Raw genomic sequence first — 57671 nt, 5'->3', positions numbered from 1 at the left:
CAACCGACTGGGATTGCACACGGTGCTGGTGCTGCCAATATCCATCCATGATGAAGGAATCATGACCCGCTTTAATCGGCGGCTGGAGCGAATCGCGCTCACAAGGTTACGTAAGAAAGGCTTATGGCTTGAGGAGGAAAAGAAGAATGACTGAAAGACCTGACGGCGGAACTGCCGTCAAATGTAGTGGCTGCGGTATAACGATGCAGACCACCAGCCCGGAGCTGCCGGGATATATTCTGGAAAAACTGCTTACACGAGAGCCTGTCATTTGCCAGCGCTGTTTTCGGATTAAAAACTATAATGAAACGTCTTCGGTAGCCGTGGATCAGGATGAGTTCCTGAAACTGCTTAGCCAGATTGGGGATAAGGACGCGCTCGTCATCCACATTGTGGATATTTTTGACTTTGAAGGTAGTCTGATTTCCAGCTTACAACGTTTTGTAGGCTCTAATCCGGTTGTACTGGCTGTGAACAAGACGGATTTGTTGCCTAAGGTAACGAACTGGAACAAGGTCCTGAATTGGGTACAAAAACAGGCTAAGGAGCAAGGACTTCGCACGGCTGATATCGTTCTGTGCTCGGCCAAAAAAAATCAAGGCTTTGATCGTCTGCTGGATGTGGTGTCCGAGTTGCGCGGCAATCGGGATGTGTATGTAGTCGGTGCAACAAATGTTGGTAAATCCACGCTCATTAACCGCTTGATCCGTGATCATAGCGATATGGAGCAGGAGTTAACAACATCCCGTTACCCGGGAACGACGCTGGATATGGTGAATATTCCGCTCGACGACGGTAAGCATATTATTGATACACCGGGTATTGTGTACCCTTGGCGGTTCAGTGAAATCGTGTCCCGGCAGGATTTGAGCGCCATTATGCCGGACAAGCCGCTGAAACCAGCTGCTTATCAGTTGGACCCCGGACAAACCTTGTTTTTCGGTGGGATGGCTCGGTTTGATTTTGTAGAAGGTCAACATCAATCGTTCACCTGCTACATCAACGGTGGTCTTAAAATTCATCGCACCAAGCTGGAGCGGGCGGATCAACTGTTCGAAGATCATGCCGGAGAACTGTTGTCACCGCCGACACGTGATCAGTTGGCAGATATGCCGGAATGGACAAGACATGAGTTCCGCGTTCCTCGTAAATCTCAATCGGATATTTATATCTCCGGTCTGGGATGGATCAGGGTCAATAGTGAAAACGGGGCTTTGGTAGCGGTTCATGCTCCTCGGGGAATCCGTGTCCTTCTACGGCCTTCGTTGATTTAACGAATGTTGAACCATGTGATCGGGCGGCAAGGAACAGATTCAGGTTCCTGCCGCCGTTCATGTATTTGTGCAGCCTAATATTTTGCAACATGGGGGAGAACGACGATGAGCAGCGGGGAGTCTGGAGTGACCGAACAAGGTCTTGTATTATTGGGCGTATTGGGTGATCCGATCAAGCACTCCAAATCGCCTCTCATGCATAAAGTAGCTTTAAAGGCAGCGGGGATAGCGGGAGATTTTGTTCCTCTTCACGTCAAGCCTGATCAGCTGGAGGACGCCATGAAGGGGATTCGGGCTTTGCATTTCCGCGGAGTCAATGTGACGATTCCCCATAAGGTTGAAGTTATGAAATATTTGGATGAGATTGATGAAGGAGCCAGACTCATCGGTGCTGTCAACACGATTGTGAACGACAACGGACGTCTTAAGGGTTACAATACGGACGGGATCGGTTACGTGCGTTCCCTCAAAGAAGAGACTTCGGTCAAGCTGAAAGGCACAAGAATTGCGGTCCTCGGAGCCGGAGGTGCAGCCAGAGGTGTGATTCATGCGTTACTGGAGGAACAACCGGAATCGGTCATTATTCTGAATCGGACACGCGATAAGGCCGAGCAGCTGGCATTGGAGTGGACGACGGAAGCAATCCCTGTGACGGGCTATTCTAACGATGAAGCGGAGAGCGTGCTTGCATCGGTGGATGTGCTGATCAATACGACCTCGGTAGGAATGTCTCCTCTATCCGATGAGCTTCCGCTGAAAACGAGTCTGATTCCAGCAGGAATCATTGTGAGTGACTTGATCTACAACCCGCTGGAAACGAGATTTTTGCGCGAAAGCCGTGAACAGCGCGGCTGCACTGTACACGGAGGCTTGGGTATGTTCGTGTATCAGGGAGCAGTGGCTTTTGAGTATTTTATGGGCGTAGCCCCTGCTGTAGATGAAATGAGAGCGGCTGTGCTGAGAAGCCTGTCGTAAGTCGGATTTCACACTAAAATTATGGAATTTCCGCATGGCATATGTGGTTATGAAGGAGTTAAGTATACATGTTAACAGGTAAACAAAAAAGGTATCTGCGCTCGATGGCGCATCATCTGGACCCGGTTTTTCAAGTAGGGAAAAACGGTACGAATGAGCATCTTATGCGTCACATTAACGATGCGATTGAAAAGCGCGAGCTGATGAAGGTGCAGATTTTGAACAACTGTCTGGATGACAAGCATGAAATTGCGGAAGAACTGGCTACGGAAACAGGTTCCGAGCTTGTACAGCTCATCGGGAGCACGATTATTTTGTACAAGGAATCCCGTGATAACAAGCAAATCGAGCTGCCTAGAAGATAAACACGCGGGGAGAAGACTATGAAAATCGGTATTATGGGCGGTACATTTGACCCGATTCATATTGGACATCTGCTGGCTGGAGAAGCGGCAAGGGATGCCTATGCGCTGGACCATGTATGGTTCATGCCTTCCCATATCCCTCCGCACAAGCACCAGGCGGGGGCGAGCGGCATAGAGCGGCTGGAGATGACGAGTGAAGCGGTGGCAGGCCATCCTGCTTTTGGAGTGTTGGATATTGAGGTGCTTCGAGGTGGGGTATCTTATACTATTGACACGATCACAGAGCTTCAGGAGCTGCATCCTGCTGTAGATTTTTATTTTATTATCGGCGCAGATATGGTGAATTACTTACCCCATTGGCAGGGGATTGAGGAGCTGGCACAGCGGATTTGTTTTATCGGTGTCCGGCGTCCCGGTTTCCAGCTTGCGCTGAATGAACTACCGCATTATTTGCAGAACAAGGTGCTGCTGGCGGATATGCCGGTGGTGGATATTTCTTCGACGGATATTCGGGAACGTGTTGCGGAAGGGCGCACCATTCGCTATCTTGTGCCTGATCGTGTGCATGACTACATTACAAGGGGCGGTTTGTATGAAGTACAGCCGTGAGCAATTGATGGAGGCTGTATCCGGTCAAATGCCTGAAAAACGCTGGAAGCACACACTGGGTGTCATGCATACCTCCGTGGAGCTTGCCAAGCGGTATGGCGCGGACCCGGATAAGGCCGAATTAGCGGCTATTTTGCATGATGTAGCGAAATATTGGTCCGTTCAGCAGATGGAGGAAGTGATTCGCAGTCATCCCGAATGTGACCAAGGGCTTTTGCAGCATGACAAGCAACTGTGGCATTCTGAGGTAGGATATTGCGTTGCAGCGAGAGACTATGGGGTGGAAGACTCTGAAATACGGAATGCCATTCGCTGGCATACCTCAGGCCGTGTGGGCATGAGTTTGCTGGACAAAGTCGTGTGTCTCGCGGATTATATCGAGCCGGGACGAGATTTCCCTGAGGTAGATCATATCCGCAAACAGGCGAAAAAAAGTTTGGAGCAGGGTCTTGTCGCTGGATTTGATTCCACGATTTCACTGCTGCTGGAGAAGCAAAAGGTTATTTTTCCGCTGACGGTACTGTCGCGAAATGATCTGATCCAACAACTAAAACAGAGAAAATCGGAGGTTCATGAATGACCATAACTAATGAGAAATTAATGCAAATTACGGTTGAGGCCGCTGAAGATAAGAAGGCCATGAATATTGTAGCCCTTGACTTGCGGGGCGTATCTCTTGTAGCAGATTATTTTGTAATCTGCCACGGTAATTCGGATACTCAGGTACAGGCGATTGTGACGGAAATTCGCAAACGCGCTCATGATGAAGGTACAACAATCAAAGGGATCGAAGGAATGGATTCCGGTCGCTGGGTTCTGATGGACTTGGGAGATGTCGTAGTGCATGTATTCCATCGCGACGAGCGTGAATATTATAACATTGAAAGACTTTGGTCGGACGCTAAGGTTGTGGAGAAGGTATGAATCTGATTGCTGGTACTTATGTCACGATTATGGTAGATCGTGAGGTATCCCCATTCGGCTACTTTCTCACAGTCGGCGATCAGGATGTACTGTTGCATTATACGGAGCTGACACGTGAGGTTGAGGTTGGAGAACGGCTGGAAGTATTTATTTTTCACGATACAGAGGACCGTTTGGCCGCTACCATGAAAAAGCCATTCCTCTCGCTGGGCGAACTGGCAAAGCTTCAGGTGGCGGATGTGCATCCGCGTTTGGGTTGTTTTTTGGAAATGGGATTGGGTCGTCAATTGCTGCTGCCGATTCGCGAGTTGCCTGAGAACCGGGATTTGCACCCTCAGGTGGGCGACTACGTCTATGCTATCATGGAACATGATAAGCAGGGCAGGCTACGTGCTAAGCTGGCGGGTGAGCAGGAGTTGGCTCCATTGTCCTTCCATGCACCTGATTCATGGCTCAATACGTGGGTGCAGGCAACGGTGTACAAGCCGCTTCAGATGGGGACATTTGTTCTGGTTGACGGGGGCGTGCTTGGTTTTGGCGCGATTGGCATGATCCATTCCTCCGAACGTAACCGGATGCTTCGCTTGGGTGAAGAGGTTAAGGTACGGGTCACGCTGGTTCGTGAAGATGGTCGGGTGAATTTGGCGATGTCGCCGCGCAAGGAAGTGGGCCGTGATGAGGATGCGGATCGGCTCATTGCCTTTCTGAAGGAGCGCCCGGGTGGCGGTATGCCTTATTCCGACGCAACGCCGCCGGATATTATTAAGCAACGGTTTGGTATCAGTAAATCCGCCTTCAAGCGTGCCATGGGCAAGCTGATGAAGGAAGGAATGGTTACACAAAAAGAAAACTGGACCTACCTGGTGGAGAAAATGCCTGAACCGAAGGATGGGAATGGGGAATAAAGAATGGCTTCTTACCGGAAGTTTGCCTATGTGTATGATGAGCTGATGCAGGACATGCCGTACCCGGACTGGCTTCGTTTTGTCCGGCAGGCTTGGGATCAGCATGGTATGCCGCATACGGTGGCAGAGCTGGGTTGTGGAACGGGCTCCATTACGATTCCACTGGTTAACTCGGGCTTCGAGGTGGCTGGTATCGACTTGTCTTCAGATATGCTGGCGGTAGCCCGTCGCAAAATGGAAACGACTACGCAAGGACAGCGTTTGTTCCGTGAGGGGAGCATCCGCTGGATAGAGCAGGATATGCGGGAATGGAATTTACCGGAGCCCGTGGATTCTGTCATTTCCTTTTGCGATTGTCTGAATTATTTGCTGGAGGAAGAGGACATTGCTGCTACTTTTCGCAGAACGTATGCCGGCCTTAAGCCTGGCGGTACCTTTCTGTTCGATGTGCATCATCCACAGACGTTCGTGCGTTATGATGAGGAGCAGCCCTTTGTACTGGACGAGCGCTCCATTTCATATATCTGGACTTGTGCGTTGGACACTCCACGCTGTGAAATTGAGCATCATCTCAGCATTTTTGCGAGAGCAGAAAATGAAGGGCGTGATGTATACCAGCGGTTCGAGGAAATTCATGTGCAACGTGCCTATGATCCGGACTGGATGAAGGCGGAACTGTCCAAAGCCGGTTTTCGCGATGTGAAGGTATATGCGGACTTTGAATGGATAGAAGCAGGAGATGACGCGGCGAGATTATTTTATGTTGCTGTAAAATAATGAACCTTCATCAAGTGAATATGGAAAAAGAAAGACGCTTTTCATGCTGACATGAAGGGCGTCTTTTTCATAAGAGCTTCAAATTATATGTTTACTTTATAGTTCAGTTGAAGTTCATTACCGGGTACACCGCGAATGCCCCAATTCTGTTTCGGTGTCTCAAATATAGTAATTTCAAGATCCTGCGGGGCAATGCCTAAATCGTTAATTCTTTGGAATAGCAGCTGGATGAGGTGCTTTTTAGCCTCTGTCGTTCTGCCTTCAAACACACTAATTTCAATAATGGTGTATGCCTCTGAGCGATCGTGGGCAAATATGAAGTCTTCCTGATTCATAGGAAAAAAACGATGAAATCTTTTGTCGGCGGGATATTGGAACGCATCCACCACCGCGGAATGAATCACCTCTGAAAGCTGCTCCTTGATCGGATTCAGGGCTTCTTTTATTCCGTAAATTTTAATTTGTGCCATGTCTCATCTCACCTTTCTCATCTCAACTCATCTCAATCTGGTTCGGAGCTAATTATAAAGCATTTGCCTCCGTGTGTCATGGAGCAAACGAATGAAGTTGGTGTTTAGCACCAGATGTAGTCCTTATTTGACTTTTTTCGCGGTTTTCAATATAATAGTGGCATTATTAACGGTTAAACAATCGCTGATGAGGAATAGTAGTTTTGTCTGGACATGTAGAGAGCCGGCGGATGGTGCAAGCCGGTTGACAGTACAAAGCGAACTCGCCTCGGAGATATGTGGCCAACGCAGGAATGCCCTATACAGGTGCTTGAACCCTGTTATTAACCCGCATCGGATCACCTCCGTTATCAGGTGCAAAGGGAGTAGAAGGTGAAGAACGCTTTCTGCTAACTAGGGTGGTACCACGGGAATATAACCTCTCGTCCCTAGCGCTGACACGCTACGGGATGCAGAGGTTTTTTTGTTGCATACCGTTTGAGGAGGAAATGACAATGACAGACACACAGCCGAAGCACGGCTATCAACCGCAAAGTATTGAACCAAAATGGCAGAAATATTGGGATGAGAACAAAACGTTTCGTACCGGGGAAGAGCCGGGCAAACCGAAGTTTTATGCTTTGGATATGTTCCCGTACCCGTCTGGGGCTGGTCTGCATGTAGGCCATCCGGAAGGTTACACGGCAACGGATATTGTTTCACGCTATAAAAGAATGCGCGGCTACAACGTACTGCATCCGATGGGTTGGGACGCCTTTGGTCTGCCTGCCGAGCAGCATGCGCTGGATACGGGAGAGCATCCGCGTGAAATTACGGTGAAAAATGTAAATAACTTCCGCCGTCAAATCAAATCGCTTGGTTTTTCATACGACTGGGATCGTGAAATCAGTACGACTGACCCTGATTATTATAAATGGACACAATGGATTTTCATCCAGCTGTACAAGCGCGGCCTTGCTTATGTGGCTGAAGTACCTGTGAACTGGTGTCCTGCGTTGGGTACGGTGCTGGCTAATGAAGAAGTTATTGACGGGAAGAGTGAGCGTGGTGGTCATCCGGTCATTCGCAAACCCATGCGTCAATGGATGCTGAAAATTACGGAATATGCGGATCGTCTGCTGGAAGATTTGGAGGAGCTGGATTGGTCCGAAAGCATTAAGGATATGCAGCGGAACTGGATCGGCAAGTCTACTGGGGCAGAGGTTCATTTTCCAATTGAAGGCCATGACAAGCAACTGACGGTATTTACAACCCGCCCGGATACGCTGTTCGGCGCAAGCTACTGTGTGCTGGCTCCTGAGCAGGAGTTGGTGGATGTTATCACTACACTTGAGCAAAAGGATGCCGTCAATCAATACCGTGAGCAAGCTGTCCGTAAAAGCGATCTGGAGCGCACGGATTTGGCGAAGGATAAAACAGGTGTCTTCACAGGCGCTTACGCAGTCAATCCGGTGAACGGTGAAAAGCTGCCAATCTGGATTGCCGATTATGTACTGGCAGGCTACGGAACAGGCGCGATCATGGCTGTACCAGGTCACGACACACGTGACTGGGAATTTGCGAAGCAATTCGGGCTGAACATCATTGAGGTTGTCCAAGGTGGGGACGTGGCTAAAGAGCCATATACCGAGGATGGTCCGCACGTTAATTCAGGTCCGCTGAATGGACTTACGAATGAGGAAGCCATTCCGAAGATGATTGAATGGCTTGAAGCCGAGGGTAAAGGACAAGGAAAAGTGACGTATCGCTTGCGCGACTGGCTGTTCAGCCGTCAACGCTATTGGGGTGAGCCGATTCCGGTGATTCATCTGGAAGATGGAACGATCAAAACAGTTCCTGAGGATCAACTGCCGCTCTTACTGCCGGAAATGGATAACATCAAGCCTTCAGGCACAGGAGAGTCCCCGTTGGCGAATGCGACGGACTGGGTAGAAACTATTGATCCTGAGACGGGCTTGAAAGCACGCCGTGAGACGAACACCATGCCGCAATGGGCAGGAAGCTGCTGGTATTACCTGCGCTATATTGATCCGCACAATGATAAAGAGCCTGTATCCAAAGAGAAGCAGCGCGAATGGCTGCCTGTAGATCTGTACATTGGCGGTGCGGAACATGCAGTTCTTCACTTGCTGTATGCTCGTTTCTGGCACAAGGTGCTGTATGATATCGGTGTTGTGGAAACGAAAGAGCCTTTCTACAAGCTGGTCAATCAGGGTATGATCCTGGGCAACAATAATGAAAAAATGAGTAAATCACGCGGTAATGTCATCAACCCTGACGATATTGTGAATACGTTTGGCGCCGATACGCTGCGCATTTATGAGATGTTTATGGGGCCGCTGGAGGCGACTAAGCCATGGAACGAAAACGGGGTTGAGGGAGCGCATCGTTTTCTGTCCCGTGTATGGCGCCTGTTCGTTTCCGAGGATGGTAGCCTGAACGATAAAATTACAAATGAAGGCGGCAGTGATGAGTTCACTCGGACCTGGCATAAAACGCTAAAAAAAGTAACCGAGGATCTGGACGCGCTTCGCTTCAATACGGCGATCAGCCAACTGATGATTTTTACCAATGATGCATACAAAGCAGACCGTTTGCCGCGTGCAGCAATGGAAAATTTCGTGCAAATGCTGTCGCCGCTTGCACCGCATCTGGCCGAGGAATTGTGGCAGCTGCTGGGACACAACGAAAGCATTACCTACGCGGCTTGGCCTGCTTATGATGAAGGATGGACGGTGGATACCGAAGTGGAAATTGTGGTGCAGGTGAACGGTAAAATCGTGCAGCGTGCGACGATTGCCAAAGACCTTGATGCCAAAGCGATGGAGGCATTCGCTCTGTCGCTGGACAACGTTCAGCAGGCGCTGGCTGGTAAAACGGTTCGTAAGGTGATTGCAGTACCAGGCAAACTGGTCAATATTGTCGCGGGTTAATCGGCTTTAAGCCGAAGGAGGCATCTATCTTTTGCATGTCCTCCTCATACTTGTTGTGTGTAGCCCGTATCAGCTCTGGGAAGACACTGTGCAGGCTGATGTCCAGCAGCGCGAGGGCTTCAGCGGTAATACCTCCGGGAACTGCTACCCTCGCCTGCAACTCGGCTGGTGTCATTCCGCCTTCAGTAAGCAGCTTTCCTGTGCCGATAATCATTTCACCAGCCAGGGCGCATAGCTCGGTACGGTCTATACCCGTGGCCTGAACCGCAGCATGAATCCACTGGTCCAGAAAATAGGCCAGGAAAGCAGGGCCGCAGCTGGAAAAATCCGACGTAATACGTGTATGGGATTCCTTAACCCGAATCGGCCTGCTAATGTGGGACATAAGCTCTTCCAGAAGGGAGCGATCCTCCTCTGTAATCCGGCTGCCATGGATGCATAGTGAGGCTCCGCTGCCTACCTGATGGGTAATACTGGGAATAATTTTGGACACTTTGGCTTTCAGTGAATGCTCCAGGATGCGTAGCTGTACCGGACTAGTAATAGAAACGACGATTTGCTCTTCTGTAATGACGTTGCGTATTTCATCCGTTACGGCTTTTGATTCCAGCGGCTTCACGCAGATAAACAGGATATCGCTATCCGCTGCCGTCTCACGGTTGTTTTGGGCTGCATGTAATCCTGGATAACGACGGGCCAGCTCGGCTACCTTGGAATACGTTTGATTGCTTGCTGATATTTGCTGTGGTTTAAGTGCGTTGGAATGAATAAAAGATTCAATCAGCAGACTTCCCATGCTGCCAGTCCCGATAAATCCAACTTTCATCGTTCAACGTCCTCCTTTCATACTTTGCGGTATAGACGCTGTCATTCTTCTTAGTGTATGCACACGGTCTTGGCCGACATGACGAAATTTATGTCTGAGCATGTTAGATCGTGCCCAAGGTCGTACCACTCTTTGGAAAATGGCTCACAGCGAGACCGTGTGGAGGTTGTTTACATCCTCCGGTTAACGGGAATAGGACAGGCTTGCTCTGTTCGAGTGAGACCCTGTATTGAGTGACTCACTTTCCCTAAAATCTATGTGGAGAAGGGGACAAAATGGAAATGAACCGCGTATGGACTGGAACGGCAATAGTGCTTTCCCTAATAGGCAGTGGGCTTATTCTGTTTGCTGGTGGGCAGCGTCCAGAGCCAGAAGAAGAGTGGAAGGTACTTAATCATAAGGTGGAGCAGGCTTTAGCGGTAGAGCCGGAGCAAAATAAGTCACGGAGCAATAGCGGCCAGACTCAGGGAAAGCGTGCTGTAGCCAAAGCCTCAGGCAAAGCCGAACGCAGTTTGGGTGGCGAAGAAGTTGGCCATGTGAAGCGTGATGCTGTACAGGATTCTGCTGGTGCATCGGTCGATGGAAGCGAAAGCTCCGGTACGATAAAGCAGTCTGAGGTGATGGATTCTACTTCCGTTACTTCCGTTACTGGCGTTGAAAGCTCGAATGCTACGACGGACAGGTCGAATACAGCAGGCGATCCGGTTGCTTCATCCGCTTCCGGTGAAAAAAAGGTGAACATTAATACGGCGACTGCTGCCGAGTTAATGGAACTGCCAGGGGTCGGGGCTAAAAAGGCCGAAGCGATCCTGAACTATCGTAATCAGCACGGGCCGTTCAAACGTGTGAGCGATTTGGATCATGTGAAGGGAATTGGCGCCAAAATGTTGGTGAAAATGAAGCCTTATGTCAGCTTATAATTACTTAAGTGGACGATGTACTGACTATCAGAATGGCTTAGCGGATATATTTACGTTGAAACTTGTTTTTACGGGAGAGATGGATATGAGTGCAGATGTACGCAAGGACTGGGACACCTATTTTATGGATATCGCTTATATGGTATCCACCCGTTCGCGCTGCTCGCGGCGTCATGTTGGAGCCGTACTTGTACAAGGCAAAAAGCTTTTGGGCACAGCCTATAATGGTGCACCATCCGGGGTACCCGACTGCTCTGAGGCAGGCTGTATGATTTCGGAGGAATACGAGGTCGTCCATCGCGAGGGGCGGGAGGAAATGGTTAAGAAGCAGCGCTGTATCCGCACGATTCATGCGGAGCAGAACTTGCTGCTGTTCACCGACCGCATTGATCGTGAGGGGTCCTCAGTATATGTGACCGACCAGCCGTGCTGGACGTGTGCTAACATGCTGGCGAACAGCGGTATTGTGGAGATCGTATACCACCGACCTTACCCAAAGGATGCTGACAAGGTTCGTGCCATGATGGAGCAAAAAGGAATTGCCTTCCGTATGCTGGATAACTATCATCCACCGAAAGAAACGCTGATGGATGTTATGAATTAAAATGTATGATTAAGCCATGATCAATTAAAGAGTACACGAGGAAGAACCTCTGACGAATGCTATTTTGTCAGGGGTTCTTTTTGTTTTGCGGTTTGGACACAGAACCAATATTTTGCTACCGGGAGGTGGTTGTATTCAAGCCAAACTTGTTTTAAGCAGACCTATTTTGACCCTTACTGTATGCTGGATTACGGGGAGTGCAGGAGCTTGTTTGTATTCCGGACGTATGCTTCTGTTGCTCTGGGCGGGTGTCACGTTGATTTTTCCTCTTATGGCTCTACTGATGAAGATTCCCGTCCGGCATGTGGTGTTGCTATGGCTTGCCTTGAGCGGGGGAGGATTTCATTGGGCTTGGCAGGATACTCATAATGTAACCCACATTCCCGATGCCCTTCATGTATCGGCTTCCAGGCTGGAAGATATGCCTGTTCAAGCTTCGGGATTTATCGCTTCCAAGGTGCAGGTAGACGGTGACCGGGCACAGTTTGAGATGAGGGTTACTGCAATAAGCAAAATGGAAGGTGATTCTCAAAATGACACTTTTCAGGGCAGGGTTAGAAAGAGCGAAGCTATGTCTGAACAGGTCATCGTTCACATCAAGCTGGCTGCCGAGCAGGAACAGCAACTGGCGGCAGGATGGCAGCGTGGAGATGCAATTCAACTGCGAGGCAGCTTAAAGGCCCCTGCAAAAGCGGGGAACTTTGGTGGCTTTGATTACAATGAATACCTGCATACACAGGAGGTTCACTGGCTTTTCAAAGGGAAAGGGGCCGATTCGCTACAGAAGCAGCAAGCTTCGCAGTGGAACCGTTACACCTTGTTCAGATGGAATGATCAGCTTAGAGAGCAATTAGGGCAACGGATGGAATCAGCATTTGGTTCTCTTCATCACGCAGGATATATGAAAGGACTGGTATTAGGCGTTACGGATGAGCTGGACCCGGCAACGTATAACGAATTTACGCAGCTTGGATTAACACATATTTTAGCAATATCCGGTATGCATGTGGCCGTATATGCAGCTACACTACTGTATTCGTTCAAGCTATTACGAGTGAGTCGCGAGACGTCTCTTACGGTCGTGATGGTGCTTATTCCGGCTTATGTACTGCTGACAGGTGCATCTCCCTCTGTTGTGAGGGCGGGAATTATGGCTATGATCGGCCTGTTTGCAGCCAGACGGGGAATGCTCAAGGACGGACTTAGTATTTTGAGTGTGTCTGCGTTATTGATGTTGTTTTGGAATCCGTATTACCTGCTTAGTGTCAGCTTTCAGCTTTCTTTTCTGGTAACAGCCGGACTGCTCATTTATATGCCGCTGATGAAGCCGTTTTTCGCCAAATGGCCTCTTCTGATCGGCGGCGAAATTGCGATTACGATCACAGCGCAGCTTGTTTCGTTTCCGATGACAGTCTTCTACTTTAATCAGTTTTCGCTCCTATCGTTTGCGGCTAATTTTGTGCTTGTTCCACTTATTACTTATGTCGTGCTTCCACTGGGTACTGTGGCGATGGGGATCGCTTTTCTATGGAATGACGGGGCTCGTATCCTGGCATGGCCAGCAGAACAACTGAACGAGCTGACCTTTTGGCTTGTAAAATGGATGAACATGGATGACGCTTATGTGAGTATCTGGCCGTCTTCCTCTATTCTGTGGGTCATAGCATATTATGCTGCTTTGTACAGTATTCTGTACTGGCTCAAAACATGGATGATTTCTCGAAGGCGAACAGATGAATCTCCGGGCTTGGAGGTATCGCTGGATAAGGACAAGGGGGGGCTTTCAGCCGGACGCAATTTGGTGGGACAAAGCACATCCGTTCCCATGCCATCATCCATACATACAGGATTAGCGGCATCTGCCGAGTGGGCAGCTATATTGCAGACAGAGCGTGAGCCTGAAGGAGCAGGCAAGTATGCACATCGACAGTGGAATGGTTATAGTCATTTGGCGCTTGCTTTAAGCGGTATTGCCTGGCTTGGCATTCTGTGCATAGGTTATATAACTCCAGGTGGAGGGAATACGGGAATGGTTCAATATCTGGATGTGGGCCAAGGCGACAGCATTTTGATTACAACGCCGAGTGGTAAACACATTTTGGTGGATGGTGGGGGCACGATGGATTTTACGACAGGAAAAAATGCCTGGCGTAAGCGAAAAGACCCCTACGAGGTAGGTGAGGATACGATTGTGCCCTTATTGAAGCAGCGCGGTGTACATCGCCTGGATGCTGTCATTTTAACGCATGGAGATCATGACCACGCTGGGGGATTGCAGGCTGTGCTTGACCAGATTCCAGTATCGGCCTTGGTTTTGAACGGCACCCTGACAGACAAGGCACCTTTCCGCAAGCTATTGAACACGGCTGTAAACAAGCAGGTCAAGCTGTACGGTGCGCATTATGGTATGGAGTGGAAACCCGATCAGGATACGAAAATCCGCTTTATTCATCCGCTTCCGCTGGAGGAGGACGAAACCGGAAGTTTGCCCGTTGTGAAGGAACAAAATCATTATTCCGTTGCAATGATATTGGAGATGGAGGGCGCTTCCTTTTTGTTCACAGGAGATATGGATGATGCAGCAGAATCGCTGTTGCTCTCCGAGTTAACTCATTCTCCATCCCATACCGGAGCAAAAGGGGAAACAGTGGCTGTAAGGCAAGTGGTAGATGTCATGAAAATAGCACATCACGGTAGCAAGCATTCCACCTCGGAAGAATGGTTATCCTACTGGCGACCGAAGGTATCCGTCATTTCAGTCGGAGCGAGCAACACATATGGGCATCCAAATGAAGCGGTATTGGATCGTTTATCGGCGGTTGATTCTGCTATATATCGGACAGATATGATGGGAGAGGTGCAAATCCGTGCGCACCAAGGCAAATTGAGTGTGCGGCACAAAAAATAAGGAGTTTGAAAAATTCTCAAATACAAGCAAGCAGGCACTGTGGCAGCCTGCTTGCAACTTGAGCACTTTGGATCAGTAAGCGCGAGAGCATCCATGAAAAATGCTATAGACCAACCTGCATGGACATAATCTGAGAGCTTTGATAGAATCTAATATAAATATTGAAAATGAGAATCATTATTATTGGGAGGACTATTGTGAACAATTTTAAATTCCGAATTTCGGCTTGTCTGTTGATTATTTCATTCATGCTGGTACTGAGCGCATGCGCTACGAATGGAGGAGGAATGGCAACGGATAAAGGGACAACGGCTGATTCCAAAACTGCATCTACTGGAGATGCAGCTGCCACACGTACATATGAAAGCGATAAAGGTACAGTTACTATTCCTGAACATCCACAGCGTGTCGTTGTAGCGGTCGGCGACTATGTAGGCGATGTTCTTGCACTTGGGATTACACCTGTAGGGGCTCCAGACACTGTATTCGATGCTCCATACTATAAAAAATACTTGCATGGTGTTGAAAATATCGGTGATAGCTCCGCACTGTCCCTTGAAAAGGTGACCACCCTGAATCCGGATCTGATCATTACCTATGATGAGAAAGCTTATGAAAATCTGAAAAAAATAGCGCCTACTGTATTCATTCCATATGGTACATATAATTATAAGGACCGTCTGATAGAACTGGGCAAAGTGTTAAACAAGGAGCAGGAAGCGAAGAAATGCCTGGCTGATTTTGCGGCCAAGATTGCTGAGAAGAAACAGGCTTTGTCTGATGTTATTGAATCAGGTAAAAAAATTGCTATTTTTGAGATAACGGGCAAAGAATTATATCTCTATGGCAAGTCCTACGGACGGGGAGGAGCCATACTTTACGATGAGCTGGGACTTCATGCCCCGGCGAAGGTAGAAAAGGCGGCGTTCAAACAGGGCTGGGCCAGTATTTCGATGGAGGCTTTACCAGAGATGCTAGGCGATGCCGATTACCTGATGCTGGGGATTAGGGGAGATGGAGTAGATCAGGGAAAAGATATTGAATCTAAAAGTGTGTGGAAAAACCTTTCTGCTGTTAAAGCAGGGAAAGTATATCAGTATTCGATTGACGACTTTTATTTTCAGGACCCGATTGCCCTGAATTACCAGTTAGAGCTCTTATCGGATTTCCTGATTTCCAAGAAGTAACAATATGCAAGTTCAATTCGACAGATTCCAGCAGATTTATGTGAGTAAGGGCTAAGGGAAGGTGACGACCTTCCCTTTTTCTGTTATTCTAAGGGAGGCTATAATGGGGAATATGGGCTTTTTGGTAACGTTTTTTACACTTTAAAAATAAAATTATTGTCAGACGTCTATCCTGCAACAATTTGCAAAGGGGAAGCGTCTGTAATATTGCAGGGAGAGGGGGATCCTTTGTGGTAGAGCAGGGACTCATTCGAGCCGCTCAATCGGGCGATCGCGACGCTCTCATTACCCTATTAAGAGAGATAGAACAGCATGTGTACCGTACGGCATATTACATTTTAAACAATGAACAGGACGCCATGGATGCTTCACAAGAAGCCCTCATACGGATTTATTCCAAAATTAATTCTTATGAGGAAAAGGCGCAGTTCAAAACCTGGGTTCAACGCATTGTAACGAACATATGTATCGACAAATTCAGGAGGACGAAGCCCTCGGTTTCCATTGATGAGCACGACATGATATTCAACGATCCCCAGAATGTGGAGGCTGAGGTCCTGACCTCTTACTTGGCAGAGGATGTTCGTGAAGCTATACAGCAGCTTCCAGAGCACCACCGGACGGTGATCGTATTGAGATATCTGCAGGATTTCTCTTATAACGAGATTGCCGACTCTCTGGATTTGCCGCTTAATACGGTCAAGTCATACTTGTATCGTGCAAGACAGCAATTGCAAGGGCTACTTCAGGAATATCAGAAAGGTGGTGTATCAGGATGAAGTGTGGGGAAGAGGTGATGGATTGGATGCAGCGTTATGTGGATCATGAGCTGGGCGAAGAAGAGACGTCCCAATTAATGAACCATATCGCGACTTGCCCGGACTGTGCGGAAAAATTTCATATTCTTCAGACGCTCTCCCGCGAGCTGGAGGATTTGCCTGCGGTTTCCCCGGCGTTCAGCCTGGTGGATTCCATCATGCCTCAGCTAGATGCCATTGACCGCGCACGTGAGGAGCAGGGAAGCGCGCTACAGGAGATGCAGCCTGTAGCTGCCGATTCTGGACCGGGGCCAAGACAGCGTACCCAGTCTATTCCTTGGTGGAACCGGATGAGTGGGCGAGCCGCGATGGGCGTGGCTGCCGCTGCTGTTGTACTGGGTATTGTGGTATTCAATTTTGAACCGAAAACGGTACAGGATGCGGATGGTTTGCTTAATTCCCAGTCGCCTGGAGTGATGAGTCAGCAGGAACAGACAGAAATTCCAAGTACGGTGAATGGAAGCGGAGGTAGCGATGCAGCTATTGGATCGGATTCGACCAAGCAGCCGTCAGATCAGGGAACGGACGCGTCTCAGCCATCCACAGGGGAGCAATCTGATCCGAGCAAACTGGATGTGAACAGTGCGGATGATGAAAAGCACTCTTCCAAACAAGATGATGCACAACGTGACGATCAGCGAACTGGTGAAAAAGGCTCAATGAAGTATACGCCAGCGGGGCATCCTTCCCGTCAGGATCGACAGACGTCAAAAGAAAAATCTGTCGGGCAAGATTCTGCTGCGGATTCTCCTAAGTCCGATGACAAACAGTTAAAGCAGGGAAAATCCGAGCAACAAACGATTGAACCTGAACAGCAAGGAGAACCAAAAGTAGAAAAAGCACCTATAGCGGGTACGGGCACTACTGAAGACAGTAATGACAACAGCACGGCTACTAATGATTCGTCATCGTCTGCCAATCAGGATATGATGATGCAGAATCGGATTGCTTCAAATGATACGTCGAAAGACACGACCTCCAAGGGGGTTACCAAGGATTTGGGGACTACGATGGGAGATATGGGCAGCAATACAGCTTCTAATGATCAGCAGCCCTCCGTGTCGCAAAACCCGGTACGCAATGAAGGATTTTCATCGAATTTGATGATCACTCCAGACAGCAGTAATCCTTCCACCTTTAGTGCCCAAGCGACATCTACAGATCAGCTTAATTCGCCTGATGGCAGCTATGCGGTGGTTATTGAGGGCAAAAAACTGAAAGTGTATAAGCTTTCTGACAATGGTGTAGGCCGGACAACGCTGGAAGTGCGTACCTTGAAGGGTGCCTGGGTCAAAGGAAGCTGGTCAGAAGACAGCCAAACCTTCATGTATGAGACGGAGCAGGATGGTACAGCAAGTAAATATACGTATACCGTTCCGCGTAGTTCCGGCAAATAATTGCTATGAAGATGGCACATTTTTAAAAGCAAAGAATAGATTGTATGAACCGACGTCGTATCCCGACGGCCGAAAGTTTCTAGAGCTTTCTGCTGCCGTGTTGATATAGATGGTGGTGAAGGGATCTTGCCTATAGGCAGGGTCCTTTCGTTTGTATAATGACTTGCCTTCCGACCAGATGTCGGGTACGATCAATGAATGGGGGGGGGACGGAGAATGGATGCAAAAACAGCCGCCAAGGCTATTCGCAAAGGCGATATTTCGCCAGTGTATTTGCTCTACGGCAGTGAAAAATATCAAATGAAGCAGTTTGTCGATATGCTTAAGGAAAAAGTGGTGGAAGAGGAGCATCGTGACTTTGCTATTATTCCCTACGATCTGACCGAGACGCCGATTGAGGTAGTCGTGGAGGAAGCCGAGACTGCGCCTTTTTTGGTGCCAAAAAAGCTGATTATAGTACGGGACACCAGTGTATTTGCGGCAGGCAAGGATGGCGGTAAGATGGAGCACCACATTGAAGCGCTGCTGACTTACATGGATAACCCGGCTGACTATAGCATTATCATTTTTACGGTTCAGGCTGAAAAGCTGGATGAACGGAAAAAGATTGTTAAAAGGCTGAAAAGTGACGCCTCCGTCATTGCCTTCACTCCATTGGGAGGAGATGACCTGGTGGCATGGATTCATAAGCGTGCCGGCGAGCGAGAAGTCCAATTGGCTGCTGGAGCTGCTGAAAGTCTCATTCAATATACGGGGACCGGGCTGCAATCGCTGGCTGCCGAGATAGACAAGCTGTGCCTGTATGCGGGAGCGCAGGGTACCATCTCTACTGCAGATATTGAATCGCTTGTGCCTCGTAGTACGGAACAAAATGTGTTTGCGATGGTCGAGGATTTGGCTAATTTGCGGCTGGATAAGGCGCTTAGTATTTTTTATGAGCTGCTTAAGCAAAAAGAGGAACCGATTAAGATTGCAGCTTTAATCACACGACAGTTCCGTATTATGTTGCAGGTCAAAGAGTTGATGGGTCAAAGCTATTCCCAGCAGCAAATTGCGAGTCAGCTTAGTTTGCATCCATATGGGGTGAAAGTTGCCGGCGAGCAGGCCCGGAGATTCCGTCCTGAGCAGTTGCGACAGCTTCTCTACGACTTGGGCGAGCTGGATTACCGTATGAAAACCGGGGTTGTTGACAAGGTGCTGGGGCTGGAGATGTTTTTGCTGAAAATGGGCGCGGGGGCTTCGGTCTAATCCGGCCCGTTTGCCGAGCGGTTTAATGAAAGGTTAACTAGTGTAACGCAGAATCCAATCGTGGTGAACTAAAAAATCCTGATCAGCCAAGGCTGGTCAGGATTTTTTCATTAACGTATAAAAGTAGCTCTTGCTTACGCTTGAGCTGTAAGAGCGTTAAGTTTTTTCGCCAAGCGGGATTTCTTGCGAGCAGCTGCATTTTTGTGGATCAGACCTTTAGTTACAGCCTTGTCCAGCTTTTGGGAAGCTACTTTGAAAGCAGCAGTAGCATTTTCAGCTTCGTTATTCACCAACGCTGTATCGGCAGCTTTTACTGCTGTACGAAGCGCGGATTTTTGAGAAGCGTTCAACGCACGGCGTTTGTCGTTTGTTTTAACGCGTTTGATAGCGGATTTGATGTTTGGCATTACATTCACCTCCTGTAAAGGCATTACTTATGAACACAAACGTTTCACAACTTAAAATATTTTAGCACGCCACACCTCAAATTGCAATAAGAAAACATTCCGGGCTTGGGTAGATTACAGGATGAAAATGGATGTGCATAAACCTGCCGGGTGTCTCGCACACTATAACCTGAGATGGTATAAAAGGAGGCGTAAAAGATGGATTTGGATTTGCAGAAGTATGCGGTACGTACGGATTTGGCGCTGGAGGCAAGAGAACTGGCGGAACGGGATCAGCCAATGCCGCTGGCGGGTATCAACGAGGACGTGGAGGAAGATAACGGTATTAAAATCACGCGTCTGGATGTGCTAAATGAAGAGGGTGCTAACCGTATTGGTCGGGTACAGGGACATTACGTCACGCTGGAAGTGCCCGGCTTACGTGAAGGTGACACGGGGCTCCAGCAACGGGTAGCCATTGCATTCGCGAAGGAGATGGAGCAATTTATACAAAAAATAGGGATCTCCAGTAAGGCACGCGTACTTGTGGTAGGTCTGGGCAACTGGAATGTCACTCCCGATTCACTAGGTCCGCTTGTCGTTGAAAATTTGATGGTGACCCGTCAATTTTTTGAACTGACACCTGATCAAATCAATCCGGGTTATCGGGATGTGAGCGCGATTGCACCGGGGGTTCTTGGCATTACGGGGATCGAGTCGAGCGAAATTGTTCAGGGTATCGTTGATCGCACGAAGCCGGAGCTGATTATTGCTATTGACGCTCTCGCATCACGTTCACTGGAGCGCGTCAATACGACCATCCAGGTGGCGGATATTGGGATTCATCCAGGCTCAGGTATTGGTAACAAGCGGCGTGGCATCACCAAGGATATTATGGGTGTCCCGTGTATTGCCATCGGCGTTCCAACCGTATGCTACGCTTCCACCATCGTGAATAACGTAATTGAGCTGATGAAAACACATTTTGCCAAGGAAAAGGCTTCTACGAAAGCGATATTGGGGATGCTGGATGATATTTCAGAGCCTGAGAGACTGGGATTGGTGAGAGAGGTACTTCAGCCGCTGGGACATGATCTGATTGTGACCCCCAAGGAGATTGATGAATTTATAGAAGATATTGCGAATATTATTGCAACCGGATTGAACGCCGCCCTGCATGAAGCCGTCGATCCCGGCAATGTCGCCGCTTATACACATTAATGAGGGCTAGCAAAAGCATATTTCATACACAAAATTCTCTATCTAGCAGGCATCCTATCTCTTGTAATAAGGGGTGGGATTTACCTGCGGGTGGAGATTTTTTGTGTTCTAGCAGTTGTTCTCCGTTCATAGAGTTGAAGTATAAGAGATTTCCGCTACTGACTGGAACCTATAGGGTTCTGAACATAGAGCGGGCTTCGACGGGACGAAGGAGGACAAGACCCACATGAAAAAAATTCAAACCTGGAACGTCGGAAGATGGAGAAGAAAGGGCCTTGAAATTTTGGCTATGGGACATACGCTTGTGCTGCTTATTATGGGCTCGGCGCTTTTATTTGTTGTATTGGGACTGGGAGGACTGGCGGAAAATCGTTTGCAAACGTCTCCGGTGTCTTCGATGAAAGGATTTGCAGGCTCGGTTTCCAGCGGTTTTTTTGCGGATATGCTCGGCCTGGAAGTACCTCATTTGGCACAGAAGAAGCAACAATCTTCGTTGTCGGGTGAACAATGGTCGCCTTTTGTTTTCCAAATGCTCACAGGTATTAATCCACAGGACCCCAAAAGTCTCATAGCTCGCGAAATTCCTGGGATGTCTGCGGGTACGCCTGTCTTGCTGCGCAAGGGCTCAGGGAACAACAAGGTGGAGGCGCCTACGGATTACCAGCCTGATCAGGGAACGACGGATGCTCCTGGCGGCCCCGATGCTTCTACCAATCCATCGAACAATGGCTCTACAACGCCAGATCTTCCGACAACGCCAGAAACGGACCCTGCGCAAGAGGATGATCCGAGTGATACAGCAGTCAAAGGTGCCAAACGTATATTAATCTACCATTCTCATCCGAGAGAGGCATACAACCCTTTGCTCAGTAAAACCAGCTCCAATCCTAATTCTGGCTCTAAATCAGCCAATGTGTCGAGAGTAGGGGGTTTTGTAAAAAAGAGATTGGAGAAGCAAGGGATATCTACTTTGCATGTGAACAAGGACTATGCCAAAATCGTTCAAAATTACAATTGGAATTATTCCTATAAATATTCGCGTGAAGCGGTCAAGGAAGCTTTGGCTGGAAATAAAAGCTTAACCTATCTGCTTGATATCCACAGAGATTCTCAACGTCACGGCAAAACGACAGCAACAATAAACGGACTTTCTTATGCCAAGGTGTATTTTATTATCGGCCATGACAACAAAAACTGGCGCAAGAATGAAGCTTTCGCCGCTCGTATTCATGAGAAGCTGGAAAAGTCGTATCACGGCGTTTCCCGTGGGATATGGGGAAAGGATGGCGGTAAAGGCAACAACGGTGAGTACAATCAGAGCTTGTCCTCCCATAGCATTTTGATCGAAATTGGCGGGATTGATAATACCGAGGAAGAATTGAAACGTACCTCTGACGTTCTGGCGGATATGATCGGTGAGGTGTACTGGGAGGATCAGAAAGCACAGAAAGCGGGTACTAACGTATCCGATGCGAAAAAGAGCAACGATGGCAATTAATTGAGGCGTAGTAAAGGAGGAAATGCAATGTCCGGACATTTTCGTAAAAAAGCGCTTGGATTTGTACTTCTGATGGGGGCGGGAGTTCTGCTCGGCATGCAGCTGGCAGGCTCTGGCTTGCGCTCTGTGTATGGGCCGGAGTGGGCTGGGGACCCGGTTCAAAGCGGGGTTCAGCAGAAAGTCGGATATGAGCAAACGGTTATTGAAGACACACCGGCAGCGGATGTTCGTACTTATACCCGCACGTATAACGGAAATGGCAACGTCGTAATGGAGTCGGGAACGGGAACTGTTGCGAGCGAAGCTAATGCCAATTCACAGAACCTGGAGACACCGCGTGAACTGTTGGCGGTCAAGGCAGAGCAAACCTCGGTGGATACCATGGCAGACAAAACGGCCGGACTGCTGCAAAACCTGTCAAGACAGGGTATTCGCTGGGTTGTGTCTGTTTTTGACGGAGTAACGGAATAGAAATATTGCTGACCCCCTATACAACTGCTATAATAAGCTGATTGACACTAGGCATTGTGTGGGGGTAAGGCATGACTGACATTTTGGCAAGACAACGTAAAATTCGGAACTTTAGTATCATTGCACATATAGACCACGGTAAATCCACGCTGGCTGACCGGATTTTGGAATACACCGGTGCACTGACATCCCGTGAAATGCAGGAGCAAGTGCTTGATCAGATGGATCTGGAACGGGAGCGCGGGATTACAATCAAGCTCCAGGCAGTGCGACTCACTTATAAGGCCGATGACGGCGAAGAGTACATTTTGAATCTGATTGATACACCGGGGCACGTCGATTTTACGTATGAGGTTTCCCGAAGCTTGGCGGCCTGCGAAGGTGCCTTGCTGGTTGTAGACGCGGCACAGGGCATTGAAGCACAGACGTTGGCTAACGTATATTTGGCGTTGGACAACAATTTGGAGATTCTGCCGGTGCTTAACAAAATTGATTTGCCAAGTGCCGATCCTGAACGGGTGAAGCAGGAAATCGAGGATGTTATCGGCTTGGATACGAGCGAGACTGTACACGCATCGGCCAAAGCTGGAATCGGTATCAAGGAAATTTTGGAACAGGTGGTCAGAAGCGTACCTGCTCCGCAAGGAAATCCGAATAATCCGCTGAAGGCGCTTATTTTCGATTCGCATTATGATCCATATAAAGGCGTTATCGTGTATGTTCGCGTCGTGGATGGCAGCATCAAGGCTGGTTCTAAAATTAAAATGATGGCGACCGATAAAACGTTTGAGGTTATCGAGGTAGGAGCCTTCATGCCACGTATGAGCATCGTGGACGAGCTGAACATCGGTGATGTTGGTTTTATCGTTGCCGGGATCAAGCATGTGGGCGATACGCGTGTCGGGGATACGGTGACGGATGCCAAAAATCCAACAACAGAACCGATGCCGGGCTATCGGAAAATTAATCCGATGGTATATTGCGGGCTGTATCCGATCGAAACATCCGAGTATAACGATCTGCGTGAGGCGCTCGAAAAGCTGCAACTGAACGATGCTTCGCTCAGCTTTGAGCCGGAAACATCAAGCGCGTTGGGCTTCGGATTCCGTTGTGGTTTCCTCGGTCTGCTTCATATGGACGTTATTCAGGAACGGATTGAACGCGAATTTAACATCCCGCTGATTACGACAGCGCCGAGTGTTATTTACCGCATTAAGCTGACGAATGGCGAAACGATCCAGATCGATAACCCGTCGAATTACCCGGAAGTCGGACGAATTGAGCATGTGGAGGAGCCTTACGTAAGAGCAGGCATTATCGTGCCTAATGATTACGTAGGTACAGTTATGGAGCTTTGCCAGACCAAGCGCGGTGAGTATGTGACCATGGAGTATCTGGATACGACACGGGTAACGATTACGTACCAGATTCCACTGTCCGAAATCGTGTACGATTTCTTTGACCAGCTTAAATCCAGCACCAAGGGCTACGCCTCCTTCGATTACGAAATTTCAGGCTATCGCCAGTCTAATTTGGTGAAAATGGATATTATGTTAAACGGCGAACAGGTTGATGCGTTATCGTTCATCGTCCACAGAGATCGCGCTTACCATCGCGGACGTATTATTTGCGAGAAGCTGCGTGAGCTGATCCCACGCCAAATGTTCGAGGTGCCCATTCAGGCATCTGTCGGTACGAAGGTTGTAGCACGTGAAACCGTTAAGGCAATGCGTAAAAACGTCCTGGCCAAATGCTACGGCGGCGATATTTCCCGTAAACGGAAGCTGCTTGAAAAGCAAAAAGAGGGCAAGAAGCGCATGAAGCAAGTGGGTAACGTAGAAGTACCACAGGAAGCATTTATGGCAGTACTGAAAATAGATGAGTAAAGCTGCTTGAAACAAGCAGCACCGTATTCAATTAGGTACATCACAAAACGTGAGTATGGATTGAATACGAATAAGTATCAACAGTATGACCCCGTAGTAACTGAGGTACACACTCTGTAATGTACCTCAAGATACTGCGGTCCGCTTGTTCCCAAGCTTTATTCGTCCATTCTTTCATGTGGCCATTTGCCGTGCATGAAGAATGGACGTTCTTTATTTGAGCAAGCTATTCAAGATGGAGTGAAAGAATGATCCATACACGGAGCGATCTTCCACCTCAACCGCCCTTTTTTCACCTCACCTCAACACTGACAAGGAGGATCGGTATGACCGCATCCATACACAAACATGAACATTCATCCGCGCCTCAAGCGGTTTATCTGCATATACCTTTTTGCACGAACAAATGCTTTTACTGTGACTTTAACTCTTACGTGCTCAAGGATCAGCCTGTTATGGAATACCTGTATGCACTGGAACGGGAGATGGAGCATACAGTTCGTCTTCACCCGCCAGGTGAAATTAAAACTATTTTTGTCGGGGGTGGAACACCAACAACGCTGAATCCGAAGGAAATGGAATATTTCCTGAAAAGCGTCCGTACCTACTTCCCGAACTGGTCGGAAGATATTGAGTTTTCCATGGAAGCCAATCCGGGCACAACTGATTTTGAGAAGCTCACCGTGATGAAAGAAGGCGGTGTAAATCGGCTGAGCTTCGGCGTACAGGCTTTTCAAAACGAGCTACTTACGGGTATTGGTCGAATTCATAATACAGATGATGTTTATCGTAGTTTGGAAAATGCACGCAAGGTCGGATTGGATAATCTGTCGATTGACCTGATGTTTGGTTTACCGAATCAGACCGTAGAAATGCTGCATGAAAGTGTCAGCCGGGCGCTGGAGTTGGGACTTCCTCATTACTCCATCTACAGCTTGAAGGTCGAAGAAAATACGCTATTCCATACGCTGTACCAGAAAAATCAGCTTCCGCTTCCTCATGAGGACGACGAACTGGAAATGTATTTGCTCCTGATGCGTCGCATGAAAGAGGCTGGCTATGAGCAGTACGAGATCAGCAATTTCGCGAAACCAGGTCTGGGGAGTAAACACAATATGACCTACTGGCGTAATGAGGACTATTATGGTCTCGGCGCAGGGGCGCACGGATATGTTGGCAGAGAGCGCCATATGAACATTAAGGGCATTAATCCTTATGTGGAGGCTACCCGTAACGGACTGCCGCGTCTGGATAGCTTTGAGGTGCCAGCGGCCGAAGCGATGGAGGATTTTCTCATGGTCGGTTTGAGAATGCTGGAAGGTGTCTCGAAGTCCCGCTTTGAGGCTCAATTCGGTCAGTCACTGGAGGATACATTTACGGCCCCTCTCGGAAAAATGCTGAATGCGGGATTGATCGAGCTGGTCGAGGACGGTTATCGTCTGAGCGAACGCGGTATTTTGTTCGGAAATGATGTATTTGCGGAGTTCATCGGTTCCATTACCGTAAATTCATAAGTCGTAGCTTCAAACGGTACATTTGCACACTGTAAGCGGGGATGTTCATTTTATAACACAATTCTGTCACGGCAGGGTAAATGAAGTATTGCGATTCTATGCGCAATGTTGTATATTTATTCATTATATGCGGCAAGCGGCAGGAGGAGAGCAAGATGGCTTCAGTGTGTAAAGATGTATTGTGCAGAAGTGCGGTTCCTGAGGATGTGGAGCCTTTATACCAAATGATTAGCGGCTATGCGGAGCGGGGAATTATGCTTCCACGTTCAAGGGAAGTGCTTATGCGCCAACTGGAGCTGTTTATTGTGGCAGAAGTGGACGGCGAAGTCGTCGGTTGTGGTTCTTTATGCAAACTGGGTGATGATTTGGTAGAGATTCGCTCACTTGGTATTTCTGAGGGACATAAAGGCATGGGCATCGGCTCCAAGCTTGTAGAGGGCCTTATTATAGAAGCACGGCGGCAGCGTATCCCTAAAATTATGGCTTTGACCTACGAGGTCTCCTTTTTTATAAAAAACGGGTTTGATGTGGTAAACAAAGAGATTTTCCCTGAGAAGGTATGGACTGATTGCATTAACTGTAGTAAACAAAACAATTGTGATGAAATTGCGGTGTTGAAAATGCTGAACTGACCTGAGAATGATCAGGTCAGTTCGTTTTTTATTGGATCGAGATTGTATCTGCTCGTGGTAGATATAAGCTGTAATTGCTTGTCTCATTTTTGGGAATTTTCAAGATACCGCCACATCAGCTTGTGATGAGGGTCAAGTTTTGCTGGTATATCTTCAAGTGTCCTTATTGTATCTTCATCACTTTCATTATTATAAAGGTGAAATGAACCATCCAGAGGAATATCGTGTCTGTATTTATACAAGGCTACCACATATTTTTCTTTCGCTCCCGTTCGGTAGGTATTAAAGGAGGGTTTCTCCAAATCGGCTGGGAGTGATTGACCATAGTCGTTAATTGCTGCAATACTATCGTTTATTTGCTGGGGGATACTTGGGCTGAACTCTTGTGGATACAAGGAAACAGTAATTCTTAGGGTAAGTAGGACTACGACCAATAAAAAAATAATGTAAAACACGCTATAAAATTTGCGGATCAAAAAAACGGTCAAACCAATAAGGGCAGCGTTAATCATAAAAATAAACGGTAGCATAATAACTCTTCCCAACCCCGTGTATGGAAACAACTCAATCAAAAGGTAAAACATACAGAGAGTAGGCAAGAGCGCAATCAGTGCATTGATAAAGCTGCGACGATTTGTTCTCAACCAGCTTCCTCCTTATTTTACAGTAGAGCTCAATATATTATAGAGAATAAGAAGCGAATTTTCTATATTTTTCTTGAAAGATTTATAAAAACGGTTTTGTTGTCCTCAGTGATGAAATCATGGTATTGAAAATACGGATCTGACTTGACAATGATCAGGTCGGTTTGGTATTTTTGTATTATCAGTTAGCACTCATCGCGAACGAGTGCTAATGATTCCATTGAACGATCATGCTATTATGGATAAACAAAAGGGGGGATTCGCTTGTTAACCGAACGTCAGAGACTCATTTTGAATGCGATTATTGATGACTACATTCGTTCGGCTGAGCCAGTGGGTTCCCGCAGCATATCCAAAAGGCAGGATGTCGGATTTAGCCCCGCCACGATCCGTAATGAAATGTCGGATTTGGAGGAACAGGGCTATCTGGAGCAACCCCATACTTCTGCGGGACGCATCCCGTCTCATAAAGGCTACCGCTATTATGTGGACCATTTGGTACCACTGGATACGCTGAAGCCTATGGAAACGCGGGAACTAAAAGCCTTTTACGCCGAAAAGCTGAATGCAATGGAACAAGTAATCCAGCATGCATCTGGTATTTTGTCCCATATGACCAATTATACTTCCATCCTGCTTGGGCCGGAGGTTTTTCATACTTCATTGCGTCATTTTCAGCTATTGCCACTCAACGAAACGACGGCTGTAGCGATTATCGTGACCAATACCGGTCAGGTGGAGAACAAGACAGTGGATATTCCGCCGGGAATTTCGATTTCTGAGATGGAGAAGGTCGTGAATTTGCTGAACAGTAAGCTGGTCGGCGTGCCGATTTATCAGCTGAAATCACGTCTTTACACTGCGCTTGGTCAGGAAATGGAGAAGCATGTATCTCATTTTGAGGACGCTATGAAAGTACTGGATAAAGCACTGGATAATGAATCGGATCAGCGCTTGTATTTGAGCGGTGCGACGAACATGCTAAACCAGCCTGAATTTAAGGACGTTGAAAAGGTCAAACATATTCTCGATCTGCTGGAGGAAACACCGACGCTGCTTAAGCTGATGACGCCTGTCGCCGGAGCGCCCGAAATTCAAGTCCGCATCGGTACAGAAAATGATCATGAGGCGTTTGCCAATTGTAGCCTGATCACCGCGACATATGCGGTAGATGGCGAAGCGTTGGGCACAATAGGTATACTGGGCCCGACACGGATGGAGTATGCGAGAGTTATCAATATTTTGGGCATCCTGTCTAAGGATTTGACCGCAATGCTTACGCAGCGGTTTAAATAAAATAAGACTGCACATGTTGCGGTTCTACATGTTCCGCGCCGGGATACGGTATGTATTCTGCGCGGGTGCATTGCTGCGTGTTTTTGCAAAGTAACAGCAACTTGAAATGAAGTGCAGCAAACAAGTTTGAATACAAATATGAATGTAATGGTAGTTATGACTTGAAGGAGGTGAAACATTTTGAAGGAAGAACAAGCGTTCCAAGAAGAAAAACAACAAAATGTAAGCACAGAGGAAGCCACTGAGACGAGCCAGCAGGAAGAGCCGGTGAACGAAGCGGCAGCACTGGAAGCCCAAGAGAGTGATACAGAGCTGGCTAAGCTTCGCGTGGAGGCGGAAGAGCACCAACAGCGGTTTTTACGCGCACAGGCGGATTTCGATAATTTTCGTCGTCGTACGCTGAAAGAGAAAGAGGACCTTGCCAAATATGCATCTATGAAGCTGGTTACCGAATTGGTACCTGTTCTGGATAACTTCGAGCGTGCGCTGGCAACAGCACCGCAAGGAGAGGCTGAGTCATTCACCAAAGGTGTGGAGATGATCTTCCGTCAGTTTGAGAGCGTGCTTCAGGCTGAGGGAGTAACGGCCATGAATGCGGTGGGTCAACCGTTTAACCCTGATTTCCATCAGGCCATTATGCAGGTGGAAATCGAAGAGCATGAGGAAGGCATCGTCGTTGAAGAGGTGCAAAAAGGATACATGCTGAAGGACAAGGTGCTTCGTCCGGCTATGGTAAAAGTGAGCATGTAGCTTTTTTAATATACATTAGCAACACATCTTTGGTTTTAACTATTTCGGCCTGAGGGCCTCGTATATACAGAAGGAGGAATTGTCTGATGAGTAAAGTAATCGGTATTGACTTAGGTACAACCAACTCTTGTGTGGCTGTTATGGAGGGCGGCGAAGCCGTTGTAATTCCAAATCCGGAAGGCGCACGCACAACCCCTTCGGTTGTTGGTTTCAAAAAGGATGGAGAACGTACTGTAGGTGAAACAGCAAAACGCCAAGCGATCACAAACCCGGATCGTACAATTATGTCCATCAAGCGTCACATGGGTACAAACTATAAAGAAAACATTGACGGCAAGGAATACTCCGCACAAGAAATTTCTGCTATGATTTTGCAAAAGCTGAAATCCGATGCTGAAGCTTACCTGGGACAAACGGTAACTCAAGCCGTTATCACGGTTCCAGCTTACTTCAATGACAGCCAACGTCAAGCAACCAAGGATGCAGGTAAAATCGCGGGTCTGGAAGTGCTGCGTATTGTCAACGAGCCAACAGCAGCTGCACTGGCATACGGTATGGAAAAATCCGAAGACCAAACAATTCTTGTTTATGACCTGGGTGGCGGTACATTCGACGTATCCATTCTGGAACTGGGCGACGGTTTCTTCGAAGTTAAAGCGACAAGCGGCGACAACAAGCTGGGCGGCGATGACTTCGACCAAGTGATTATTGATTACCTCGTAACGGAGTTCAAAAAAGATCAAGGTATCGACCTGAGCAAGGATAAAGCAGCTGTACAACGTTTGAAGGATGCGGCGGAAAAAGCGAAAAAAGAGCTGTCCGGCATACTGACAACGACGATTTCCCTGCCGTTCATTACGGTAGCTGACGGCGTTCCACAGCATTTGGAGTTGAACCTGACTCGTGCGAAATTTGAGGAATTGTCTGAAGGTCTGGTAGAACGTACTTTGGGACCTACTCGTCAAGCGATGAAAGATTCAGGCATGAGTGCCAGCGACATCGACAAAATCGTTCTGGTCGGCGGTTCCACACGTATTCCGGCTGTACAGGAAGCCATTAAGAAACTGACAGGCAAAGACCCTCATAAAGGCGTAAACCCTGATGAAGTGGTAGCTTTGGGTGCCGCAGTTCAAGCAGGCGTACTGACAGGTGATGTGAAAGACGTCGTTCTCCTCGACGTAACTCCACTGTCCCTCGGTATTGAAACCGCAGGTGGCGTATTCACTAAAATGATCGAGCGTAACACGACAATCCCTACGAGCAAATCGCAGGTGTTCTCGACGTATGCCGACAACCAGCCTAGCGTGGAAATCCACGTATTGCAGGGTGAACGTGAAATGGCAGCAGGCAACAAAACGCTGGGCCGTTTCCAACTGGGAGATATTCCTCCAGCACCACGCGGTGTACCGCAAATCGAGGTTACCTTTGATCTGGATGCCAACGGTATCGTGAACGTATCCGCTACAGATAAAGGTACAGGCAAGAGCCAAAAAATTACGATCACATCCTCCAGCGGCTTGAGCGACGAGGAAGTAGAACGTATGATGAAAGACGCTGAGCTGCATGCGGAAGAAGATAAAAAACGCAAAGATCTGGTAGAAGCGAAAAATTCTGCGGACCAACTGATTTACTCCGTAGACAAAACGATCAAGGATCTGGGCGAAAAAGCGGATGCAGGCGAAGTCGAAAAAGCGAATGCAGCTAAAGAAAATCTGCAAAAAACGCTGGAAACTGACAACCTGGAAGACATCAAAAAGGCTACTGAAGAGCTGACTGAGATCGTTCAGCAGTTGTCCGTGAAGCTGTATGAGCAAGCTGCTCAAGAAGCACAGGCTCAACAAGCTCAAGACGGCGCAGCAGACAGCAAAGGCCGCGATAATGTGGTTGACGCGGACTATGAAGTTGTTGACGAAGACAAGAAGAAAGACTAAGCTACGGATCGGGTAGTGGTAGTAGCATTACGGTACACCGGTGCGTTATAATATACTGAATGAAAAGAAGCAGCGTAGCTGCCTTGATAAATAACGATTAGCCGAAGGGTATCAGTTATTTTCAGAATAAATAAGCATATTACGGATTGTACTGCCTTGAAATGATGGGAAGGTCAAAGCCGGGTCATCCCGTGCCTTTGACTTTCCTTTTATATGTAGTGCAGACACGTTGTAGGCATGGGGGTGGAACATTGGCTGATAAGCGCGATTATTATGAGGTGCTGGGCGTCGCGAAGGGCGCTTCGGATGAAGATGTTAAAAAGGCTTACCGTAAGCTGGCGCGTCAGTATCATCCGGACGTGAACAAGGCTGCGGACGCGGAAACCAAATTTAAAGAAGTGAAAGAGGCTTATGACATTCTCAGTGATGGTCAGAAGCGGGCAAGATATGATCAATATGGTCATGTAGACCCGAATCAGGGCATGGGAGGCGGCTTCGGTGGTGGAGCCGACTTTGGTGGCGGATTTGGCGATATTTTTGATATGTTTTTTGGTGGTGGCGGTAACGGTCGTCGTGATCCGAATGCACCGCAGCGTGGCAATGATCTTCAATATACGATGACGATCGAATTCAAGGAAGCCGTATTCGGCAAGGAAACCGACATTAACATTGAGCGGACGGAAACGTGCGATACGTGTCACGGTACGGGAGCCAAAAAGGGTACTCAACCACAAACCTGTTCCGTCTGCCACGGTAGCGGACAAGAAGAAGTGGTACAGAATACACCGTTTGGCCGAATGGTTAACCGTCGCGCCTGCTCGAACTGTGGCGGTTCTGGTAAAATCATTAAAGAGAAATGTACCACTTGTAGCGGTTCTGGCCGTGTGCGCAAGCAGCGTAAAATTCATATCCGCATTCCGGCGGGTGTGGATGACGGCGCGCAAATGCGTATCAATGGTGAAGGCGAAGGCGGTGTCAACGGAGGACCGGCAGGTGATCTGTATGTCGTTTTCCGTGTGAAGTCGCATGACTTCTTTGAGCGTGAGGGAGACGACATTTACTGTGAAATTCCGCTGACGTTTTCGCAGGCAGCGTTGGGAGATGAAGTCGAAATTCCGACGCTGACCGAGAAAGTGAAGCTGAAAGTTCCAGCTGGTACACAAACAGGAACATACTTCCGTCTTAAGGGCAAGGGTGTACCAAAACTTCGTGGCGTAGGTCAGGGTGACCAGCACATTAAGGTGGTTGTGGTAACGCCTAGCAAGCTGAGTGAGGAACAGAAGGAATTGCTGCGTCAGTTCTCTTCGCTTAGTGGTGAGCAGACACATGAGAATGAGCAATCCTTTTTTGACCGTGTGAAGCGCGCCTTCCGAGGCGACTAAGCCAGGGTAGACTCGCGGAGCATCAACCATGAATCGGAGGGAACTGTTCCGCCATTGCGGAGTAGTTCCCTTTTTTTATGCAAATTCACGTAAACACATACATAACCATTTTTGTATAAACATATGGACTATTTAGCTTTAAACATGATGCATGAAAGGGTGAGTTCTATCAAAGAGTCACAGCCTAGGCAGCGTCGGGGGAAGTCGCTATTCAAGCTCAGAGGGCTGATTACGTTGCTGGTTTGTCTGGTTATGGCGCTGGTGCTCCTGCCTGTAACTTTGTTATTTGCCGAGAGAGTTGAGCATGAAACCGAAATGGGACTGGAGGAAAAAGCGATGTCCATCGCACGTACACTTTCCCATACGCCGCTTGTTATTAAGCATTTGCAGCAGTCTGATTCGTCTTCCTCCATGCAGAAGTATGTGCAGAAGGTTTCATCTGCTAATCATGTTCAGTTTATCGTAGTTATGGATATGAAGGGCATTCGCAAAACACACCCGGATCCCAGGATGATCGGCAAAGCCTTTGCTGGTGGAGATGAATACACTGCACTTCATGGTCATGAGAGTGTATCTGTTGCGAAGGGAACATTGGGCTTGTCCATGCGCGCTTTTTCTCCCGTATTCAGCTCGACGGGGAAGCAGCTGGGAGCGATTGTCGTCGGTATATCCATGCAAGATGTACTGAGGGCTCAGGGAGGCAATTACCGCCTTATTGCTATCGCCATTGGCGTAGGAATGTTAATCGGTGCCGGAGGGGCTGTTGTGCTGGCCCGTAAAATCAAAAATATGCTGTTTGGTCTGGAGCCACCGGAAATCGCACGTTTGCTGGAGGAACGCAACGCTATGCTGCAATCCATTAAGGAAGGCGTCATTGCGGTGGATGAATCCGGACGTGTTATGTTAATGAATGCGGAAGCGATTCGCCTGCTCAGGCAAGCGGGAATTGAGGATATCTCGTCTTCAGGGCAGGAGATTAACGCTTATTTGTCCGCTTTTCGATTACAAGAGGTTTTGGCGGCAGGCACTCCACGAATGGATGAGGACATGGAACTGGGGGGAATAACCTTGCTCACCACCAGTGTTCCGATCCGGGTCAAAGGGGGAATTGTGGGTGCAATTGTAACTTTTCGGGATAAAACGGAGGTAAACCAGCTTGCCGAACGTTTAACTGGAGTGTCCCTGTATACGGAGGCGCTGCGTGCACAGGCTCACGAATTTATGAACAAGCTGCATGTCATTATGGGGATGGTACACTTACGAATGTACGATAAACTGGAGCATTACATCTTGGATGCCGTTGAGCATCACCAAGTGGAGATTGGCTCGATTACCCGGCAGATAAGGGACCCAGTGATGGCGGGCTTTGTTTTGGGGAAATTAAGCCGGGCCAGAGAGGTGGGTGTGAGCTTCGAATTGACTCCGGGCAGCTATTTGCCTGAATCTGCTTGCACCCAAACCATTCATGAACTGATAACCATTCTGGGGAATCTGTTTGATAATGCTGTGGAGGCAATGGAATCTTTGGAGCACAAGCGGATTATCTTGACGCTTTATTATGAGGAAAATCAGAAGAACGGCTGTCTGACATGTGTAATAAGTGATAATGGACCTGGTGTACCGGAACCTCTCGTAGAGGCAATATTTGAAAAGGGATTTTCGACCAAGGGAGAGTCACGGGGAATGGGGCTTTATCTGGTAACGCAAAGTGTGAAAAGATTAAAAGGAACCATAAAGCTGATTCCGGCTGAGCAAGGGTGCTGTTTTCAGATTAAGATTCCATACACCATAATGGGGAATGATGAACATGATTAATGTCTTAATTGTAGAAGATGATCCGATGGTTGCCGAGTTTAACCGCAAATATACGGAGCAGGTGGAGGGCTTTCGATGTGGAGGCTGGGCTACTTCCGTGGAAGATGCCAAGGAATTTCTGGAAGAACAAGCAATTGATCTGATTTTGCTGGATGTGTATATGCAGAAAAGCAATGGACTTGATTTGCTGGCTTTTATTCGTGAGACAGGAATCAATGTGGATGTCATCGTGATTTCGGCTGCAAGCGATATGAACAGTATCAAAAAAGCGATGAATTTCGGCGCGGTGGATTATTTGATTAAGCCGTTTCACTTTAACCGTTTTCTGGAGGCGCTCACGGGTTATCGGGAGCATGTTAGTATCGTGCGTGAGCGTAGCTTGCTTTCGCAGGAGGAGTTGGATCGGCTGCTTTATCATAAAAGCTCGACTAAAGAGCTGGCCCGGCTACCCAAAGGAGTAACCAAATCCACGCTGGCCATGATATGGAACTGTATCCGGCAGCATGAAGCGATGCTATTTTCCACCGAGGATATTGCGGAGGGTGCAGGGATATCCAGAGTATCTATGCGGAAGTATCTTGCTTTTTTGACGGAAATTGAGGCACTTGCCATGGAAACCATATACGGCACCATTGGACGACCTGTTTATCAGTATCGAATTTTACCGCAGGCAGAGGAAATCATGGGCGGTTATATTTAAGCTCTCTTTTTGATTACTTTAATTACAAAAGTGAATGATTAGTTCTAAAACCAAATAAAGCGTTTTCCGAGGTGTAGAATGGAAGCATGGTCATCATTCTTCACTACAAGGAGGGAGCTTTATGGAAAATGCTACAAACCAGCCGGTCATTCAAAAGTGGCAAAAAGGGCGTAAAAATCCTGCAGACGGCATCAGGATGCTGGGCAGGATAAAAGTGGGGGTTATTCCGCTTCCGCTTTACGTCGTGATTGCGTTGATTGTATACGCAGCTGCGATTACACAGAGACTTCCGAACGATCTGCTGGGCGGGTTTGCTGTTATTATGATTTTAGGCATATTGCTCAGTGATCTGGGGGCAAAAACTCCGCTGCTCAAGCATATTGGTGGTCCGGCCATTCTGTCACTCATGGTTCCATCGTTGATGGTATTTTGGAACATGTTTCCTCCATCTGCGATGGGGGCTGTACACATGCTGATGAAAACCTCGAATTTTCTTTATTTTTATATCGCTTGTCTGGTCACCGGAAGTATTCTGGGTATGGATCGGAAGATGCTGATGAATGGAATTGTCAAAATTTTTGCCCCCATTATAATAGGCTCTATTGCAGCGGTAGCAGTAGGTATGGTAGTGGGTATGGCTTTTGGCTACAGCGCCTATCATACGTTTTTTTACATCATTATTCCGATTATCTCCGGCGGGATTGGAGAAGGGATTCTACCATTATCCATTTCGTATGGATTGGTGCTGGGCAAGGATTCAGCGGTATTCGTATCCCAGTTTATCCCGGCCGCAATCATTGGTAATATTGTTGCCATCATAGGTGCGGGTATTTTGAAAAAAATGGCAGATAAAAATCCTCATACTTCTGGTAACGGGAAGTTGTTGAAACTTGATAAAGAAGGGGGAAAATTATCTCCGGCGAGTCTGGAACAACCTGTTTCGTTTCCATTGATGGGTGGGGGGTTGCTGCTAGCCTGTACTTTCTTTATTGTAGGTAAACTGCTGGAGCCGTATCTTCATATTCCTGGCCCGATTCTGATGATTCTGGCTGCGGCCTTAATGAAGTGTATTCAAGCGATGCCGGCCCAGATAGAGCAGGGAGCTTTTCATTTGTACAAATGTATTGCGGCAAGTCTGACATGGCCGTTGATGGTGGGATTGGGTATTTTGTATGTGCCTTTGGATAGCGTGGTCGGAATTCTGACAATTCCTTATGCCATAACCTGTGCATCCGTTGTGGTTGCATTGATTGTTGCTGGATACTTCACAGGAAAATGGATTAACATGTACCCGGTGGAAGCTGCGTTGGTGACCAGTTGTCGTGGCGGATTGGGCGGTACGGGGGATGTAGCGATCCTGTCTGCATCGAATCGTATGGAGTTGATGCCTTTTGCGCAAATAGCAACACGCATTGGCGGGGCAGCCACAGTCATTTTAGCAACCTTGTTACTCAATTTATGGAGCTGAAAGTCTATACCAAAGCCTGATAATCTATAACAAATGTACAGAAAAAAATACAGACATGAAGGGATGGAGAGAAGCATGAGTAGTTTAACAGAAGAGATCAGACAATTACATGAGGGCGGTAAAATGGAGACCCAACCGAAGCAGCCGATTGCAAGCATGGAGGAGCTATCCAAGATTTATACCCCCGGCGTAGCTGAAATATGTATGGAAATTGCAAATGATCCAGCTAAAGCGTATCAATTAACGATCAAAAAAAATACAGTGGCGGTCGTATCGGACGGAACAGCGGTGCTAGGATTGGGAGATATCGGACCAGAGGCGGCTATGCCTGTGATGGAAGGTAAGGCGGTTCTGTTCAAACAATTTGCAGGTGTAGACGCATTTCCAATCTGCCTTAATACGAAGGACCCTGATGAAATTGTTCAAATTGTCAAAATGATTGCCCCTGCCTTTGGTGGTATTAATTTGGAGGATATCTCTTCACCGCGCTGCTTTGAGATTGAGAGACGATTAAAAGAGGAGCTGGACATTCCGGTATTTCATGATGATCAGCATGGTACGGCCGTCGTCGTGTTAGCAGGTCTGGTGAATGCATTGAAGGTATGTGGCAAAAAAATAGAGGATGTCAAAGTCGTATTTGCAGGTATCGGTGCGGCGGGTACGGCTTGCTCTCGGATGTTGCTCAAGGCGGGTGTACGCAATCTGATCGGCGTTGATCGACAGGGAGCCATTCATCGTGGCGTGGAATATAGCAATCCACATTGGACGGAGTATGCGAGCATGACCAATCCGTACAATTTGAGTGGCAGTTTATCCGAGGTGATTATAGGGGCCGATGTGTTCATCGGTCTGTCAGGCCCGGATTTACTGGGTGTGCAGGATATTCAGAGCATGGCTGCTGATTCTATCGTCTTCGCCATGGCGAATCCGAAGCCGGAGATTGACCCAGCCTTAGCAGTCCCTTATGTGCGTGTTCTGGCTACGGGCCGCTCTGATTATCCTAATCAGATTAACAATGTGCTGTGCTTTCCCGGAATTTTTCGGGGGGCGTTGGATTGTCATGCCTCGACAATTAATGAGGAAATGAAGCTGGCTGCCGGGCTTGCTATTGCTGATGCGATCAGTCCTGAGGAGCTAAGTGAAACTTATATCATACCTAATGTGTTTAATCCGAAGGTGGTCTCTAAGGTTCGTGATGCTGTCATTCGCGCTGCGTGGGAGACAGGAGTAGCCAAGGCAGGTAAAGCTCCTGCCGCTGCATTGCACCCGCAAAAGCTATAGTCTTCACAAACTACTTTCCAACCGTTTCAGCATACTAAACTCGGTGTTGTTTGTTCCGTTCAGCCTTTGTGGGGAATATAAATCCGCGCCAATGAGCAGGATATAGCAAAGCGCAACTGTCTATGTTCTTGAACAGGAGGTTGCGCTCAATACCACACAGGGAGTTTTGGGGATGAGTGAAAAAAATATTTTGGCCTATTTCAAAAGCCCCGAGGAAGCACAAGGAGCAGCTAGAAAGCTGGAAGCTCTCCGGGCAGCAGATGTATCTATAGACCGATTTAGCCGCTATCCCCGACAGTCTATGGGCAACGCTGGATTACCTGTATTTGCGGGGCAAATTACCAGCTTGTCCTCACTGACGCAGGGAGTGGAGTTTACGGATGCAACTCCAGCGATACTGGCTGCGGCTGATCCATCTGCCAGCGGCATGAGTGACGGCGGGCAAGGTGGGCCGACAGGCCGCGATATATTGTTAACCGCTGTGGTGGATGAATCCATTCATCATCAGGCGATGTCTATTGTGGAACAAGCGGGTGGTATGCTATGAAAACGTTGGAAGGAGCTGTGACAGATGCCCACAAACAAACGGTTCGATAAAGTGCTGACCAAAACCGAGAAAATCAAGCGTGCACAATCTGCTAAAAATGAGGATGTTGAATTCTCGGCAGAGCAGGCAGATGCTCAAGATTTGGAAGCGATCCGGCGCGGTGAAGTAGCTGATCGTCGTCAAGAGCGCATCATAAACGACAGCGAGTAGAATTCAATAAGACGGGTCATCCCTATCATTAAATATGATTTGTGGGATTGCCCGTCTTATTTGTGTTTCATCCTCTTGTCTATTTAATTATCCGCTATAGGCTGTTGCGCTAAAAACAAGGGGACCGGAGACGAAAGCAGTAGTCGCAGGCGTTTGATTTTCAATAATCAGTTGATAGTTTTGCACGCCCAGAGGTGCAACATCTACCGTTTCGACATTAATGATAATGTTGTCGTCAAACAGATTAGTCTGTAGTCCGTAATAAATTTCCTTGCCAGCTCTCCATATACGTACAAGTGTTCTAATATTGCCCGCACCAACAAAACGCAAGCCTATGGATGCCTTTAATTCTACCCGATTGTTAACAGCTCCAGGAATAGTCGGATCAATAAATACGGAAGCAGTAGCAATCCCTAGTCCGGCTGGAGAAATAGGAACCGGAAGACTAATCCCATTGGTAATAGGTGTGATGACAGCAGCATTATAATCCAAAACGGTTTTGGCCATTATAAGTCACTCCTTCTTAGAATATACTATATTGTATGTACTAGAGTTAAGGAGGCTTGGACTAAAAGAGTGGGCAACATGCACAAGTTCTACAAAACATTTTGCACTTCGATGGTACTATCTTTTTTGAACTCCTATGCATGTATATAGTACAATATAGAGTATGCATGTGAAATGAGGAGGAAATGAAAACCATGTTGTGGCATGAAATTACAATACATACAACCGAAGAAGCCGTCGAAATGATTTCGAATTTTCTGCACGAAGCAGGTGCGGGAGGGGTTTCCATTGAAGAATCCGGTTCGCTGAACAAACCACGCGATACGTCCTACGGACAGTGGTATGATCGGCCCTTGAATGACATTCCTGAAGGACAAGCGACCATCAAGGGTTATTTTGCCGAAGAAGTTGAGATGGACAGCATCCGCTCGCAAATTGAGCCACGCGTCGAAGAATTGAGAACATTCGATATTGACCCTGGCGAGGTTCGGTATGAGCTGAAAACGGTCAATGAGGATGACTGGGCGAATGCCTGGAAGCAATATTTCAAGCCATTGCGTGTGTCGAATCGTCTAACGATCAAACCGACTTGGGAAGCCTATGAGCCTGCCAGTGAAGATGAAAAAATTATTGAGCTGGACCCCGGCATGGCCTTTGGCACCGGAACGCATCCCACCACATCACTTTGTCTGAGAGCGTTGGAGTCTGTGATTAAGGGTGGAGAGGAAGTCATTGATGTGGGCACAGGCTCCGGCATTTTGGCGATTGGAGCCGTGCAACTGGGAGCGAAGCATGTACTGGCTCTGGACCTTGATCCCGTAGCGGTATCCAGTGCGCGGGAAAATACCCATCTGAATGGGTTGGAGGATCGCATTACCATTAAAGAGAGCGATCTGCTGTCCGTGCTGAATGCGAGCGATCCGACGCTGGGTATCCAGTTGCCAGTCAAGCTGGTGGTTGCTAATATTCTGGCGGAAATTATTTTGCTGTTTATTGAGGATGTGTACAAGGCTCTGGAGCCAGGTGGTATTTATATCGCTTCAGGGATTTGGAAGAACAAAGAAGAGGTTGTCGAAAACGCATTGAAGGCGGCGGGCTTCGACATTGCCGAAACGTGCCGGGATGAGGATTGGCTGGCGTTTGTGGCGAGAAAGAGGTAACTATGGATTTTTTACAAAATATTTTTCGTGTGAAGTTAGAGGTTCTTCCTTTTTACTTGCTGGCTCTGATCATTTCTTTTACGGTGCATGAATTTGCGCATGCGTATTATGCCAATAAATTCGGTGACCCTACAGCCAAGCTGCTGGGACGCGTGACTTTAAATCCGGCAGTGCATATTGATCTGATGGGTATGTTGCTGCTGCTGATCGGGGGCTTTGGCTGGGCCAAACCGGTTCCGGTCAATCGCGACAATTTCAGTCGTCCACGTTCTATGGGGATTGTCGTGTCTGCCGCTGGGCCGCTGAGCAATTTGCTGCTTGCCTTTGTGGCTACCCTGATTTATGCGGTGCTGCTTCATTTTCAGGTGCTGCCGAATATCGAGAATCAGCGGGTGGCTCAGGCCATCAACTTGTTTATCAATTCACTGATTAGTTTGAATCTGTTTTTGTTTATTTTTAATTTAATTCCGCTGCCACCGTTGGATGGTTACCGGATTGTGGAGGATGTGGCCCCTACACCGTTGCGCCGCAAACTTCAGCATTTTGAGCAGTGGTCCATCTTTATTTTTCTGTTGATCCTTGTTATCCCGCAGGTGCGGGCGGTGACGATTGAGCCGCTGTATGTGCTATCCCAGACGATTTATGTACAGTTTTTGCAGTTCGCTTTTTACATCATCGGATTATTTGGAGCCTAACGGCTCCTTTTTTGCGGGTATGGACGGTAGTATAACAATTGGAGCAGCAACATACTGGTCATCCGGGCGCAAAAGATGATATGATGGTGCTTGGTGATTTATTCGGATATTGTACAGAACCCAATGGATAACAGTTATTTTCAGAATAGGTGTGAGAGACAATGCAGCGTTATTTTATTCCGGCAGAGCAGTTTCTGGAAGACCATGTGATCGTGGCAGGTGAGGATGCGCGACATATTGCCAAGGTCATGCGCGGTCGTAGCGGTGACAAAATTATAGTCAGCGATGGGGTATCGAGGGAAGCGTTGGCTGCGCTGGATACGATAGAACAGGATCGTGTGACGGCGACGATCGTCGAGCCGCTGGAGATGACCTCCGAACCACATGTGCAGGTCACCATTGCCCAAAGTCTTCCCAAGGGAGACAAGATGGAGACCGTTATGCAAAAATGTACAGAAATCGGAGCAGCGGGGTTTGTACCGTTTTTGTCCGAGCGTACGGTCGTGCAGTATGATGCCAAAAAGGAAGGCAAGCGGCTGGAGCGCTGGCGCAAGATTGTGAAGGAAGCGGCTGAGCAAAGCCACCGTAACCGGATTCCGGAAATTAGCGCGCCGATGACGTGGAAGGAGCTGCTGGCTTCTTTTTCGCAGTATGATTTGATATGCTATTGTTTTGAAAAAGAGCAGGGGCGGCAGCTACGGGACGTGATTCAGCCTTTGGCAGGACAATGGACGTCGATGGACAAGCCACGTGTTCTGCTGGTAGTGGGGCCGGAAGGCGGCTTCAGCGAATCGGAGAGCCTGGAGGCCGAGCAGGCCGGGGCGCAGTCTACGGGGTTGGGAAGACGCATTTTGCGTGCGGAAACCGCAGGTATGGCTGCATTGGCTTGCATTTTATATGAGTCAGGAGAAATGGGAGGGGTTTAATATGCCGTCAGTGGCATTTTACACATTGGGTTGTAAGGTAAACTTTTATGATACAGAAGCGATTTGGCAGCTGTTCAAAAATGAAGGCTATGAGCAGGTAGATTTTGATGAGCAGACAGCTGACGTCTACCTTATTAATACGTGCACCGTTACGAATACCGGCGATAAAAAGAGTCGTCAGATCATTCGCCGTGCGATTCGTCGGAACCCAGATGCCATTGTGGCAGTGACGGGCTGTTACGCCCAGACTTCTCCTGCCGAAATTATGGATATTCCCGGTGTCGATCTTGTGATTGGTACACAGGATCGCGACAAAATTATTCCGTTTGTTCAGGAGATTCAGGAGTCGCGTCAACCTGTGAACGCTGTGCGCAACATTATGAAAACGCGTGTGTTCGAGGAAATGGACGTACCTGATTTTGCTAACCACACACGTGCGTTTTTAAAAATTCAGGACGGCTGCAACAATTTCTGCACCTTCTGCATCATTCCGTGGTCGCGTGGTCTGTCCCGCAGCCGCGATGCCGCAAGCATTATGGCTCAGGCGCGTCAACTGGTTCATGCGGGCTACAAGGAAATTGTGCTCACAGGCATTCATACAGGCGGTTATGGTGACGACATGGACAATTATGATCTGTCCGATCTGCTGTGGGATCTGGAGAAGGTGGAAGGGCTGGCGCGTATCCGTATCAGCTCGATTGAAGCCAGCCAGATAGATGAAAAAATGCTCGATGTGCTGAATCGTTCCACCAAGCTGGTGCGTCATTTTCACATACCGCTTCAGGCGGGAGACGACACTGTGTTGAAACGGATGCGCCGCAAATACACAACAGAAGAGTTTTACAATAAAATGCTTATGATTCGCAAGGCGATGCCGGATGTGGCGATTACGACAGACGTTATTGTTGGCTTTCCTGGGGAAACGGACGAAATGTTCCGCAACGGCTATGAACTGATGAAAAAGATCGGCTTCTCGGAAATGCATGTGTTCCCTTATTCCAAGCGCAGTGGTACGCCTGCGGCGCGTATGGAGGATCAGGTGGATGAGGACGTGAAAAATGCACGTGTGCATGAGCTGATTGAACTGTCAGAGCAAATGCAGTTGGCTTATGCAGAAAAGTTTGTCGGTCAGGTGCTGGAGGTTATTCCGGAAGTTGCGCCGAAAGGGACCGAAGATAGCGGCATGCTTCACGGTTACAGTGACAATTACATTCAACTGGTGTTTGAAGGTAACAAGGATCTGGTTGGCAAGGTGTGCCGCGTGAAGCTGACGAAGGCGGGCGTTAATGAAAGTGAAGGCCAATTGGTCCGTGTTCTGGAGAATGGGTTGCAAACAGCTTTGTAAAAACAAAAAAACCTGAACAGGTATTAGAGATGGCAAACAAGGATTTCGCCTTTCCTTACAGGGAGGACGGAATCCTTGTTGCGCAAGGAAAGGGGATTACAGGATGGCAGCAAAAAAGGAAATTTCCGCCGGAGGTGTTGTGTACCGCAAACAGGGGGAGCAGCTTGAAATTCAACTGATTACCGACCGATACGGCAAGGTCTCCTTGGCTAAAGGTAAAATGGAGCAAGGAGAAACGATCGAACAGACAGCTTTACGTGAAATTCGTGAGGAAACAGGGCTGAACGGACGGATTATCCAGCATGTGGATATGATTGCTTATACGTATCAGCATCCTGAGTTTGGGGAAGTGGACAAGGAAGTCCATTATTTTCTCGTAGAGGCACTGGATGGGGATTTACAGGCACAAATTGAAGAAATCAAAGGTGTCGCGTGGCATATGCCTGAGGAAGCATGGCGGCTCCAGCACCAAGGCGGGTATGACAACAATGATGTCATTTTGAGCAAGGCGCTGTCCATGCTTGGAATTAACGTTTGATGATGTTGGAAGATATGCGATTCTCCAAACGTGTCCATACAGGTAAATAGCAGACTGGCAAGACAAGCAGAGAGCTGATCACGTTAAACAGGGTTTGGGCATGGGCGACCCTGGCTCCAGGCTCAGCAGATATCCAGGCGGCTGCCATTTCCAGCCCAGGGATCAGCGGCATAAACATTAACGCCCCGCCTACGTTCAGCAGTACATGGGACCAGGCCACAAATTTGCCGGATACGCTGCCGCCTACAGCCGCTATGAGAGCCGTCACGCAGGTGCCAACGTTGGAGCCAATGACGATGGCGATACCCACATCGGCTGGCAAAGCTTCCGCAGCCGCAAGGCTGATCGCCATGCCAATAACAGCGGCGCTGCTGTGAACCAGTGCGGTCAGGCAGGCCCCGGCAGCGAAGGCCCACCACATATTGGCCGCAGCGTGGTCCAGAAACCAGCGGAACAGCCCGGCCTGCTCAATCCACGGGCCGACTGTTTGCATCACGCGGATACCCGCAAGGATCAGCGAAAACCCGGCAAAGGCGAGGCTGATATATTGGACAGCCAGCGGACGACTGAGCTGAAGGGAACTGGATGGTGGCCCGGCAGACGCATACTGGCGGCTGGAGCCAGCCTCGCCCCACAAGACCGCGACGCTCCAGCAAAGCAGCGAGCCGCAGAGCAGCGGAACAGCCAGCTTGCCTAGCTGGAGACCCATTAGCTCGGTGGTCAGACAGGTACCAATATTGGTGCCGAGGATAATGCCGAGCGTACGGCCGTAGGTCAACAGCCCGGCGTTGACCAGTCCGATGGTCAGCACCGTGACAGCGGTGCTGCTTTGCAACAGGGCGGTAATGCCTGAGCTGAACAGCATGCCACGCCAAGGGGAAACGGTGGCCCGGTTCAGCCAGCGGGTGAGGAAGGGGCCAGCCAAATGCCGGAGGGCCGCTTCCATCAGCTTCATCCCGCCCAAGAAAATAAGCAGCCCACCGCACAGCGGCAAAATAACGTGTATAAACACAGGCATAGCCCCCTTTCTAAGGTTTTAATTGAATTGCGCTTATATCAGCATTTTGCATAATTTGATTCCCAACGCTTGAAAGAACAATATATAGACGGACTAAACCGTTTCGATCTCTATATTGCCGATTTAAAATCGATTTTGGGATTTATGCAAAATGCTCATGTAACAGCCTATGATTTGTCGAGGACAGCCATGACAAGCATGGCGGGCAGCAGCGGAGCGATTCATTTGAATCTGAAGAAGCGCCAGCGATGGTAAGATCAAATGAATCGCGGAGCCGCGCCCCATCGAACACCACGCTTTTAACACTTTGAGTAATCCAAGAATGGGAGTGAAGGACTTTGCCTTCAGTAATATTGGAACGCAGCCGCAAAAAAAGGCTGGAACACGCGCACCCCTGGGTCTTTAAAAATGAAATATCCAAGGTGGAGGGTGAGCCGGAGGCGGGTGATCTGGTCAATATCGTAAACCATCAGGGCCGTTATTTGGCAACGGGTTACTATAATCCGGCCTCACAAATTACGGTGCGTGTGATGTCCTACGAGCCGCTGGAAGCGATGGATCAAAGCTTTTTTGCCAAACGCTTCCGCGATTGCCTGGAGCACCGCGAACGTTTTGTGACCGGAGGAGACGCGTATCGGCTGGTATACGGCGAGGCTGATTTTTTACCCGGGCTGATTGTAGACCGTTTTGGCGACGTGTTGGTCGTACAATTATTAACGCTCGGTATGGATCGCCGCAGGGAAGAAATCAGGGATGCACTTGTTGAAGTGATTGGCCCTGTTGGTATATATGAGCGCAGCGATGTATCCATCCGCGAGTTGGAAGGACTGGAACAGACCAAAGGGCCTTTATATGGCGACTGCCCGCGTCATGTCGTGGTAACGGAAAATGGTTTGCGTATCAAGGTCGATATTGTAGAGGGCCAGAAGACAGGCTATTTCTTCGACCAGCGTGAGAATCGTGCGGCGATCGCTCCACTGATGACGGGCTGGGGAGGACGTAGCGGAATTACGTTGCAGGAAGTAGCAGCAGAGCAGGGTGACGCTGGCACAGCGGTCATGAAGCCTGTGAACAGAAGCGGCAAGGTTGTGGAGTTCCCATTCTGGGATGGCGCAACTGTGCTGGAGTGCTTCTCACATACGGGAAGCTTTACGCTCAATGCCTGCAAATACGGTGCGAAAAAAGTAACCTGTCTTGATATTTCCGAGCACGCGATAGAAAGCGCACGGGATAATGTCAAGCTGAACGGTTTTGAGGAACGTGTCGAGTTTGTCGTGGACGATGCTTTCCAATATTTGCGTAATCAGGTTAAAGGCGTAGAGGAACGCACTACGCGAGCCGGGGGAAAAGGAGATACTTCCAAGCCGCTCACAGCAGGGGGCGGACGTACCTTTGATGTAGTGATTCTTGATCCGCCAGCCTTTGCGAAAACAAAGAATGCGGTCAAAGGAGCTACGCGTGGATATAAGGATATTAATCTGCACGGGATGAAGCTGGTCAATGAGGGCGGCTATTTAGTGACTGCAAGCTGCTCATTCCATATGCGGCCGGAGCTGTTTCTGGACACGCTTAAGGAAGCGGCGGCAGATGCCGGAAAAATCCTCCGTCTGGTGGATTGGAGAGCGGCTGGCAAGGATCATCCCCAAATTCTGGGCGTAGAGGAAGGCCATTATTTGAAATTCGCTATTTTTGAGGTGCGCAGTCGAACACAACTGTAGAATTTATAGATTGTTAACCGCATATTAAGGTAGCGGATCAAGTAGATTAGGCTCGTTTTATCCATAAATCAGTCCTGTAGAGAAGGCATACAACAAGCCTGCTTGCGGGACTGTTTGTTTTTTGAGGGAGGATAAAATGCTACAAGATGGCAAACGTACGTTCTTTTCTCTCTTGCCTCATATGCTATACTGTTGAATAGAATGTTGTTCGTTGGAAAGGAGGCCGCATCATGTCGGTCCGTTTGTTAATTGGCCGCTCAGGCAGCGGGAAAAGCGCGTTAATCCGTCGCGAAATGACGGCTATGCTACGCAAGGAACCGCTAGGTAAGCCAATGCTGTTACTTGTGCCGGAGCAATCGTCATTTGCTTCAGAGCATGCATTGCTTACAGAAGCCGAAAACGGTATTCAGGGGACGGTGCGCGCACAGGTCATGGGATTTCATCGTCTTGCCTATTTGGTCATGCAGGAAACCGGGGGTTCGGCGCTGGTACCTGTGACGGAGGAAGGCAAGAAGATGCTTTTATATAAAATTATTCGTCGTCGCAAGGATGAACTGAGCTTATTTAAGGATTCGGGAGACCAACTGGGCTTTGTGGATCGGTTAAATACGCTGTTTACAGAGCTGAAGCAGTATGGGAATGATACTCGGTATGTCCCGGAGCAACTGGAGCGAATGAATGCGGCGGGGGAATCCACTCCGATTTTACGCGGCAAGCTCAAGGACATCAGTCTGATCTATGAGGATTTTGAAAGAGAGCTGACGCTTCAATATATTGATGGCGAGGATACGCTGCGTATGCTGGCTGAGCAGATTGCTGAGTCGTCCATTGTACGTGGAGCGGATATTTGGATGGATGGCTACCGCAGATTTACGCCGCATGAATACAAGGTGGTGGAGCAGCTCATGCTGCACGCTTCTTCGTTGACGGTCGCACTGACTTGCAATCGCAGCTACGAGAGGGGACAGCTTCCGCATGAGCTGGATTTGTTTCATCCTTCGGCGGCTACCTATGTAAAGCTTAAAGGGATGGCGGACGAGCTGATGATCGAGACGCAGACACAACTGCTGCGCTCTGATCCGCTTCCGAGATTTAAGGACCGCCCGGCGTTGGCGTATCTGGAGGCAGAGTTTGAACGACGTGCGGGATATCGGAACCAGGGACGACCCATGCCGCAGCAACAGATGCCGGAGCAATGGAAAGATAAGCAACCTGAAGAAATCAAACTGTATGCCGCAGCGAACCGACGTGTCGAACTGGAGGGAGCAGTGCGCGAAATGCGCCGTCTGGCCCGAGATGAGGGGGCACGTTATCGGGAAATGGCTCTGTTTGTACGCCATATTGAGGATTATGAGCCGTGGGTGGAGCCGATATTCAAGCAATATGAGGTTCCGGTGTTTCTCGATCAGCGCAGAAGCATTTTGCATCATCCCTTGGTGGAAATGATTCGGGCTTCGCTGGATATCGTCCAGCGGCGTTGGCGGTACGAGGATGTATTTCGTGCGGTTAAAACGGATCTGCTGTTGCCACAGGGTGGACGAGTCAGCCGCGAGGATATGGATCGTCTGGAAAATTACGCATTGGCCTGCGGGATACAGGGCAGCCGCTGGACAGACGGACGGCCATGGCAGGCTGTACCCAGCCTTTCGCTGGAGCTGGAGGAACAGGAGCGGAATCGTCAGCGGGACGAAACGTTGGATCTAATGGAGCTGTGCCGTGATGTGATCGTGACGCCTTTACGTGCGTTTGAGAAACGTTTGGGTAAGGCCCGGACTGCACTTGAGAAGTGTGAAGCGGTGTACTTGTTGCTGGAGGATGCGGAAATTGGGCATAAGCTGGATGACTTGATCCATCAGGCCGAGGAAGCGGGAAATCCCGAGCAGGCGAAGGAGCATCGTCAGGTATGGGATGCGGTGCTTGAGCTGTTGGATCAGATCGTCGAAATGATGGGTGACGAGAAGCTGGACACTTCTTTATTTGCAGGTGTGCTGGAAACGGGGCTGATAGAGTACCGTATGGGTCTTGTTCCGCCAGCTCTGGATCAGGTACTGGTCGGAAACACAGACCGTACTCGTGTAGCTGGTATTCAACATGTCTTTGTACTGGGTATGAACGAAGGTGTGATGCCAGCTGTATTTCATGAGGATGGCGTGCTGAACGAGCAGGAACGTACCGCGTTGAATGAACGGGGCGTTGAACTGGCACCGAATATGACAAGACGTCTGCTGGATGAACGTTTTCTTGCGTATACGGCGCTCACATCAGCCGGAAGCAGTCTGTGGATGAGCTACGCGGTAACCGACGAAGAGGGCAAGTCGTTGCTGCCGTCAGAGTTGGTACGCCATGTCCGTCAACTGTTCCCTGCTCTGGAAGAGCACCCGTTGGCTGCCTATCCATTGCCTCGGGACCTATGGGCGACGCAATGGGAGTATGCTTCCCATCCGTCCGAGGCATTGCCGCAACTGATCGCGCAATTCCGGCAATGGCGGCATGGTGGAGAGATTTTATCTCCCTGGTGGGAGGTATACAACTGGTATGCGGGCCAGCAAGGGCGTGAAAAGGACAAGCTGCGTCAGTTGCTAACCTCACTTTTTTACGAAAATCATGCCGAAATGCGGAAGGAAACGAGTCGCCGTCTGTACGGTAGCAAGCTGCGTACCAGCGTTTCTCGTATGGAACGTTTTGTCGCTTGTCCGTTTTCGCATTTTGCTTCCCATGGTCTTCGCTTGAAGGAGCGCCAAATGTATCGGCTAAAGGCACCGGATATCGGACAATTGTTCCATGCGGCGCTCGGAGAGATGGCGATGAATTTACGTAAACGGAACGTGAGCTGGGGCAGTCTCAGCACAGAGGAATGCCGACAAGAGGCGGAATCGACGGTGGAGCGTTTGGCTCCCCGCCTGCAAGGCGAGATTTTAATGAGCTCCAAGCGGTACGGGTACATTTTGCGCAAGCTGAAAGATATTGTGAGTCGGGCTTCGCTGATTTTGGGTGAACATGCGCGTAGAGGCAGCTTTGAGCCGCTGGAGCTTGAGCTGGGTTTTGGGCCGGGAGAAAAGCTTCCTCCTCTGACCTTTCGGCTGGACAATGGTGTGGTGATGGAAATCGTCGGACGAATTGACCGCGTGGATGTGGCAGAGGGAGAACAAGGCTTGCTTTTACGCGTCATTGATTACAAATCCAGCCAAAAGGATCTCAAGCTGCATGAAGTGTATTATGGCCTGTCCTTGCAAATGCTCACATACTTGGACGTGCTGCTGAATGCGGCAGAGGAATGGTTGGGCGAGACGGCTTATCCGGCGGGGACGCTGTATTTTCACGTCCATAATCCGATGTTGCAATCACCGAATGGTCTGAGCGCGGAACAGGCCCGTCAGGAGCTTCTAAAACGCTTCAAGATGAAAGGGCTATTGCTCGCGGATCGGGATGTGGTCGGACAAATGGACACAGCACTGGACAAGGGGTATTCCTCGATTTTGCCAGTTGCGGTCAAGGCGGATGGCAGCTTTTACAGCAGTGCGTCTGTCGCTTCGCCGGAACAGTGGGACAGCCTGCTGGCTTCGGTGCGCGATAATATCCGAACGATTGGGACACGCATGACAGAGGGCGATGTGGCGATTGAGCCTTATCGTATCCAGCAAGAGACGGCATGTACCTTCTGTTCTTTCAAACCTGTTTGTCAATTTGACGACAGTCTGGAGGGCAGCGGCTACAACCAATGGGGGAAACCCGGCAAGGATCAGATATGGGATTTGCTTGGGTCTGCACAGGAAGGGAAAGGAGGAATGGACCAATGATAAGCACATCAAGCACTAACGGAATACCCAAGCCGGAAGGCAGTATGTGGAGTGATGACCAGTGGCGTGCGATCTATGAATCTGGCAACAACATGCTGGTAGCGGCAGCGGCGGGGTCTGGTAAAACAGCGGTGCTTGTAGAGCGCATTATTCGTAAAATCGCCGATCCGCGGCTCGGTTTCAGCGTGGATCGGCTGCTGGTAGCGACCTTTACAAAGGCTGCTGCCGCCGAAATGCGCCAACGTATACGTGAAGCTTTGGAACGTGTGCTGGAACAGGAGCCGGATAGTGAGCATGTACGTCGTCAGTTATCGCTGTTAAATCGGGCGTCGATTACGACGCTCCACTCTTTTTGTATGGAGGTTATTCGCAGGCATTATCAGGCCATTCCCCTTGATCCCGGTTTTCGGATTATGAATGAGCATGAGACGGAATTGCTGCGGCAGGAGCTGCTGGAAGAACTGTTTGAGGAAAAGTATGAGGCTAACGATGAAGGCAGTACATTCCGCAGACTGGTGGACTGGTTTAGCGGTGAGCGTACAGATGATGCGATGTATGTGCTTGTTCAGCGCTTGTACGATTTTTCGCAAAGTCATCCCTGGCCGGAGCACTGGCTGAGGGAGACCGCAGCCACGTTCCGTGTAGAAGATGTGACGGCTTTGGGAGAGACGCCTTGGGTTCGCAGCATTTTGGTGGATGCGGCCCTTTCGCTGCGCGGAGCAGCAAGCCTGCTGGAGCAGGCTTATGAGACAGCTATGCAGCCCGGCGGCCCTGCGCCCTATGCAGTGACGCTGCAAGAGGATACCGCGATGGTGAAGGGACTATTGCAGGAACTGGAGACACAGCCGTGGGCCTCGCTGTATGATCACTTTCAAATAGCGGCCTTCGGCAAGCTCAAGCCAGTCAAAAAGGATCAGACTGAGCCTGCATTGCAGGAACGGGTCAAGGCGCTCCGTGAGGCAGCCAAAAAAATGATCACGGATATGAAGGCTTCCCTGTTCGGCAGGAGGGCGGAAGCCTATTTGGAGGAACTACATGGGGCGGCTCCTCTGATGGAGGAACTGGTGGAGACCGTAATTGCCTTCGGGGAACGATTTCAACAGCACAAGCAGTCCAAAGGGCTGGTGGATTTCGGGGATTTGGAGCACTATTGTCTGAAAATATTACGTCATCCCGACTCTACTCCGCACAGACTGCTGCCTTCGGACGCTGCACTCGAATACAAGGAGCAATTCGACGAGGTACTGCTGGATGAGTATCAGGATACGAATACGGTACAGGAGGATATCGTCAGGCTGGTATCCCGTGAAGAACCGGGCAACCGGTTTATGGTAGGGGACGTGAAGCAGAGTATTTATCGGTTTCGGCTGGCGGAGCCGGGTCTGTTTCTGAACAAATACCAACGATACGGTATGCAGGAGCAGGAAGATGGCTTTTTAATTGATCTGGCGCGTAATTTTCGTAGTCGGGTGGAAGTCGTTGATGCGGTCAATCTGGTGTTCCGGCAAATCATGAGCGTGGATGTGGCGGAAATTGAATACGATGAACGGGCATGGCTGGCGCATGGTGCTTCCTATCCTGAGCAGACGGAAATGGAAAAGGATGCTACATCCCCGTATGCACCTGAATTGTTGTTGGTTGATAAAGGCGGGCGCGGTCTTTCGGAGGCTTCGGAACTGTCCGAAACGGGTGATGAGTCCGCTTTACAGGAAGGCGAAATGGCTGAACTTGCGGAGCTGGAAACGGCACAACTGGAAGCTCGTGCAATCGCGCAACGGATTAAGGAGCTGACGGGAGATACAGGCCAACCGCTGTTGATTTATGACAGAGGGTTAAAAGCGATGCGTCCGGCAGTCTTCGGTGATATTGTCATTTTGCTCCGTTCGGCGAGCGTATGGGCACCGTTGATTGTAGAGGAGCTGCGTCTTGAGGGCATTCCGGCATCCGGCGAGCAGACGACAGGCTTTTTCAAAGCAACGGAAGTGGAGGTCATGCTGTCTCTGCTACACATTATTGATAATCCGCAGCAGGACATCCAGCTGGCATCGGTGCTTCGTTCACCGATTGTAGGCTTGACCGAGGATGAGCTGGCACAAATCCGGCTGCAAAAGCCGGACGGATTGTTTTATGGCGCTCTGTTGGCGGCGGCTGAGGCTGACCATACAGAGGAGAGCAAAAATGGAACGTCCAGGGATATGCAGGAATGGGACCTTTTCGCAGGAGATTCAACAACAGATGCCTCAGATATGGATGACGGGAATAGCGAAAATACGTTGCCTGCCCGATTGCGTTCGTTTTTGCGCGATTTGGAAGCGTGGCGGCAGGAAGCCAGACAAGGTAGCTTGAGTGCATTGATTTGGCGTTTGCTGGAGGAAACGGGATATCTGGATTGGGTAGGTGGATTGCCTGGAGGCTCCCAACGTCAAAGCAATTTGCGGGTGCTGTATGACCGGGCGAGACAGTATGAGACTGCAACCTCTAACCGGGGCTTGTTCCGATTTTTAACCTTTATTTCTCGCTTGCGAGAGCGAGGCGGTGATTTAGGCTCATCCAGTGGCGCTACTGAACCTGATCAGGCTGTCCGTATTATGACGATTCACAAGAGTAAAGGACTTGAATTTCCCGTCGTGTTCATCGCCGGAACGGCTAAAATGTTCAATCAGCAGGATCTGAATGCGCCGTTTCTCATGCATAAGGAGCTGGGGTTCGGTCCCAAATATGTGGAGGAACAAAATCGGGTCAGCTACCCGACGCTGCCTAATTTGGCGATCCGTCGACGTTCCCAGCTGGAGCTATTGGCTGAGGAAATGCGGGTGCTATATGTGGCGCTTACGCGTCCGCGTGAGAAGCTTATTATGACCGGAACCGTTAAGGATCTCACTTCACGCGCAACGGGTTGGGCACGGGCCAAAGAGCATACGGAAACGGTTTTACCTGATTATATGCTGGCAGCAGGCCGCAGTTATCTGGACTGGGTAGGTCCTGCGTTGATCCGACATCCTTCTGCCGCTGTACTGAGGGAAGCGGCAGGGGATCAGGAGGGGTACTATCACAGGCTGGAAACGATGCCGGGCGGGGATTGGCTATTCAGAATGATAGCTTCGGAGACTCTTTCCGGCTCTCGTTTGAATTTGGGCCCTGGGGAAGAGACTGTTAATGAAGAGCGTCAGCAGAAGACGGTAGCGTTGAAAAATGCCAAGCCGATCGACAAAAGGTGGCTCTCATCCGATTTCGTATCCAATAGCCCAGCAGATATGACAACAAGGACTGATGCAGATATTGCCGCTGCGCTTTCCTGGTCCTATCCGTATGAACGGGCAAGCAAGACGGCGGCGAATACATCGGTTACCGAAATGAAAAGATGGCTAGCGATGCAGGAAACTGGATCGGAAGATTGGATAAATTTGTCTTCTTTTCAAGTAGCCGAGTTACCAGAGGAGATGGAAGATTCTCAGACTGGGGGAAGTCGACTGCACTTGCGCAGACCCAAATTTATGGGTGACCGGGGATTGACGCCGACGGAACGTGGAACGGTGTACCATACGCTATTTCTGCATTTGCCGCTGGGGGGTGCGATGAACGCCGAGGTGATTGAGGAAACGAAGGCTCGTCTGCTGAACCAGCGCTTATTGCTGGATGTTCAGGCGAAGGCGTTAGATACGGATAAAATATTGCGCTTCTTCACCAGCGAGCTGGGTCGCAGATTGCTGGAGGCAACCCATGTGCAGCGTGAGCTTCCATTTACCTATACGATAGGAGCCGCTGATTTTTGGAGCCGCAGCTTGCCGTCGATGCTGTCCGCACAGGTAGCAGAGCCGGGATCGGCCGGGCAACAGCAGGAAAGCATGATGTCAGAGCCTGGCCACAATGACAGAGTGCTGATGCACGGGATCATTGACTGCTTGTTTGAAGGGCCGAAGGGGTTGGTTTTGCTAGATTACAAAACAGACCGGGTATCCGAATTTCGGACGGTGTCTCATTTAACGGAGCAATATCGTTTTCAACTGGAGCTGTACGCCCACGTGATCGAAGATATTACAGGTACAAGGGTTGCTGAGAAGTGGTTGTATTTTCTGGAGGCTGGAGAAAGTGTGAGATTGTAGCTATTTAATATTTAATGGACGAAATAGATAGGGAGAGAGGAGGAACAGCATGCGGATTTTGCATACGGGAGATTGGCATTTGGGGAGAACGCTGGAAGGGCGTAGCCGTTTGAAGGAGCAGGAGGCGTTTCTGGAAGAATTGGCGAAAATGGCCGACGATCAGCAGGCAGATCTGATTATGATGGCTGGAGACGTGTACGACTCGGTCAATCCTCCAGCCGCCGCCGAGCAGCTATTTTATGAAACGTCTGCCCGTTTAACGGCTGGAGGAAGACCGCTGGTCGTTATTGCGGGGAATCATGATCAGCCGGAACGGGTATCCTCGGTTACGCCGCTGGTGAGTCAGCGCGGAATTACGTTGCTGGGGCTGCCCAGCGGGGAAGCGGTGCGGATTCATACACCGCGTACAGGAGAAATGGCATGTATCGCAGCCTTGCCTTATCCTTCGGAGTCCCGTCTGAACGAATTGTTGTCCGAGGACGGAGACGAAACGGTGTTGCGAGAGGCTTACAGCCGTCGTGTGGGGATGCTGATGGCACAGCTCGGTACGGCGTTTCGGCCTAATACCGTTAATCTGTCCATGAGCCACATTTATGTGCTTGGCGGACTGGAGTCCGATTCGGAGCGTCCGATTCAGGTCGGGGGAGCCTATACGGTAGACCCGTCTGCACTAAGCATCGGGGCGCAATATACGGCTTTGGGGCATTTGCACCGCCCCCAATATGTGAAGGGTGACGGGCTGATGCGCTATAGCGGATCTCCGCTGGCTTATAGCTTTTCCGAAGCAGGGCAGGCCAAATCGGTCACGCTCATTGACGTGGTCGCAGGCAAGCCCGCACAGGTCGAGGAGCTGTATATTACGAGTGGACGCCCTTTAGTAAAATGGCGCGCACGGGGAGGTTTGGAAGAGGTGTACCGATGGCTAGACGAAGGGCTGGATGCGGACGCCTTTATTGACCTGGAAATTACGCTGGAGGAAGCGATGTCTCTGGGAGATATTCAGCGGCTGCGCAAAAGCCGCGAAGGCATTATTCACATCCGCCCGATGTATCCTGAAATGGCGGCGGCACAGCTGGAGCATCAGCGCTCAGAGCTGCCGGTTCACGAGCTGTTTCGGGCTTTTTATCAACGGCAAACGGGCGGAGCACAGCCGGATGACGGATTGGTGCAGCTATTTTTGGAGTTGGTGGAGCAGGATGATGCAAGGGACCAGGCCGAGGAGGAGGATGTATGAAACCGATTCTTCTGAAATTGGCGGGGTTGCAAAGCTACCGGGAGTCGCAGGAAATCCATTTTGAGGAGTTGACCGAAACCGGACTATTCGGGATCTTTGGCCCGACAGGCAGTGGTAAATCGACGTTGCTGGACGCGATTACGCTGGCTATGTACGGCAAGGTGGAGCGGGCGGTGAATGGAACACAGGGCATTATGAATCATGCAGAGGATACGCTGTCCGTGGCGTTTACGTTCGAGCTGATGTCAGCCCAAGGACCTCGTCGTTATCGTGTGGAGCGCCGATTCAAACGTGCTGGTGGCGTATCGGTGAATAATACGCTTAGTCGATTTATCGCGTTCACAGCGGACGGCGAGGAAGTCCTTGCTGACAAGGTGCAGGATGTGACGCGTTGTGTGGAGGAGTATATTGGCCTGAAAATGGACGATTTCACACGAGCTGTCGTATTGCCACAGGGGAAGTTTGCTGAATTTTTATCATTAAAGGGCAGTGAACGCAGGCAGATGCTACAGCGTTTGTTTCATTTGGAAAAGTACGGAGACCAGCTCGCACAGAAGCTGAGCCGCCGTGTGAAGGACAATGACGCTGCACTGAAAGCGCTGGAAGCGGAGCAGCAGGGACTCGGCGATGCGGGTGCCGAAGCGCTTGAACAGGCAGAGCAGCGTCTTAAAGAGGCTTTTGCCCATGCAGAGGCCTCACGCCGCGAGCTGGAGCGGGTGTCGCGCGAGACGGAAGCACTGACTAAAATTCGTGATCTCGTCCTAGAGCGCAGCCGCCGGGGGAACGAGCTGGAACAACTGGCGGCATTGGAGCCGGACATTGCTTCGCTGGAGTGCAAGCTCCGTCAGGCCTCCGCAGCCGAGGCATTGCTGCCTGCGCTGACAGATTGGAAGGAAGCTGTTGCCGAAGCGGATAAGCGACGGAAGGCAGCCGAAGAAGCGGCGGTGCAGGCGACATCGGCGCAGGAGGCTGCGGTTGTGTCTATGCAAGCAGATGAGCAGGCCCGGCAAGCTCTGGGTGCAGAGGAACCGAAGCTGTTGCTTCGAATCGACCAGTTGGAGCAGGCGCTGCAATTGGAGCGTGATACGGAAGCGTCGCGGACAGAACGGGACCGTCTGGCGTTAGAGCTTGCACAGAGTGTGCAAACCCTTGCTACATATGCCGAAGGACTCGCCAAGGAACAAGAGCTACAGGCGCGAGGATCGAAGCGGCAGCAGGAGCTTCAACAGGAATTGAAGCAAAATGAAGTGCGTGCAGATGAACGACGAATGCTTCAAGAGGCCATGCAACGGCTGCAACAGCTGGAGACGGCGGATGAGCAGCTACGCGAAGCAGAGCAGGATTGTGTCACACAGGAACAAAGGCTTGGCCAGGCTGACGAACGCCTGAAGCTGACGGAGCAGGAGACACTTGAGACGGAGGGACGTCGTTCCGCCCTTGCCGCACAGGCGGCTGAGGGCATCGAGGCGCTGCTCACGCTGGAGGCAGAGGTCACCGCCGATGTGTCGGCGCTGGCTGCCGAGGAAGAGCAGCTGCGCCATGAGCTGCGCGCCGAAGAGCTAGGCCGCCTCGCGCAGCACCTCGCAACCGAGCTACGCGAGGGCGAGCCGTGCGCGGTGTGCGGCTCGCTGCACCACCCCGCACCCGCCGCCACCGCGGCCCACGGTGCGGATGCCGCTGCGCCGGACGAGCTGCATCGCCTGCGGCTGAGCTTGCAGGAGCTGCGCCTTACGCTGCGCCAGCAGCTGCACGAGCAGCGCAGCTTGCTGGCGCAGCAGCCCGCCGCCGTAGACGCCAGCGGCGCGGCCGCCACGGGCGAGCCGGCCGCGCTCACCGCAGCGGCACCGCGCGGTGCCGC

At 49.5% G+C, this 57671-nt stretch carries 50 protein-coding genes and 1 other annotated feature (1 of these 51 running past the window's edge); of the genes, 44 read left to right on the top strand and 6 right to left on the bottom strand.

What is annotated here, in order from left to right; genetic code table 11:
• The 9 genes from ACIFQM_RS06955 to ACIFQM_RS06915 all read left to right on the top strand — a co-directional run.
• Positions 1-154, top strand: the 3' end of a protein-coding gene (locus ACIFQM_RS06955) for a YqeG family HAD IIIA-type phosphatase (protein ID WP_044645131.1). 377 nt of this gene lie to the left of the window's left edge; 154 of the gene's 531 nt are visible here — the last part of the coding sequence; its start codon lies off the left edge, out of view; the stop codon is at positions 152-154.
• The gene (gene yqeH / locus ACIFQM_RS06950) at positions 147-1274 is read left to right on the top strand and encodes a ribosome biogenesis GTPase YqeH (RefSeq protein ID WP_044645130.1); all 1128 of its coding nucleotides are present in this window, start codon (positions 147-149) and stop codon (positions 1272-1274) included. The genes ACIFQM_RS06955 and yqeH overlap by 8 nt, the downstream gene beginning before the upstream one ends.
• 105 nt (positions 1275-1379) lie before the next feature.
• Positions 1380-2249, top strand: coding sequence for a shikimate dehydrogenase (gene aroE / locus ACIFQM_RS06945; protein ID WP_430040787.1), 870 nt, complete (start codon positions 1380-1382; stop codon positions 2247-2249).
• Between the two features lie 68 nt (positions 2250-2317).
• On the top strand, positions 2318-2614 hold the full coding sequence (gene yhbY / locus ACIFQM_RS06940) for a ribosome assembly RNA-binding protein YhbY (RefSeq protein ID WP_430040788.1): 297 nt from the start codon (positions 2318-2320) through the stop codon (positions 2612-2614).
• Positions 2615-2632: 18 nt separating this feature from the next.
• Positions 2633-3223: a nicotinate-nucleotide adenylyltransferase gene (gene nadD / locus ACIFQM_RS06935; protein ID WP_430040789.1), complete on the top strand. Its 591-nt coding sequence runs from the start codon at positions 2633-2635 to the stop codon at positions 3221-3223.
• Entirely contained in the window at positions 3207-3803 is a 597-nt protein-coding gene (yqeK, locus tag ACIFQM_RS06930) for a bis(5'-nucleosyl)-tetraphosphatase (symmetrical) YqeK (RefSeq protein ID WP_430040790.1), read from the top strand. Before nadD ends, yqeK begins: the two co-directional genes overlap by 17 nt.
• On the top strand, positions 3800-4147 hold the full coding sequence (gene rsfS / locus ACIFQM_RS06925) for a ribosome silencing factor (RefSeq protein WP_025682016.1): 348 nt from the start codon (positions 3800-3802) through the stop codon (positions 4145-4147). Before yqeK ends, rsfS begins: the two co-directional genes overlap by 4 nt.
• Positions 4144-5052, top strand: a complete 909-nt coding sequence (locus ACIFQM_RS06920) for a CvfB family protein (protein WP_430040791.1) — start codon at positions 4144-4146, stop codon at positions 5050-5052. Before rsfS ends, ACIFQM_RS06920 begins: the two co-directional genes overlap by 4 nt.
• A gap of 3 nt (positions 5053-5055) precedes the next feature.
• Positions 5056-5829: a class I SAM-dependent DNA methyltransferase gene (locus tag ACIFQM_RS06915; RefSeq protein WP_430040792.1), complete on the top strand. Its 774-nt coding sequence runs from the start codon at positions 5056-5058 to the stop codon at positions 5827-5829.
• 83 nt (positions 5830-5912) lie between these two features.
• Here ACIFQM_RS06915 and ACIFQM_RS06910 read toward each other — a convergent pair whose 3' ends face one another.
• Positions 5913-6299 carry a tautomerase family protein gene (locus ACIFQM_RS06910; protein WP_430040793.1) on the bottom strand — a complete coding sequence of 129 codons (387 nt, stop codon included), beginning with the start codon at positions 6297-6299 and terminating at the stop codon, positions 5913-5915.
• Positions 6300-6474: 175 nt separating this feature from the next.
• Positions 6475-6732 (top strand) — a binding site (T-box leader).
• A 61-nt stretch (positions 6733-6793) separates the two neighbouring features.
• On the opposite strand from ACIFQM_RS06910, the gene leuS reads away from it, so the two are divergent.
• Complete coding sequence (gene leuS, locus ACIFQM_RS06905; RefSeq protein WP_430040794.1) at positions 6794-9232, top strand: leucine--tRNA ligase; 2439 nt, start codon at positions 6794-6796, stop codon at positions 9230-9232.
• Here the strand turns inward: leuS and comER are convergent.
• Positions 9213-10058 carry a late competence protein ComER gene (comER, locus tag ACIFQM_RS06900; protein ID WP_430065179.1) on the bottom strand — a complete coding sequence of 282 codons (846 nt, stop codon included), beginning with the start codon at positions 10056-10058 and terminating at the stop codon, positions 9213-9215. The two genes, leuS and comER, sit on opposite strands and share 20 nt — an antisense overlap.
• 281 nt (positions 10059-10339) lie before the next feature.
• Here comER and ACIFQM_RS06895 point away from each other — a divergent pair, with 281 nt between their 5' ends.
• From ACIFQM_RS06895 to holA, 7 genes are all read left to right on the top strand, one after another.
• Positions 10340-10978, top strand: a complete 639-nt coding sequence (locus ACIFQM_RS06895; protein ID WP_430040796.1) for a ComEA family DNA-binding protein — start codon at positions 10340-10342, stop codon at positions 10976-10978.
• 85 nt (positions 10979-11063) lie between these two features.
• A complete protein-coding gene (locus ACIFQM_RS06890; RefSeq protein WP_430040797.1) occupies positions 11064-11582 on the top strand; it encodes a deoxycytidylate deaminase in 519 nt (172 codons plus the stop codon).
• 232 nt (positions 11583-11814) lie between these two features.
• Positions 11815-14490 carry a ComEC/Rec2 family competence protein gene (locus ACIFQM_RS06885; RefSeq protein WP_430040827.1) on the top strand — a complete coding sequence of 892 codons (2676 nt, stop codon included), beginning with the start codon at positions 11815-11817 and terminating at the stop codon, positions 14488-14490.
• A 197-nt stretch (positions 14491-14687) separates the two neighbouring features.
• Positions 14688-15677 carry an iron-hydroxamate ABC transporter substrate-binding protein gene (locus ACIFQM_RS06880; RefSeq protein ID WP_430065177.1) on the top strand — a complete coding sequence of 330 codons (990 nt, stop codon included), beginning with the start codon at positions 14688-14690 and terminating at the stop codon, positions 15675-15677.
• Between the two features lie 230 nt (positions 15678-15907).
• On the top strand, positions 15908-16456 hold the full coding sequence (locus ACIFQM_RS06875) for an RNA polymerase sigma factor (RefSeq protein WP_430040799.1): 549 nt from the start codon (positions 15908-15910) through the stop codon (positions 16454-16456).
• The gene (locus tag ACIFQM_RS06870; protein ID WP_430040800.1) at positions 16453-17892 is read left to right on the top strand and encodes a zf-HC2 domain-containing protein; all 1440 of its coding nucleotides are present in this window, start codon (positions 16453-16455) and stop codon (positions 17890-17892) included. Before ACIFQM_RS06875 ends, ACIFQM_RS06870 begins: the two co-directional genes overlap by 4 nt.
• Positions 17893-18108: 216 nt before the next feature.
• Positions 18109-19140, top strand: coding sequence for a DNA polymerase III subunit delta (gene holA / locus ACIFQM_RS06865; protein WP_430040801.1), 1032 nt, complete (start codon positions 18109-18111; stop codon positions 19138-19140).
• A gap of 134 nt (positions 19141-19274) precedes the next feature.
• Here the strand turns inward: holA and rpsT are convergent, their stop codons facing one another.
• Positions 19275-19547, bottom strand: coding sequence for a 30S ribosomal protein S20 (gene rpsT, locus ACIFQM_RS06860; RefSeq protein WP_044645117.1), 273 nt, complete (start codon positions 19545-19547; stop codon positions 19275-19277).
• Positions 19548-19745: 198 nt separating this feature from the next.
• Here rpsT and gpr point away from each other — a divergent pair, with 198 nt between their 5' ends.
• From gpr to ACIFQM_RS06830, 6 genes are all read left to right on the top strand, one after another.
• Positions 19746-20747, top strand: coding sequence for a GPR endopeptidase (gene gpr / locus ACIFQM_RS06855; protein WP_354452320.1), 1002 nt, complete (start codon positions 19746-19748; stop codon positions 20745-20747).
• 226 nt (positions 20748-20973) lie between these two features.
• Positions 20974-22245, top strand: a complete 1272-nt coding sequence (locus ACIFQM_RS06850; protein WP_430040802.1) for a stage II sporulation protein P — start codon at positions 20974-20976, stop codon at positions 22243-22245.
• A gap of 27 nt (positions 22246-22272) precedes the next feature.
• The gene (locus ACIFQM_RS06845) at positions 22273-22716 is read left to right on the top strand and encodes a hypothetical protein (RefSeq protein ID WP_430040803.1); all 444 of its coding nucleotides are present in this window, start codon (positions 22273-22275) and stop codon (positions 22714-22716) included.
• Between the two features lie 71 nt (positions 22717-22787).
• On the top strand, positions 22788-24602 hold the full coding sequence (gene lepA, locus ACIFQM_RS06840) for a translation elongation factor 4 (RefSeq protein WP_430040804.1): 1815 nt from the start codon (positions 22788-22790) through the stop codon (positions 24600-24602).
• Positions 24603-24928: 326 nt separating this feature from the next.
• Positions 24929-26116, top strand: coding sequence for a radical SAM family heme chaperone HemW (hemW, locus tag ACIFQM_RS06835; RefSeq protein WP_430040805.1), 1188 nt, complete (start codon positions 24929-24931; stop codon positions 26114-26116).
• 155 nt (positions 26117-26271) lie between these two features.
• Positions 26272-26748, top strand: a complete 477-nt coding sequence (locus ACIFQM_RS06830) for an N-acetyltransferase (protein ID WP_014282525.1) — start codon at positions 26272-26274, stop codon at positions 26746-26748.
• A gap of 83 nt (positions 26749-26831) precedes the next feature.
• Here ACIFQM_RS06830 and ACIFQM_RS06825 read toward each other — a convergent pair whose 3' ends face one another.
• Positions 26832-27392 (bottom strand): hypothetical protein, encoded by a 561-nt coding sequence (locus tag ACIFQM_RS06825; protein ID WP_430040806.1) that lies wholly within the window; start codon positions 27390-27392, stop codon positions 26832-26834.
• A gap of 264 nt (positions 27393-27656) precedes the next feature.
• Between ACIFQM_RS06825 and hrcA the strand changes: the two genes are divergently transcribed.
• The 10 genes from hrcA to ACIFQM_RS06775 all read left to right on the top strand — a co-directional run bounded on the left by hrcA (position 27657) and on the right by ACIFQM_RS06775 (position 38772).
• Entirely contained in the window at positions 27657-28688 is a 1032-nt protein-coding gene (gene hrcA / locus ACIFQM_RS06820; protein WP_044645111.1) for a heat-inducible transcriptional repressor HrcA, read from the top strand.
• Positions 28689-28868: 180 nt separating this feature from the next.
• Positions 28869-29438 carry a nucleotide exchange factor GrpE gene (gene grpE, locus ACIFQM_RS06815; RefSeq protein WP_430040807.1) on the top strand — a complete coding sequence of 190 codons (570 nt, stop codon included), beginning with the start codon at positions 28869-28871 and terminating at the stop codon, positions 29436-29438.
• An 86-nt stretch (positions 29439-29524) separates the two neighbouring features.
• A complete protein-coding gene (dnaK, locus tag ACIFQM_RS06810; protein ID WP_430040808.1) occupies positions 29525-31369 on the top strand; it encodes a molecular chaperone DnaK in 1845 nt (614 codons plus the stop codon).
• A gap of 251 nt (positions 31370-31620) precedes the next feature.
• Positions 31621-32751 carry a molecular chaperone DnaJ gene (gene dnaJ / locus ACIFQM_RS06805; RefSeq protein ID WP_430040809.1) on the top strand — a complete coding sequence of 377 codons (1131 nt, stop codon included), beginning with the start codon at positions 31621-31623 and terminating at the stop codon, positions 32749-32751.
• A 159-nt stretch (positions 32752-32910) separates the two neighbouring features.
• Positions 32911-34566, top strand: a complete 1656-nt coding sequence (gene dcuS, locus ACIFQM_RS06800) for a DcuS/MalK family sensor histidine kinase (RefSeq protein ID WP_430048095.1) — start codon at positions 32911-32913, stop codon at positions 34564-34566.
• On the top strand, positions 34559-35266 hold the full coding sequence (gene dcuR / locus ACIFQM_RS06795; RefSeq protein ID WP_430040811.1) for a two-component system response regulator DcuR: 708 nt from the start codon (positions 34559-34561) through the stop codon (positions 35264-35266). Before dcuS ends, dcuR begins: the two co-directional genes overlap by 8 nt.
• 121 nt (positions 35267-35387) lie before the next feature.
• Positions 35388-36734 carry a 2-hydroxycarboxylate transporter family protein gene (locus ACIFQM_RS06790; protein ID WP_430040812.1) on the top strand — a complete coding sequence of 449 codons (1347 nt, stop codon included), beginning with the start codon at positions 35388-35390 and terminating at the stop codon, positions 36732-36734.
• 75 nt (positions 36735-36809) lie between these two features.
• Entirely contained in the window at positions 36810-38015 is a 1206-nt protein-coding gene (locus tag ACIFQM_RS06785; RefSeq protein ID WP_430040813.1) for an NAD(P)-dependent malic enzyme, read from the top strand.
• A 172-nt stretch (positions 38016-38187) separates the two neighbouring features.
• Positions 38188-38562: a hypothetical protein gene (locus tag ACIFQM_RS06780; RefSeq protein WP_430040814.1), complete on the top strand. Its 375-nt coding sequence runs from the start codon at positions 38188-38190 to the stop codon at positions 38560-38562.
• Positions 38563-38586: 24 nt separating this feature from the next.
• A complete protein-coding gene (locus tag ACIFQM_RS06775; RefSeq protein ID WP_044645104.1) occupies positions 38587-38772 on the top strand; it encodes a YfhD family protein in 186 nt (61 codons plus the stop codon).
• Between the two features lie 87 nt (positions 38773-38859).
• Here ACIFQM_RS06775 and ACIFQM_RS06770 read toward each other — a convergent pair whose 3' ends face one another.
• Positions 38860-39279 carry a hypothetical protein gene (locus tag ACIFQM_RS06770; RefSeq protein WP_283652550.1) on the bottom strand — a complete coding sequence of 140 codons (420 nt, stop codon included), beginning with the start codon at positions 39277-39279 and terminating at the stop codon, positions 38860-38862.
• 194 nt (positions 39280-39473) lie between these two features.
• Between ACIFQM_RS06770 and prmA the strand changes: the two genes are divergently transcribed.
• The 5 genes from prmA (at position 39474) to ACIFQM_RS06745 (ending at position 43943) form a co-directional block, all read left to right on the top strand.
• Positions 39474-40439: a 50S ribosomal protein L11 methyltransferase gene (gene prmA / locus ACIFQM_RS06765; RefSeq protein ID WP_430040815.1), complete on the top strand. Its 966-nt coding sequence runs from the start codon at positions 39474-39476 to the stop codon at positions 40437-40439.
• A 2-nt stretch (positions 40440-40441) separates the two neighbouring features.
• Positions 40442-41134 carry a site-2 protease family protein gene (locus ACIFQM_RS06760; protein WP_430040816.1) on the top strand — a complete coding sequence of 231 codons (693 nt, stop codon included), beginning with the start codon at positions 40442-40444 and terminating at the stop codon, positions 41132-41134.
• A 161-nt stretch (positions 41135-41295) separates the two neighbouring features.
• Positions 41296-42060: a 16S rRNA (uracil(1498)-N(3))-methyltransferase gene (locus tag ACIFQM_RS06755; RefSeq protein WP_430040817.1), complete on the top strand. Its 765-nt coding sequence runs from the start codon at positions 41296-41298 to the stop codon at positions 42058-42060.
• Between the two features lies 1 nt (position 42061).
• Positions 42062-43405 (top strand): tRNA (N(6)-L-threonylcarbamoyladenosine(37)-C(2))-methylthiotransferase MtaB, encoded by a 1344-nt coding sequence (mtaB, locus tag ACIFQM_RS06750; protein WP_430040818.1) that lies wholly within the window; start codon positions 42062-42064, stop codon positions 43403-43405.
• A gap of 103 nt (positions 43406-43508) precedes the next feature.
• Positions 43509-43943 carry an NUDIX hydrolase gene (locus ACIFQM_RS06745; protein ID WP_430040819.1) on the top strand — a complete coding sequence of 145 codons (435 nt, stop codon included), beginning with the start codon at positions 43509-43511 and terminating at the stop codon, positions 43941-43943.
• Here the strand turns inward: ACIFQM_RS06745 and ACIFQM_RS06740 are convergent.
• On the bottom strand, positions 43933-44955 hold the full coding sequence (locus ACIFQM_RS06740; protein WP_430065175.1) for a Na/Pi cotransporter family protein: 1023 nt from the start codon (positions 44953-44955) through the stop codon (positions 43933-43935). The two genes, ACIFQM_RS06745 and ACIFQM_RS06740, sit on opposite strands and share 11 nt — an antisense overlap.
• 75 nt (positions 44956-45030) lie before the next feature.
• Between ACIFQM_RS06740 and ACIFQM_RS06735 the strand changes: the two genes are divergently transcribed.
• The 6 genes from ACIFQM_RS06735 to ACIFQM_RS06710 all read left to right on the top strand — a co-directional run.
• On the top strand, positions 45031-45216 hold the full coding sequence (locus tag ACIFQM_RS06735) for a hypothetical protein (protein WP_430040821.1): 186 nt from the start codon (positions 45031-45033) through the stop codon (positions 45214-45216).
• Between the two features lie 83 nt (positions 45217-45299).
• Positions 45300-46679, top strand: coding sequence for a class I SAM-dependent rRNA methyltransferase (locus ACIFQM_RS06730; protein ID WP_430040822.1), 1380 nt, complete (start codon positions 45300-45302; stop codon positions 46677-46679).
• Positions 46680-46909: 230 nt separating this feature from the next.
• Positions 46910-50476 carry a helicase-exonuclease AddAB subunit AddB gene (gene addB / locus ACIFQM_RS06725; protein WP_430040823.1) on the top strand — a complete coding sequence of 1189 codons (3567 nt, stop codon included), beginning with the start codon at positions 46910-46912 and terminating at the stop codon, positions 50474-50476.
• Positions 50473-54579 carry a helicase-exonuclease AddAB subunit AddA gene (gene addA / locus ACIFQM_RS06720; protein ID WP_430065173.1) on the top strand — a complete coding sequence of 1369 codons (4107 nt, stop codon included), beginning with the start codon at positions 50473-50475 and terminating at the stop codon, positions 54577-54579. Before addB ends, addA begins: the two co-directional genes overlap by 4 nt.
• Positions 54580-54628: 49 nt before the next feature.
• Positions 54629-55813, top strand: coding sequence for an exonuclease SbcCD subunit D (locus ACIFQM_RS06715; protein WP_430040825.1), 1185 nt, complete (start codon positions 54629-54631; stop codon positions 55811-55813).
• The coding region (locus ACIFQM_RS06710; protein WP_430065171.1) for an AAA family ATPase at positions 55810-57671 on the top strand (1862 nt) is incomplete at its 3' end. The genes ACIFQM_RS06715 and ACIFQM_RS06710, both read left to right, overlap by 4 nt.

Source organism: Paenibacillus sp. NRS-1782 (genome assembly GCF_050467685.1).
Taxonomy (GTDB): Bacteria; Bacillota; Bacilli; order Paenibacillales; family Paenibacillaceae; genus Paenibacillus; species Paenibacillus terrae_A.
The sequence above is the reverse complement of the archived record's forward strand: the minus strand, read 5'-3'. Positions and strand labels throughout refer to the sequence as shown.

Excerpts from the sequence above, each read along its gene's own strand:
- ACIFQM_RS06770 (WP_283652550.1), bottom strand. The coding sequence starts at position 39,279 with ATGGCCAAAACCGTTTTGGATTATAATGCTGCTGTCATCACACCTATT.
- yhbY (WP_430040788.1), top strand. The coding sequence starts at position 2,318 with ATGTTAACAGGTAAACAAAAAAGGTATCTGCGCTCGATGGCGCATCAT.
- aroE (WP_430040787.1), top strand. The coding sequence starts at position 1,380 with ATGAGCAGCGGGGAGTCTGGAGTGACCGAACAAGGTCTTGTATTATTG.
- yqeH (WP_044645130.1), top strand. The coding sequence starts at position 147 with ATGACTGAAAGACCTGACGGCGGAACTGCCGTCAAATGTAGTGGCTGC.
- ACIFQM_RS06715 (WP_430040825.1), top strand. The coding sequence starts at position 54,629 with ATGCGGATTTTGCATACGGGAGATTGGCATTTGGGGAGAACGCTGGAA.
- comER (WP_430065179.1), bottom strand. The coding sequence starts at position 10,058 with ATGAAAGTTGGATTTATCGGGACTGGCAGCATGGGAAGTCTGCTGATT.
- mtaB (WP_430040818.1), top strand. The coding sequence starts at position 42,062 with ATGCCGTCAGTGGCATTTTACACATTGGGTTGTAAGGTAAACTTTTAT.
- lepA (WP_430040804.1), top strand. The coding sequence starts at position 22,788 with ATGACTGACATTTTGGCAAGACAACGTAAAATTCGGAACTTTAGTATC.
- ACIFQM_RS06780 (WP_430040814.1), top strand. The coding sequence starts at position 38,188 with ATGAGTGAAAAAAATATTTTGGCCTATTTCAAAAGCCCCGAGGAAGCA.
- ACIFQM_RS06760 (WP_430040816.1), top strand. The coding sequence starts at position 40,442 with ATGGATTTTTTACAAAATATTTTTCGTGTGAAGTTAGAGGTTCTTCCT.
- ACIFQM_RS06850 (WP_430040802.1), top strand. The coding sequence starts at position 20,974 with ATGAAAAAAATTCAAACCTGGAACGTCGGAAGATGGAGAAGAAAGGGC.
- ACIFQM_RS06775 (WP_044645104.1), top strand. The coding sequence starts at position 38,587 with ATGCCCACAAACAAACGGTTCGATAAAGTGCTGACCAAAACCGAGAAA.
- ACIFQM_RS06870 (WP_430040800.1), top strand. The coding sequence starts at position 16,453 with ATGAAGTGTGGGGAAGAGGTGATGGATTGGATGCAGCGTTATGTGGAT.
- nadD (WP_430040789.1), top strand. The coding sequence starts at position 2,633 with ATGAAAATCGGTATTATGGGCGGTACATTTGACCCGATTCATATTGGA.
- addA (WP_430065173.1), top strand. The coding sequence starts at position 50,473 with ATGATAAGCACATCAAGCACTAACGGAATACCCAAGCCGGAAGGCAGT.
- ACIFQM_RS06910 (WP_430040793.1), bottom strand. The coding sequence starts at position 6,299 with ATGGCACAAATTAAAATTTACGGAATAAAAGAAGCCCTGAATCCGATC.
- ACIFQM_RS06830 (WP_014282525.1), top strand. The coding sequence starts at position 26,272 with ATGGCTTCAGTGTGTAAAGATGTATTGTGCAGAAGTGCGGTTCCTGAG.
- dnaK (WP_430040808.1), top strand. The coding sequence starts at position 29,525 with ATGAGTAAAGTAATCGGTATTGACTTAGGTACAACCAACTCTTGTGTG.
- addB (WP_430040823.1), top strand. The coding sequence starts at position 46,910 with ATGTCGGTCCGTTTGTTAATTGGCCGCTCAGGCAGCGGGAAAAGCGCG.
- ACIFQM_RS06745 (WP_430040819.1), top strand. The coding sequence starts at position 43,509 with ATGGCAGCAAAAAAGGAAATTTCCGCCGGAGGTGTTGTGTACCGCAAA.
- leuS (WP_430040794.1), top strand. The coding sequence starts at position 6,794 with ATGACAGACACACAGCCGAAGCACGGCTATCAACCGCAAAGTATTGAA.
- ACIFQM_RS06895 (WP_430040796.1), top strand. The coding sequence starts at position 10,340 with ATGAACCGCGTATGGACTGGAACGGCAATAGTGCTTTCCCTAATAGGC.
- yqeK (WP_430040790.1), top strand. The coding sequence starts at position 3,207 with ATGAAGTACAGCCGTGAGCAATTGATGGAGGCTGTATCCGGTCAAATG.
- ACIFQM_RS06790 (WP_430040812.1), top strand. The coding sequence starts at position 35,388 with ATGGAAAATGCTACAAACCAGCCGGTCATTCAAAAGTGGCAAAAAGGG.
- ACIFQM_RS06785 (WP_430040813.1), top strand. The coding sequence starts at position 36,810 with ATGAGTAGTTTAACAGAAGAGATCAGACAATTACATGAGGGCGGTAAA.
- ACIFQM_RS06890 (WP_430040797.1), top strand. The coding sequence starts at position 11,064 with ATGAGTGCAGATGTACGCAAGGACTGGGACACCTATTTTATGGATATC.
- dcuR (WP_430040811.1), top strand. The coding sequence starts at position 34,559 with ATGATTAATGTCTTAATTGTAGAAGATGATCCGATGGTTGCCGAGTTT.
- holA (WP_430040801.1), top strand. The coding sequence starts at position 18,109 with ATGGATGCAAAAACAGCCGCCAAGGCTATTCGCAAAGGCGATATTTCG.
- ACIFQM_RS06755 (WP_430040817.1), top strand. The coding sequence starts at position 41,296 with ATGCAGCGTTATTTTATTCCGGCAGAGCAGTTTCTGGAAGACCATGTG.
- prmA (WP_430040815.1), top strand. The coding sequence starts at position 39,474 with ATGTTGTGGCATGAAATTACAATACATACAACCGAAGAAGCCGTCGAA.
- ACIFQM_RS06915 (WP_430040792.1), top strand. The coding sequence starts at position 5,056 with ATGGCTTCTTACCGGAAGTTTGCCTATGTGTATGATGAGCTGATGCAG.
- ACIFQM_RS06845 (WP_430040803.1), top strand. The coding sequence starts at position 22,273 with ATGTCCGGACATTTTCGTAAAAAAGCGCTTGGATTTGTACTTCTGATG.
- ACIFQM_RS06920 (WP_430040791.1), top strand. The coding sequence starts at position 4,144 with ATGAATCTGATTGCTGGTACTTATGTCACGATTATGGTAGATCGTGAG.
- rpsT (WP_044645117.1), bottom strand. The coding sequence starts at position 19,547 with ATGCCAAACATCAAATCCGCTATCAAACGCGTTAAAACAAACGACAAA.
- gpr (WP_354452320.1), top strand. The coding sequence starts at position 19,746 with ATGGATTTGGATTTGCAGAAGTATGCGGTACGTACGGATTTGGCGCTG.
- rsfS (WP_025682016.1), top strand. The coding sequence starts at position 3,800 with ATGACCATAACTAATGAGAAATTAATGCAAATTACGGTTGAGGCCGCT.
- hemW (WP_430040805.1), top strand. The coding sequence starts at position 24,929 with ATGACCGCATCCATACACAAACATGAACATTCATCCGCGCCTCAAGCG.